Source organism: Sandaracinaceae bacterium, assembly GCA_016706685.1.
In the GTDB taxonomy this organism is placed as follows: domain Bacteria; phylum Myxococcota_A; class Polyangia; order Polyangiales; family Houyiibacteriaceae; genus JADJJE01.
The window spans coordinates 1-56242 of record JADJJE010000051.1; the positions used below are offsets into that span (position 1 = coordinate 1).

57 protein-coding genes (1 of these 57 cut by a window edge) are annotated in these 56242 nt (G+C 70.4%); 31 read left to right on the forward strand and 26 right to left on the reverse strand.

Features of this window, described 5'->3' with window-relative positions:
- Positions 1 to 525 precede the first annotated feature (525 nt).
- The 3 genes from IPI43_30625 to IPI43_30635 form a co-directional block, all read right to left on the reverse strand.
- Positions 526 to 1575 carry a transposase gene (locus tag IPI43_30625; GenBank protein ID MBK7778416.1) on the reverse strand — a complete coding sequence of 350 codons (1050 nt, stop codon included), beginning with the start codon at positions 1573 to 1575 and terminating at the stop codon, positions 526 to 528.
- Between the two features lie 18 nt (positions 1576 to 1593).
- Complete coding sequence (locus tag IPI43_30630) at positions 1594 to 2451, reverse strand: tyrosine-type recombinase/integrase (protein ID MBK7778417.1); 858 nt, start codon at positions 2449 to 2451, stop codon at positions 1594 to 1596.
- Between the two features lie 312 nt (positions 2452 to 2763).
- On the reverse strand, positions 2764 to 4284 hold the full coding sequence (locus tag IPI43_30635; protein MBK7778418.1) for a transposase: 1521 nt from the start codon (positions 4282 to 4284) through the stop codon (positions 2764 to 2766).
- Positions 4285 to 4436: 152 nt separating this feature from the next.
- Between IPI43_30635 and IPI43_30640 the strand changes: the two genes are divergently transcribed.
- The 3 genes from IPI43_30640 (at position 4437) to IPI43_30650 (ending at position 6995) form a co-directional block, all read left to right on the forward strand.
- Positions 4437 to 5618, forward strand: a complete 1182-nt coding sequence (locus tag IPI43_30640; protein ID MBK7778419.1) for a DUF2236 domain-containing protein — start codon at positions 4437 to 4439, stop codon at positions 5616 to 5618.
- A gap of 203 nt (positions 5619 to 5821) precedes the next feature.
- Positions 5822 to 6130, forward strand: coding sequence for a hypothetical protein (locus tag IPI43_30645; protein MBK7778420.1), 309 nt, complete (start codon positions 5822 to 5824; stop codon positions 6128 to 6130).
- 157 nt (positions 6131 to 6287) lie between these two features.
- The gene (locus IPI43_30650; protein ID MBK7778421.1) at positions 6288 to 6995 is read left to right on the forward strand and encodes an alpha/beta hydrolase; all 708 of its coding nucleotides are present in this window, start codon (positions 6288 to 6290) and stop codon (positions 6993 to 6995) included.
- Positions 6996 to 7875: 880 nt separating this feature from the next.
- On the opposite strand, the gene IPI43_30655 is transcribed toward IPI43_30650, so the two are convergent.
- Together IPI43_30655 and IPI43_30660 are read right to left on the reverse strand one after the other, a co-directional pair.
- Positions 7876 to 8799, reverse strand: coding sequence for a 5,10-methylenetetrahydrofolate reductase (locus IPI43_30655; protein ID MBK7778422.1), 924 nt, complete (start codon positions 8797 to 8799; stop codon positions 7876 to 7878).
- A gap of 7 nt (positions 8800 to 8806) precedes the next feature.
- On the reverse strand, positions 8807 to 9424 hold the full coding sequence (locus IPI43_30660) for a TetR/AcrR family transcriptional regulator (protein MBK7778423.1): 618 nt from the start codon (positions 9422 to 9424) through the stop codon (positions 8807 to 8809).
- An 86-nt stretch (positions 9425 to 9510) separates the two neighbouring features.
- On the opposite strand from IPI43_30660, the gene IPI43_30665 reads away from it, so the two are divergent.
- Genes IPI43_30665 through IPI43_30680 form a run of 4 tightly spaced genes read left to right on the forward strand, consistent with a single transcriptional unit; the run spans position 9511 to position 13325 of the window.
- A complete protein-coding gene (locus IPI43_30665) occupies positions 9511 to 10365 on the forward strand; it encodes an SDR family NAD(P)-dependent oxidoreductase (GenBank protein MBK7778424.1) in 855 nt (284 codons plus the stop codon).
- Positions 10352 to 11278 (forward strand): ferritin-like domain-containing protein, encoded by a 927-nt coding sequence (locus tag IPI43_30670; protein ID MBK7778425.1) that lies wholly within the window; start codon positions 10352 to 10354, stop codon positions 11276 to 11278. Before IPI43_30665 ends, IPI43_30670 begins: the two co-directional genes overlap by 14 nt.
- The gene (locus tag IPI43_30675) at positions 11242 to 12768 is read left to right on the forward strand and encodes an NAD(P)/FAD-dependent oxidoreductase (GenBank protein MBK7778426.1); all 1527 of its coding nucleotides are present in this window, start codon (positions 11242 to 11244) and stop codon (positions 12766 to 12768) included. Before IPI43_30670 ends, IPI43_30675 begins: the two co-directional genes overlap by 37 nt.
- A complete protein-coding gene (locus tag IPI43_30680) occupies positions 12765 to 13325 on the forward strand; it encodes a DUF1697 domain-containing protein (protein MBK7778427.1) in 561 nt (186 codons plus the stop codon). Before IPI43_30675 ends, IPI43_30680 begins: the two co-directional genes overlap by 4 nt.
- Here IPI43_30680 and IPI43_30685 read toward each other — a convergent pair.
- Positions 13322 to 14749, reverse strand: a complete 1428-nt coding sequence (locus IPI43_30685; GenBank protein MBK7778428.1) for a hypothetical protein — start codon at positions 14747 to 14749, stop codon at positions 13322 to 13324. The genes IPI43_30680 and IPI43_30685 overlap by 4 nt on opposite strands.
- 258 nt (positions 14750 to 15007) lie before the next feature.
- Here IPI43_30685 and IPI43_30690 point away from each other — a divergent pair, with 258 nt between their 5' ends.
- The 17 genes from IPI43_30690 (at position 15008) to IPI43_30770 (ending at position 30261) form a co-directional block, all read left to right on the forward strand.
- The gene (locus IPI43_30690) at positions 15008 to 15229 is read left to right on the forward strand and encodes a hypothetical protein (protein ID MBK7778429.1); all 222 of its coding nucleotides are present in this window, start codon (positions 15008 to 15010) and stop codon (positions 15227 to 15229) included.
- Between the two features lie 102 nt (positions 15230 to 15331).
- Complete coding sequence (locus IPI43_30695; protein MBK7778430.1) at positions 15332 to 16204, forward strand: DUF692 domain-containing protein; 873 nt, start codon at positions 15332 to 15334, stop codon at positions 16202 to 16204.
- The gene (locus IPI43_30700; GenBank protein ID MBK7778431.1) at positions 16201 to 16971 is read left to right on the forward strand and encodes a putative DNA-binding domain-containing protein; all 771 of its coding nucleotides are present in this window, start codon (positions 16201 to 16203) and stop codon (positions 16969 to 16971) included. The genes IPI43_30695 and IPI43_30700 overlap by 4 nt, the downstream gene beginning before the upstream one ends.
- 2 nt (positions 16972 to 16973) lie before the next feature.
- Positions 16974 to 18425 (forward strand): cardiolipin synthase, encoded by a 1452-nt coding sequence (gene cls / locus IPI43_30705; protein ID MBK7778432.1) that lies wholly within the window; start codon positions 16974 to 16976, stop codon positions 18423 to 18425.
- 257 nt (positions 18426 to 18682) lie between these two features.
- Positions 18683 to 18931: a type II toxin-antitoxin system prevent-host-death family antitoxin gene (locus IPI43_30710; GenBank protein ID MBK7778433.1), complete on the forward strand. Its 249-nt coding sequence runs from the start codon at positions 18683 to 18685 to the stop codon at positions 18929 to 18931.
- Entirely contained in the window at positions 18922 to 19371 is a 450-nt protein-coding gene (locus IPI43_30715; GenBank protein ID MBK7778434.1) for a PIN domain-containing protein, read from the forward strand. Before IPI43_30710 ends, IPI43_30715 begins: the two co-directional genes overlap by 10 nt.
- 67 nt (positions 19372 to 19438) lie before the next feature.
- On the forward strand, positions 19439 to 20158 hold the full coding sequence (locus IPI43_30720) for a hypothetical protein (protein ID MBK7778435.1): 720 nt from the start codon (positions 19439 to 19441) through the stop codon (positions 20156 to 20158).
- Positions 20155 to 21405 (forward strand): DUF2403 domain-containing lipoprotein, encoded by a 1251-nt coding sequence (locus tag IPI43_30725; GenBank protein ID MBK7778436.1) that lies wholly within the window; start codon positions 20155 to 20157, stop codon positions 21403 to 21405. The genes IPI43_30720 and IPI43_30725 overlap by 4 nt, the downstream gene beginning before the upstream one ends.
- Before the next feature lie 67 nt (positions 21406 to 21472).
- Positions 21473 to 22063, forward strand: a complete 591-nt coding sequence (locus tag IPI43_30730) for a dioxygenase (protein MBK7778437.1) — start codon at positions 21473 to 21475, stop codon at positions 22061 to 22063.
- Positions 22064 to 22179: 116 nt separating this feature from the next.
- On the forward strand, positions 22180 to 23214 hold the full coding sequence (locus IPI43_30735; protein ID MBK7778438.1) for a hypothetical protein: 1035 nt from the start codon (positions 22180 to 22182) through the stop codon (positions 23212 to 23214).
- 29 nt (positions 23215 to 23243) lie between these two features.
- Positions 23244 to 23756, forward strand: a complete 513-nt coding sequence (greB, locus tag IPI43_30740; GenBank protein MBK7778439.1) for a transcription elongation factor GreB — start codon at positions 23244 to 23246, stop codon at positions 23754 to 23756.
- Between the two features lie 544 nt (positions 23757 to 24300).
- A complete protein-coding gene (gene fsa, locus IPI43_30745; GenBank protein MBK7778440.1) occupies positions 24301 to 24948 on the forward strand; it encodes a fructose-6-phosphate aldolase in 648 nt (215 codons plus the stop codon).
- 37 nt (positions 24949 to 24985) lie between these two features.
- Positions 24986 to 25597, forward strand: a complete 612-nt coding sequence (locus IPI43_30750) for a hypothetical protein (protein MBK7778441.1) — start codon at positions 24986 to 24988, stop codon at positions 25595 to 25597.
- A complete protein-coding gene (locus tag IPI43_30755) occupies positions 25594 to 26298 on the forward strand; it encodes an NUDIX hydrolase (protein MBK7778442.1) in 705 nt (234 codons plus the stop codon). Before IPI43_30750 ends, IPI43_30755 begins: the two co-directional genes overlap by 4 nt.
- Positions 26295 to 27215 carry an NAD(+)/NADH kinase gene (locus tag IPI43_30760; GenBank protein MBK7778443.1) on the forward strand — a complete coding sequence of 307 codons (921 nt, stop codon included), beginning with the start codon at positions 26295 to 26297 and terminating at the stop codon, positions 27213 to 27215. The genes IPI43_30755 and IPI43_30760 overlap by 4 nt, the downstream gene beginning before the upstream one ends.
- Positions 27216 to 27249: 34 nt before the next feature.
- Positions 27250 to 29322, forward strand: a complete 2073-nt coding sequence (locus tag IPI43_30765; GenBank protein MBK7778444.1) for a protein kinase — start codon at positions 27250 to 27252, stop codon at positions 29320 to 29322.
- Positions 29323 to 29397: 75 nt separating this feature from the next.
- Positions 29398 to 30261 carry an alpha/beta hydrolase gene (locus IPI43_30770; GenBank protein MBK7778445.1) on the forward strand — a complete coding sequence of 288 codons (864 nt, stop codon included), beginning with the start codon at positions 29398 to 29400 and terminating at the stop codon, positions 30259 to 30261.
- Between the two features lie 23 nt (positions 30262 to 30284).
- Here the strand turns inward: IPI43_30770 and IPI43_30775 are convergent, their stop codons facing one another.
- Genes IPI43_30775 through IPI43_30785 form a run of 3 tightly spaced genes read right to left on the reverse strand, consistent with a single transcriptional unit; the run spans position 30285 to position 32174 of the window.
- The gene (locus IPI43_30775; GenBank protein MBK7778446.1) at positions 30285 to 30752 is read right to left on the reverse strand and encodes a hypothetical protein; all 468 of its coding nucleotides are present in this window, start codon (positions 30750 to 30752) and stop codon (positions 30285 to 30287) included.
- Positions 30753 to 30769: 17 nt separating this feature from the next.
- The gene (locus tag IPI43_30780) at positions 30770 to 31543 is read right to left on the reverse strand and encodes a hypothetical protein (protein MBK7778447.1); all 774 of its coding nucleotides are present in this window, start codon (positions 31541 to 31543) and stop codon (positions 30770 to 30772) included.
- Between the two features lie 4 nt (positions 31544 to 31547).
- On the reverse strand, positions 31548 to 32174 hold the full coding sequence (locus IPI43_30785; protein MBK7778448.1) for a sigma-70 family RNA polymerase sigma factor: 627 nt from the start codon (positions 32172 to 32174) through the stop codon (positions 31548 to 31550).
- 163 nt (positions 32175 to 32337) lie between these two features.
- Between IPI43_30785 and IPI43_30790 the strand changes: the two genes are divergently transcribed.
- The gene (locus IPI43_30790; protein ID MBK7778449.1) at positions 32338 to 33288 is read left to right on the forward strand and encodes a hypothetical protein; all 951 of its coding nucleotides are present in this window, start codon (positions 32338 to 32340) and stop codon (positions 33286 to 33288) included.
- On the opposite strand, the gene sixA is transcribed toward IPI43_30790, so the two are convergent.
- Positions 33283 to 33759: a phosphohistidine phosphatase SixA gene (sixA, locus tag IPI43_30795; GenBank protein ID MBK7778450.1), complete on the reverse strand. Its 477-nt coding sequence runs from the start codon at positions 33757 to 33759 to the stop codon at positions 33283 to 33285. The genes IPI43_30790 and sixA overlap by 6 nt on opposite strands.
- 111 nt (positions 33760 to 33870) lie before the next feature.
- Here sixA and IPI43_30800 point away from each other — a divergent pair, with 111 nt between their 5' ends.
- Entirely contained in the window at positions 33871 to 34314 is a 444-nt protein-coding gene (locus IPI43_30800; protein MBK7778451.1) for a hypothetical protein, read from the forward strand.
- Here the strand turns inward: IPI43_30800 and mutY are convergent.
- On the reverse strand, positions 34269 to 35462 hold the full coding sequence (gene mutY, locus IPI43_30805; GenBank protein MBK7778452.1) for an A/G-specific adenine glycosylase: 1194 nt from the start codon (positions 35460 to 35462) through the stop codon (positions 34269 to 34271). The two genes, IPI43_30800 and mutY, sit on opposite strands and share 46 nt — an antisense overlap.
- Between mutY and IPI43_30810 the strand changes: the two genes are divergently transcribed.
- Complete coding sequence (locus IPI43_30810; GenBank protein ID MBK7778453.1) at positions 35454 to 35948, forward strand: hypothetical protein; 495 nt, start codon at positions 35454 to 35456, stop codon at positions 35946 to 35948. The genes mutY and IPI43_30810 overlap by 9 nt on opposite strands.
- Positions 35949 to 35997: 49 nt before the next feature.
- On the opposite strand, the gene IPI43_30815 is transcribed toward IPI43_30810, so the two are convergent.
- A complete protein-coding gene (locus IPI43_30815; GenBank protein ID MBK7778454.1) occupies positions 35998 to 36225 on the reverse strand; it encodes a hypothetical protein in 228 nt (75 codons plus the stop codon).
- Between the two features lie 211 nt (positions 36226 to 36436).
- On the opposite strand from IPI43_30815, the gene IPI43_30820 reads away from it, so the two are divergent.
- Together IPI43_30820 and IPI43_30825 are read left to right on the forward strand one after the other, a co-directional pair.
- Positions 36437 to 37105: a hypothetical protein gene (locus IPI43_30820; protein MBK7778455.1), complete on the forward strand. Its 669-nt coding sequence runs from the start codon at positions 36437 to 36439 to the stop codon at positions 37103 to 37105.
- 68 nt (positions 37106 to 37173) lie between these two features.
- Positions 37174 to 39048, forward strand: coding sequence for a gamma-glutamyltransferase (locus IPI43_30825; GenBank protein MBK7778456.1), 1875 nt, complete (start codon positions 37174 to 37176; stop codon positions 39046 to 39048).
- 13 nt (positions 39049 to 39061) lie between these two features.
- Here the strand turns inward: IPI43_30825 and IPI43_30830 are convergent, their stop codons facing one another.
- The 4 genes from IPI43_30830 to IPI43_30845 form a co-directional block, all read right to left on the reverse strand.
- Positions 39062 to 39214, reverse strand: coding sequence for a hypothetical protein (locus IPI43_30830; GenBank protein MBK7778457.1), 153 nt, complete (start codon positions 39212 to 39214; stop codon positions 39062 to 39064).
- Between the two features lie 388 nt (positions 39215 to 39602).
- A complete protein-coding gene (locus IPI43_30835; GenBank protein ID MBK7778458.1) occupies positions 39603 to 40466 on the reverse strand; it encodes a hypothetical protein in 864 nt (287 codons plus the stop codon).
- Positions 40467 to 40470: 4 nt separating this feature from the next.
- Positions 40471 to 40983, reverse strand: a complete 513-nt coding sequence (locus IPI43_30840; protein MBK7778459.1) for a cyclic nucleotide-binding domain-containing protein — start codon at positions 40981 to 40983, stop codon at positions 40471 to 40473.
- Positions 40984 to 41034: 51 nt separating this feature from the next.
- Entirely contained in the window at positions 41035 to 41901 is an 867-nt protein-coding gene (locus IPI43_30845; protein ID MBK7778460.1) for a hypothetical protein, read from the reverse strand.
- Positions 41902 to 42004: 103 nt separating this feature from the next.
- Here IPI43_30845 and IPI43_30850 point away from each other — a divergent pair, with 103 nt between their 5' ends.
- Both IPI43_30850 and IPI43_30855 read left to right on the forward strand, forming a co-directional pair.
- Entirely contained in the window at positions 42005 to 42646 is a 642-nt protein-coding gene (locus tag IPI43_30850; GenBank protein ID MBK7778461.1) for an SCP2 sterol-binding domain-containing protein, read from the forward strand.
- A 45-nt stretch (positions 42647 to 42691) separates the two neighbouring features.
- Positions 42692 to 44350 (forward strand): serine/threonine protein kinase, encoded by a 1659-nt coding sequence (locus IPI43_30855; protein MBK7778462.1) that lies wholly within the window; start codon positions 42692 to 42694, stop codon positions 44348 to 44350.
- 30 nt (positions 44351 to 44380) lie between these two features.
- On the opposite strand, the gene IPI43_30860 is transcribed toward IPI43_30855, so the two are convergent.
- From IPI43_30860 to IPI43_30905, 10 genes are all read right to left on the reverse strand, one after another.
- Positions 44381 to 45415: a hypothetical protein gene (locus IPI43_30860; GenBank protein ID MBK7778463.1), complete on the reverse strand. Its 1035-nt coding sequence runs from the start codon at positions 45413 to 45415 to the stop codon at positions 44381 to 44383.
- Positions 45416 to 45624: 209 nt separating this feature from the next.
- Positions 45625 to 46638, reverse strand: coding sequence for an esterase (locus tag IPI43_30865; protein ID MBK7778464.1), 1014 nt, complete (start codon positions 46636 to 46638; stop codon positions 45625 to 45627).
- Between the two features lie 42 nt (positions 46639 to 46680).
- Positions 46681 to 47805, reverse strand: a complete 1125-nt coding sequence (locus tag IPI43_30870) for an SUMF1/EgtB/PvdO family nonheme iron enzyme (GenBank protein ID MBK7778465.1) — start codon at positions 47803 to 47805, stop codon at positions 46681 to 46683.
- 19 nt (positions 47806 to 47824) lie between these two features.
- Positions 47825 to 49111 (reverse strand): hypothetical protein, encoded by a 1287-nt coding sequence (locus IPI43_30875; GenBank protein ID MBK7778466.1) that lies wholly within the window; start codon positions 49109 to 49111, stop codon positions 47825 to 47827.
- Positions 49108 to 49557, reverse strand: a complete 450-nt coding sequence (locus tag IPI43_30880) for a response regulator (GenBank protein ID MBK7778467.1) — start codon at positions 49555 to 49557, stop codon at positions 49108 to 49110. Before IPI43_30880 ends, IPI43_30875 begins: the two co-directional genes overlap by 4 nt.
- Complete coding sequence (locus IPI43_30885) at positions 49550 to 50893, reverse strand: hypothetical protein (protein ID MBK7778468.1); 1344 nt, start codon at positions 50891 to 50893, stop codon at positions 49550 to 49552. The genes IPI43_30880 and IPI43_30885 overlap by 8 nt, the downstream gene beginning before the upstream one ends.
- 31 nt (positions 50894 to 50924) lie before the next feature.
- Entirely contained in the window at positions 50925 to 52676 is a 1752-nt protein-coding gene (gene argS, locus IPI43_30890) for an arginine--tRNA ligase (GenBank protein ID MBK7778469.1), read from the reverse strand.
- A gap of 1020 nt (positions 52677 to 53696) precedes the next feature.
- Complete coding sequence (locus tag IPI43_30895; GenBank protein MBK7778470.1) at positions 53697 to 54530, reverse strand: transposase; 834 nt, start codon at positions 54528 to 54530, stop codon at positions 53697 to 53699.
- Between the two features lie 25 nt (positions 54531 to 54555).
- Complete coding sequence (locus IPI43_30900) at positions 54556 to 55359, reverse strand: ABC transporter permease (protein ID MBK7778471.1); 804 nt, start codon at positions 55357 to 55359, stop codon at positions 54556 to 54558.
- Between the two features lie 13 nt (positions 55360 to 55372).
- Positions 55373 to 56242, reverse strand: the 3' portion of a protein-coding gene (locus tag IPI43_30905; protein ID MBK7778472.1) for an ABC transporter permease. 60 nt of this gene lie beyond the right edge of the window; the window shows 870 of its 930 coding nt (coding positions 61-930); the start codon falls outside the window, past its right edge; it ends in the stop codon at positions 55373 to 55375.

A 56242-nucleotide genomic window follows, 5' to 3' on the forward strand; every position in this document is an offset into this window, starting at 1 on the left:
TGAATCATCGACATGAGGTGTTCGAATAGTTTACATATTCAATAGCGATTCGGTGAAGCGCGCCCCGCACACACGGCTGGACGGCCAGCGCGATTGAGGCGCGGTTCGCCGAGGCGCCGATGAACGGAGCCGCGGAGCATCACCCAGGCGTGAGCGCGCGGCTATGGGCAAATCGCGGCGGGCATCGCGAGGCGCCGGCGCTCTGGCCAGGGCTTGGGAGGAGACGCTTCTGCGTGCGGGGACGTCGGCACGTCAGATCCTCGCGCGCAGCGTGGCCTGTCGTGTGGGCACAGCGAGATGCCACTGCGGGACGCACGAGCGCCACCACCGCAGCAGACGAGCAGTCGCTGCGCGACGCATGCCCATGCATGTCGTGGGCGATGGTCATGACGAGTCGAGCCTCTCGGTCCCGCCCCGGTCGGCAAGGGGAGCACGAGCAGCGGCGTGCCGCAGCGCGGACACTGCAAGGGGTCGCGCCCGTTGAGCGCCAGCATGAGCTCCACCCAGGTGCGTGGAGGGTCCCGCTCACCGGTCTCGACCACGGGTGCCGAGGCGGAGGCGTTGCCGAGAGTGGTCTGTGCGCGAGCGAGGGTTCCCGAGCGAACGTGGCTGGTGGAGACGAGGCCGGCGTGACGGATCTTGTGGAAGCCCCTGGGCAAGGTGTGGCGGAGGAGGCGAGCGAGGAAGTCCACCGCGTGGAGGGCAGGTGAGGCCGTCCTTGGTGGCGAAGGTCACGGCCTCGCCGTCGTAGCTCATGAGGCGCGCGTTCGAGATGCCGACGCGGTGCGTGTACCGCCCGAGGTACGCGAACACCTGCTGCGCTCCAGCGAACGGGGCCTTCGCGTAGACGTGCCACCTCGTCTCGAAGAGCGCGCGTCGCACGGGCTCCACCTCGTGAGGCGGCAACACGAGCGTGCCCGCGTCGAGTGCCGGCAGGATGGCCTCGCGCACCGCGCCTCGAACGAGCTTTGCGAGAGCCCTCACGGGGAAGAGGTACCGGCCGTTGCGGCGCACGGGGATCCACCGCTGCGCCGCGAGGTCGTAGCCGCCGGCGCTGACCACCGCGTGCACGTGAGGATGGTAGAGCAACTCGCGGGTCCACGTGTGAAGCACCAGCGTGATGGCGGGCAGCGCACCGAGCCGCTTCGGGTCGGCCGCCATCGTGAGCAGGCTGCGGCGCGCCGCCTCCATCAGGAGCCCGTACATGACCCGGCGCTCGCGCGCGAACAGCGCGCGCAGAGGCTCGGGGATGGTGAAGACGACGTGGAAGTAGCCCACGTCGAGGATGCGCTCACGCCGCGCCTCGAGCCACCGCAGCTGCGACAAGCTCTGGCACCCGGGGCAGTGCCGATTGCGGCAGGAGTTGTAGCGAGGCTGCTCGTAGTCGCAGCCAGGACACTTGTGCAGATGCCCGCCGAGCGCCGCCGTCCGACAGCGCTCGATGGCCCGCAGCACCTGGTGCTGCTCGGGACTCAGCACGTGCTCCGCGCGCACTCGCTCTCCGTGTGCGCGCGCGAGCGCACCCACACTCAGCCCAGGCTCGCGCCGGGACATCGACCCGTGCTCGTGCGCCATGACCACCACCTCGGTGACCTACGCGAGTCGTGCCCCGTCTGGTGTCCCGAGCACGGCCAACGGATTCACGAGTGACTGCCGGCGCGCTTCGGACAAGTGCGTGTAGCGGGTGGTGCTCAAGATGGAGCGGTGGCCCAGCAGGATCTGCACGGAGCGGAGGTCCGCGCCGAGCTCGAGCAAGTGCGTCGCAAAGCTGTGACGCAGCAGGTGCGGATAGACCCGCTTGGTCAGACCTGCTCGCGCGGCCGCGAGCCGCAGCAGCTTGTGCACCGCCTCGCGCGTCAGCGACGCTCGACCCTTGCGCCCTGGAAACAGGCCCTCGCTCCGGTGTCGACGCTGACGCATCCACTCTCGCAGCGCCTCGAGCGTGACGGCCGGCAGCGGCACGATGCGATCGCGACGCCCCTTGGTGTGTCGGATGGTCAGCACACCGCGTCGCGAGTCGACGTCGGCTATCGTCAGCGACAGCGCCTCGGAGATGCGCAGCCCCGAGCCGTAGAGGAGCATGACGAGGGCACGGTCGCGAGGGCGCTCGATGGCGTCGAGCAGCCGCTGGACCTCGCTCCCGGAGAGGATGGCGGGCTGCTTGTCGTGCTCCACCACGCGACGGAGCGGGTGCATGACTTCGGGGCGACGCAACGTCACCCCGAAGAGAAAGCGCAGCGCGCTCAGCGCCACGTTGATGCTCCGCGGAGCCCGGCCCGCTCGTCGAAGGTGCATCACCCATGCGCGCACCTCCTCCGTGTCCAGTTGGCGGGGGTCGCGCCTGTGGAAGGCCACGAACTGCTTCGCGTACCGCAGGTAGGTCTCCCGTGTGTTCGCGGCCACACCGCGCAGGAACAGGTCCTGCTCCATTCGGTCTCGTACTTCGCCCATCGCTCGCCTCCATGGCTTGGCCACGTCCCCGATGGACGGGCTCAATCCACAGCCTCGATCCGATGAAGCCCACACGCCCCTGCTACGCGCGATGCCCCTCAGTCACGCGACATCAGGCCTGCCGCGGAGCGGCTTCGTTCAACATTCTAACTGCGCAACACGCTGTCGGTCAGCGCGCATGAAGCCCCTGCCGACCCCTTCAGGGTGGCACGACGGGCGCTTTGAGCGCCAGTGCTATCGGCGAATCCGCCTCGGGGAGCCGCGCGGACGGACCGGTGCACCGCCGGTGTTGAGGTCCGTCGCTCGTCGGGGTCACCAGGGGTCGTTGGGGTCGAGCTGGGAGAAGTCGTCTTGCGGAGCGTCGGCGAGGGCGTGCTCGTCGGGCTCGTAGACGAGGTCGCTCTCGAGCGGGGAGGAGCGGGCGCGGGGCTCGGGGGTGTCGAGGCCTTGGTGGCGCAGGATGCGCTGGATGCTGTAGTGGTCGAGGACGGTGGCCACGTGGCGCATGCGGCCGCCGCAGTGGGGGCAGGCCAGGACGTCCAGGCCGAAGCTGTGGCGCATGAGCTCGGCCCACGCGGTGTTGCGGGGCTTGGTGGGGTTGGCCGGGCGGGTGCGCTTGCGCGGGATCACACCCGGGCGCAGGTAGGCCACCGCCAGGGGGCGGAGGCGGGCGTTGGCGGCGAACAGGCCTCCGTACAGCAAGGTGTTGACGCGCGGCGGGGGGACGAGGGCGACGAGGCGGTCGATGAAGCGGTCTGGCGTCAGCCGTATCTGGGTGGTTCCGTCGCTCCATGGGGTCTTCAGTGTCAGTTCCACGCCGGTGGCATGGAGGGTGAGTCGTGTTTCTTTGAGGGGCGGGCGCAGGATGTAGCTGACCAGTTGCTCGAGGCTCGCGCGGGCTCCGGCGGCTACGGTGACGTGGGCGTCGAGGTCAAAGCCGTCTTCGTGCGCCTTGAGTCGGGCGAACGTGCTGAGTGCGCGGGGCCTTCCGTTGCGCAGGCGCTGGGCGCCCTTGTGGAAGACGCCCTCGGCGTAGAGCTCGCCTAAGCTGAGCATGAGCTGCTGGGCGTCCCAGTCTTCCTCGTCGGGCCCGAGGCCCAGCTTCTCCAACAACTCGACCACGCGCCGCTTGATGTCGGCCACCAGGGCGGCGACCTCCGCCACGGTGGGTGGGGCGGCGTGCAGGAACACTAGCTTTCCGTCGCTGCGCTCGTAGAAGCTGCCGTCCGTGTAGAGCGCGTGGAAGTGGACGTTGAGGTTCAGCGCACCGCCGAAGCGTTGGATGGCCATGATGCTGCCGGGGCGCGCGCTGCCGTGCTGGCCAGGTGGCCCGAGGTTGGCGGCGCGGGAACGGTAGAGCGCGTCGATGGCCGCTCGAGCGATGCCCCAGACGCCGAGGGTGAGCTGGTGGTTGTGGGCCATGCGCCACCGCAGCGCGTGCGGGAAGGACAGCACCCACTGGCGAAAGGGGACCGGCGGCAGGACGTTCTCGACGAGGTGCTTGGCCTGGTCCGCCATCTTCCGGCCGACGCAGCGGGGGCAGAAGGCTCGCTGCTTGCAGCTGAGGGCCACGAGGCGGCTCTGGGCGCAGTCGTCGCAGCGGAAGCGGGCGAAGCCGTGACGGAGAACGCCGCAGCGCAGGTAGCCGCGCAGGGTGTCGACCACGAAGCCGGGCAGTGGGCGCTCGGCGCGGGCTTCCAGGTACTTCTCCAGCTCGTCGCTGAGGAGCTGGTGCAGCGGGCCTGCGCGCGGATCCCGACGCTCGTAGGTGAGCGCGAGGGCAGGCGGTGGAGCGACGGCAGCGGCGGGCACCCGCGCGGGTGATGCACCCAACAGTCCGTTGGTCGACGCGCGAGTTCAAGCGCGTGTTGCACCTCTCTTGGAGGCGCCCGCCGGTGCTCGCTGGCGCCCGCCGGTGCCGGCCCACCGAAAGTCCCCCGTTCACCAACTAACCATCTGGTGACTTTCATGTCAGGCTGCCCGGCATGTCCTGGCAATCCATCCCCGCCCCGGGCTCGCTGCAGTACACCGAACGCTTCAGCGAGGCCTTCCTCGACAGCCTGCGCTCCAAGGGCGACCCCCTCGCCGACGCCGTCATTGCCGAGCTCGCCGAGACCATGCCGCTCACCGACGTGGGCGACCTCTTGGCCGAGGTGCGCCGCCGCGTGGGCCGCTCCCCCGCCTGTGCTGCGTTCATCCAAGCGGGCGTGCGGCTCCCCGCCTGGGTGGACTTCGACGCCATGCGCGCGGGCCAGCGGCTGATCGCGCAGTTCCCCGTGCACATGGGCCTCGGCCTGTTCTCGGGCAGCCTGGTGGGCGGCGCGGTGTTCCCCAAGATGGCGCTGGTCACGGCCATGACCGGCATGCTCAGCGGCGACACCAACAAGCGCCTCGACGAGACCGCCGCCATGGTGCTGCGCATGTCCATGCCCGGCACGCTCGAGCCCGGCGGCGAGGCCCACGAGCTGTTCGTGCGCGTGCGCCTGCTGCACGGCGCGCTGCGGCGCTTCCTGCCCGAGACGGGCCGCTTCCGGCACCCCACCGAGGTGCCCATCAACCAGCAGGACCTGGCCATCACGCTGGGCCTGTTCGGCTACGTGAACGTGCGCAGCCTGGCGCGCATGAACATCCACCTCACCCCCGAGGAGCGCGCCTCCTTCACGCTGCTGTGGCGCTACGCCGGCTTCGTGCTGGGCATCGACGACGCGCTCCTGCCGCACACCGCCGAAGAGCAGCGCGAGTTCTTCCTGGCCAGCCTCAAGCACCAGGCGCGCCCCGACAAGCTCAGCGACAAGAACCGCGTGGTGATGGACAACTTCGCGCGCCAGGTGCACCAGTCGCTGCCGCTGGTGAAGGAGAGCGTGGCCCGCGACCTGCTCTATCAGATCTGCCGCTACCTCTCGGGCGACGAATACGTGACCGGCATGCAGCTGCCCAACCTGGGCGACGACTACTGGGGCCTGCGCCTGCTGCGAGGCCTCGGCACCGGGGCGAGCTTCGTGCACCGCCACGTGCCCGGCGGCGAGGACGCCCTGTACCGCTTCGGCGTCACGCACTACCGGCGCTCGCTGCGCCTGATGGAGAAGAAGAAGGACAAGCAGGGGACGTACCGCGTGCGCACCACGCAGGACGCCTTCCCCGCGCCGGCCGCTGCGGCTGGCCAGTAGCTCCAGGCAGTGACTCCGAGCGGTCGGCACCGGTGCGCGGACGTCCCATCGACGTGAACGTAGTCGTCTGACGACTCTTCACAACTCCCAGTGGGTGGCCTCGGCGGGCGACGGGTAGAGGTCCGCCTGATCCCGGCCAGGCGCTGCTGTGCTACCAGGGCGATGTGGATCTGAATGCCACCCATCTCACGTTAGCCAAGGACGTGTGCGCCCAAGTTGGAGCACACCCACAGGCTCCTGCGCCCCACGAGAAGCTCGGCCTGTCCCGCTCTGCGCGGTCCACCCAGCCGCTGCAAGGGCTTCGCGTGAATCCCACCGCAGGGACCTGTGGCTGGTACATCTGGGCGGGAGAACTGTCCGCAGCGGAAGACTTCTTCGAACCCGTTCACGTGAGCCACCTCGAGACCGTGTGCCCACTCTCCGTCGGGTTCCTGAGCTTGCCGCCGGGCTGGCGCTTCCTCACCGATGGCGACTACGTCGACGTCTGGTTCGACCCGGATCTCCGGTTCTGAGTCGCCGTCGTAGGACCCCGAGGGTGGGTCAGCATGCCCAACAGCGCCAGCCACGGCCCTTGGTCGGAGGCACGTGCTCCCCCCAACGCCGGCAACTCCGGCGTTCGTGCACACGCGCCTCGTGCCCTCCGGAGGACAGCGTCTGGTATGAAGAGTCGTGGTCGCACGAACCGAGTTGGTACTGTTGCCGGGGATGGACGGCACTGGCGTGCTGTTCCAGCCGCTGCTGGACATACTGCCCCTCTCCTTGGTGGCCCACGCGCAGCGCTACCCCACCCACGAGGCGCTATCCTACGATGACCTGGTCGCGCGCGTGCTCGCGGCGCTTCCCCGCGAGGGTGACTACGTGCTCGTCGCCGAGTCCTTCTCCGGTCCCATCGCGCTGCGCGCCGCCGCGACTCAGCCGAGAGGCCTCCGCGCCCTGGTCCTGTGTGCCTCGTTCGCCGAGGCTCCTGTGCGCGTGCCCGCGTGGCTCACGCCCTTCGTGCGGCCGGGCCTGATGCGGATGTCGCCCTTCGCGCTGCAAGCCCCCGTGATGCTTGGCATGAGCGCACCCGCGTCGCTGCGCGCGCTGCTGGCGGAGGCGCTCGCGGCCGTGTCCCCGGAGGTGCTCGCCCACCGCGCCCGTGAGCTGTTGCGCGTGGACGCCAGCGAGGCGCTCTCCGCGCTGCACGTGCCGCTGCTCTACCTGCGCGCGACGCGAGACCGCCTGGTCAGCGCACGCAGCCGCGACCACCTGCTGCACCACTGCCCTGACGCGACCGTGGCGGACATCCAGGGGCCGCACCTGCTGATGCAAGCGCAGCCCGAGGCGTGCTGGCAAGCCATCGAGGCCTTCCTGCGCGAGCGCGTCTTCACGGGCTGATGTCGAACCAGATCGACTGACCGTGCTCGGGGATCCCCGGTGGTGGTGGTGGGGGCGCGCCGCACTCCGCGCCCGGGCCAAACGCTCCTTCGGAACGCGATCGTTGCCACCAGGACCCGTCCGAGCAGGGTGGTGGCGCGTCGCTCGACGGCGCGTCCCGCGTCATCGCGGATCAGCGCCTCGGTGGCGCGGACCTCACCCGTCTCCGACAGCGCGTCGACGTGCTCTTGGAAACCACTCAGGTCGTAGTGGACCCGAAAGATGGCGAACGCCGAACGCACCTCGCTCAACCGCCCCGCGGCGTCGTAGTGGTAGGTGCTGCGGTCGGGCTCCTCGTCGAGCCCCGGGACCTCGCACGTGTAGCTGGCCAGCCGCTCGTGCTCATCGTACTCGACCACGCACACCTGCGTGGTGTCGCCGGAAGGTGTCGCGTTCGTCATGCGCAGCGCGCGGCCGGCCGCGTCGTAGTCGAAGCTGCGACGCTCGCTCTCCTCGAGGGTGGTGGGATCCAACTGTGGTGTGAGCGTGATCAGCGCGTCGAGGCGGCCGCTCGCGCCGTACTGCAGCTCCTTTCGGAATGCGAGGGTGCCGCGAATCACACGCTCGATGCCGGCGAGCCGCGAGCCCTCGTAGGTGTAGGTGGTGTGGAAGTCGAGCTCGGTGGCCGTGGACTCAGTGAGACGACCCCGCACGTAGGTGAACGTCTGCACCGATTCGCCCTCGGTGACCGAGCACGTGCCATCCATCGTCGGTCGCTCCGCATGGGATGCCGCGTTGGCAGTCACGCTGGCGCCGACAGGCCCCGTCTCGCCGCCCGACGCGTGGCTACAACCCGCGACCAGGACACCGAGCCACACACCGACCGAGACGAGAGAGCGCTTCATCGCCCGGCAGCCTGCAGGATGGCCGCCACGCGCTGCACCATCTCCACGGAGGCCTCGATCTCCGCCTTGCGCGTGGACACGCTCTCCACGTTGCAGCCGAGCGAGATGCCCTTCTCGCGCGCGAACTGGTGCAGCTCCTCGAAGGCCGCCACCGTGAGGTCCACCGACTTCTCGAGGATGTCGTGGGAGTGCAGCAGCTCGTTCTCGAGCCAGCGCGGCACGGCGATGCCCAGCCAGCGCATGAACTCGAGGGTCTTCTGTGACCCACACGGGCTGATCGTCACCAGCACGTGAGGCATCGGCCGCTGCTCGGCCTCGCAGCGGTAGTAGAGATCGCTCAGCACGTTCTTGCTCGCCGTGACCGAGTACACGGCCTGCGTGACGAAGAACTCGCAGCCCAGCGCGCGCTTCTCCGTGATGCGCGCCACCTCGTCTCCACCCGCCTCGTGCCGCTCGGCGATCAGCACCCCGCCCAGGGGCAGCGTGGGCGACTGCTCCCGATGGATGCGGTACGCGTCGCGCAGCTTGAGGTGCACCGCCTGGTGCTTCGACGGAGCACCCACCAGCACCGTCGCCGCGTGTTGTCTCGCCAGCTGCTGCAACCACGCCGTCAGCCCGTCCGCCGTCAGTCCCGCCACGGAGCGGTACACCACCTTCGGCAGGTCCACGTCCGCCAGGTAGTCGTAGGCATAGGTCAGCGGATCGATGGACTCGAGGAAGGGGAACGGCCGCTCGGCGTCGGTGCGACTCGACTCGTCCTGCAGGTCGTAGACCACCAGCGCGTCCACGGGCAACCGCTGGATCCGCGCGCACTGCAGCGCCGCCACCTCGCGCTTGCGCTCCTCGGTGAAGCTCGCCTTCAGCGGCGTGATCCCGTAGGTGAGGCGCGGCGGCGTCCAGCGTGTGGCGGTCTGGTCCATCGCCGGTCTATAGCACCCGCGTCAGCTGCATCTCGCGCGCCACATAGTGCGTCACCATCTCCGCCAGACCCTCGGTCAGCTCCTCGTAGGTGATGGGCGGGTTCGGATCCGACAGGTGCTGCAGCACGGTGAAGATGCCCCCGTGCATGAAGATGTAGGTCATGGCGGGGATGCGCCGCAGCCGCATGTACTCGGGGTGGTGCATCACCACCTGGATCACGATCTCCGACAGCAGCTTCGTGACGGGGTGCAGGTAGCTCTTGATGTCCACGCCCACCGCGTCGCGCGCGCACTTGAGGTAGCGCTGGTCGTTCTTGTTCAGGAACTCGCCGAAGTGCTGGAGCATCAGCCGGATGGCGTCGCCGATGTTGGAGCGCACGAGCTGCGGCGTGAGCGGCGTGAGCATGGCCACCACCTCCGCCACGAAGCGCTGGTTCATGGCGTCGAAGACCTCCTCCTTGTTGGCGAAGTACTCGTAGAGCGAGCCCACCCCGATGCCGGCCACCTCGGCGATGTGGCGCGTGGTGGTGTGGGCGGTGCCGCGCTCGGCGACGCAGATGAACGCTGCCTCGACGATGGCGTCGTAGGTGGCCTTGGAGCGCTCTTGCTTGGGCTTGCGTGGCATGGACCGACCCGACTGGAATCCGAACAATTGCTCGGGATATGCTGTCAGCCGGCCAACGGATGGTCAACCCCCCAACGAAAGCACCCATGTTCGGCACCAAGCTCAGCAAGTCATCCTCCGCAGTCGTCACCGGCGCGGGCAGCGGCATCGGGCGGGCGTTCGCCCTCGAGCTAGTGGCGAGGGGCGGACGCGTCATCTGCTCCGACATCCAGCTCGCGGCGGCCGAGGAGACCGTCGGCCTCATCGAGGCGCGCGGCGGCCAGGCCCTGGCGCTCGCCTGCGACGTCTCGAAGCTCGAGGAGGTGGAGGCGCTCGCCACCAAATCCGAACAATGGCTCGGCAATCCCGTGGACCTGGTGGTGAACAACGCCGGGGTCGGGATCGGCGGCCGCCCCATCGGGGTCATCCCCATCGAGGACTGGCACTGGACGGTGGGTGTGAACCTGTGGGGCGTGGTGCACGGCTGCCACGTGTTCGCCCCGCGCCTCCGCGCGCTCGGGCGCGGCGGCATCATCAACGTGTGCTCCGCAGCCAGCTTCGCGTCGGCGCCCATGATGGGGCCCTACAACGTCACCAAGGCGGCCGTGCTGGCGCTGTCCGAGACGCTCGAGGCGGAGCTCTCAGGGAGCGGCGTGCGCGTCACGGCGCTCTGCCCCACCTTCGTGAAGACCAACATCGTCACCAACGGCCGTATCCCCGAGGCCACCTCGAAGCTGGGCAGCCAGATGATGGCGCGCACCGGGGTGTCGCCCGAGGGCGTGGTGAAGACCACATTGGACGCCCTCGACGCCCACCGCCTCTACGTGCTGCCGCAGCTCGAGGCGCGGCTCATCTGGCGCATGAAGCGCTTGGCTCCGGTGGCCTACAACAAGAGCTCGGGGCTCCTCGGACGGATGTTCGCCCCGCGCGACGCGAAGGGAGCCGACCATGGCGCAAGTTGATCTCGAGAAGATGCTCACCAAGATCAAGGCCACCCAGTGGGGCCTCGGTGACGTGGACTGGGAGGCCCCCGGCGCCGAGCGCATCACCCCCGAGCAGTGGCCCAAGCTGAAGGTCTTCATGGCGGACCTCATGTGGATCGAGCACGTGGGCGCGCGTGGCTTCGCGGCCATGGCCAAGACGGCGCCGACCGCCACGCTGCGCGAGATCTACACCTACTTCCACGCCGAGGAGCAGCGCCACGCCAACGCGGAGATGGCGCTCATGAAGCGCTGGGGCATGCTGGACGGCGACACGCTGCCCGAGCCCAACATCAACCTGCGGCTGGTGATCGAGTGGCTCGACAAGTACGCCGACGAGATGCCCTTCTACGTGCTGGGCGCGGTCATCCCCATGCTGGAGATCGCGCTCGACGGGGCGCTCTGCCGCTTCTTGCTCGACACCGTGGACGACCCGGTCTGCCACGCGGCCTTCGACCGCATCAACGGCGACGAGGCGCGCCACCTGGCGGTGGGCTTCACGGTCATGGAGCAGCAGGGCGTGGACAAGAACGCCATGCAGCTGATGCGCATGTGCGCGCCCATGGTGGACCCGCGCCTCTTGCTGGGCATCGCGGTCTACCTGCCGCTGCTCAACAAGATGCGCGACAACATCGTGGAGCTGGGCCTGCCGGAGAAGAGGCTCTACGACGTGATGGCCAAGTTCGGGAAGATCGGCGGGCGCACCCGCGAGGGCCGCCGGAACCCCTGGTTCCAGGTCATCCAGCATCACGCGCGCGTGGTCATCGACCGCCGGAACCGCTTCTACCACGTGCCCGTGGACGCCATGGTGCGGGCCAGCGGTCAGATCCCGAAGGAGGCGCTGCCGCCCGTGCCTACCTGGGTCAACGAGCTCACCTGGAGGCCGGCCGCGTGAGGGTCGAGACGCTCATCCTGGGCGCAGGCTTCGGCGGCGTGGGGGCGGCCATCCGACTCACGCGCGCGGGCCTCGGCGACTTCCTGATCCTCGAGCGCGCGGCCGACGTGGGCGGCACCTGGCGCGACAACACCTACCCCGGCGCGGCCTGCGACATCCCGTCCAACCTGTACTCGTTCTCGTTCGCGCAGAACCCCGAGTGGTCGCGGGCCTACTCGGGCAGCGCGGAGATCCTGCAGTACGTGCAGCGCCTGGTGGACGAGCACCAGCTGCGCCCGCGCATCCGCTTCCACCAGAACGTGAGCCACATGCGCTTCGACGAGCGCGCCGGCGAGTGGGAGGTGCGCACCGACACGGGCAGCGTCTTCCGCGCGCGCAGCGTGATCTCGGCCACCGGCGGCCTCGCCAACCCGGGCTACCCGGCCATCGAGGGACGAGAGCGCTTCGCGGGCAAGACCATCCACAGCGCGCGCTGGGACCACGGCTACGACTTCGCGGGCAAGCGCGTGGCGGTGATCGGAACCGGAGCGAGCGCCGTGCAGATCATCCCCGAGCTGGTGAAGGTGGCGGGCAGCGTGAAGGTCTTTCAGCGCACGCCGGGCTGGGTGGTGCCGCGCCCGGACTACCGCGTGCCGGAGCGCCAGAAGGCGCGCTTTCGGCGCAACCCCGCGGCGCAGACGGCCGCGCGTCAGGCCCTGTTCTGGGGCCACGAGAGCTCGGCGCTGGCGGTCATCTGGCCCTCGCCGCTCACCCGCGTGGCCGAGGGCATCGCCAGCGCGCACCTGCGGCGTCAGGTGCAGGACCCGTGGCTGCGGCGGCAGCTCACGCCCAACTTCCGCATCGGGTGCAAGCGCGTGCTGCTCTCGAGCGACTACTACCCGGCGCTGCAGCAGCCCAACTGCAAGCTGATCACGTGGCCCATCGTGCGCATCGGTGAACACGGCGTGCACACGGCCGAGGGCGTGGAACACCAGGTGGACTGCGTGGTGTTCGCCACGGGCTTCGAGGTGCACAAGCAGAGCACGCCGTTCCCCGTGGTGGGCCTCGGCGGGCGTGTGCTGGCGGACGAGTGGCGCGGTGGCGCGCAGGCCTACAAGAGCATGAACGTCACCGGGTTCCCCAACCTGCACTTCATCCTGGGGCCCAACTCGGGGCCGGGGCACAACTCCGCGCTGGTCTACATGGAGTCGCAGATCGACTACGCCGTGCAGGGCGTGCGCACGCTGGCCGAGACGGGGGCGCGCTTCCTGGACGTGCGGCCCGAGGTGCAGCAGCGCTACAACGAGGGGCTGCAGAAGCGGCTCGCCAAGACCAACTGGGCGTCGGGCTGCAAGAGCTGGTACCTCACGGCGGATGGCTTCAACGCCACCATGTACCCGGGCTTCGCCACGCAGTACGCCCAGGAGCTGCGGCACTTCCAGCGAGGCGATTACCACGCCGCACCGGCTGCTGGCGCCGCTGACCGTGCGGGCCTAGCCCTGCAGACATGACGCGGGTCGTGGTGTTGTTGCGGGGTGTGAACGTCAGCGGGCACAAGGTGGTCCCCATGGCCCAGCTGCGCGCGCTGGCGGTCGAGGCCGGGCTGACAGACGCGTCGACCTACATCAACAGCGGCAACCTGATCGCGACGGCGTCGTGGAAGACCGAGAAGGCAGCCATGAGCGGGCGCGCCGCCCTCGAGACGCAGCTCGAGGACCTCGTGGAAGCGCGCTTCGGGTTCCGGGTGCCCGTCATCGTTCGCACGCATCGGGAGTGGAGCGCCCACGCCGTGAGCCCGCCCTTTGCGGATGCGATCACCGAGCACCCCAACCTGGTGATGCTGGGCGTGTCCCAGCGGCCGCTCTCACCAGACGTGCTCGCGACGCTGCGCGGGCGGGCTAGCGAAGGCGAGCGGGTGGAGCTGCATGGCGGGTCGCTGGTCATCGACTACGCGCACGGGTCGGCCCGCTCGAAGCTGACGCCCGCCGTCCTGGACCGCGCCGCAGGGTCGCCGGTCACCACGCGCAACTGGCGCACGGTGCTGAAGCTGGGTCAGCTGCTGGGTTAGCGGTCCGTCGGGGGCCGCATGATGGCGTCGCGCAGCGCGCTGTCGGGGGCGTCCACCAAGCGCACCTCGCCGTCTTCGTAGACCACGCCCAGGTCGGCCAGCAGCGCGCCGGTCGCAGGCCAGCTGCTGCGCGCGGCGTACTCGTCGGCCAGCAACACCAGCTCCGCGTCGAAGGCCGCCACCAGCGCGCGCGCGGTCACGGGGCTGCTGCTGTGCTCCACCTCGCGCAGGCAGCGCGCGACGGCCTCATCGAGGGAGCTGCCGCGCCTGCGCAGCGCCATGTCCGCCGCCAGCACGAACGCCGTGCCGCCCCAGTAGACGCGCGTGTAGGCCGCCGTCTCGTGCATGGCGCTGGCCTCGTCGGTCAGGCTGCGCCCGGTCCCGCTGCGCTGCCCCACCGCGAAGCCCTCGGCGATGCGCGCCCAGGCCTGCTCGGGCGTCTTCCAGCCAGCACGCGCGCGCAGCACCTCTTGGTAGTACGTGGCGATGCCCTCGCTCAGCCAGCGGTCCGCCGCCGGCACGCGCGGGTGCAGCAGGTGCGCCAGCTCGTGCACCGTGACCCAGTCGTTGGTCAGGGACCCGGCCGGCGCGCGGTCGCCGAAGAACAGCAGGATGGAGGCGCCACCGCCGCGCTTGGTGAGCCCGAACTGCACGGGCTGGTCGCTCGGCGCAGGCCACACGATGCCCAGCACACGCTCGGCCGGGAAGGCGCCGCCCACCGAGGCCACCATCGCCACGGCGCTCGCCAGGTGGTCGCTCAGCTCGGCTTCTCCGTGGGCCAGCGGCCCGGCCACGCGCGCCACGCGCAGCTCCGTGCTGCCCACTTGGCGTGTGCTCAGCCCAAAGCGCCCCAGCAGCACGTCGCTCGGGAGCGCCAGCGCCAGCGGTGGCAGCAGGAAGCGGGCGGCGTGCGTGCCGGGCGGGTCCTGACCCACGCGGGTCACGGGAGCCTCTGCGCCCTCCGGGAGCGCCGGCCACGCGGTGGCCACCTGCTGCTCTGGACTCAGCGCGAAGTGCAGCTCCGCCTGGGTCACCTGCGCCACGGGGCGCATCAGCCACTCGGACTGCGCGCTGAGCAGGGCCTCGGGGCCGGCCAGCACCTGCCGGTTGGCCACGAGCGTGGCGCGATAGCGAACGCAGCCCTGGGCATCACCCCGCAGCGTGTCGCCTACGCGCGCGCCGGCCAGCACCTCGATGCGCTCCCAAGGGGTGCTCCAGGGCCGCAACACCACCGGACCGGTGGCGCAGGCCTCCACGTCCATGACCTCGCCCCCCTCGTGGGCGGCCACGAAGTACGCAATTTGGTTGGCGCGCGAGACCGCCGACGGGGGCACGGTGGCGCAGCCCAACAGCGTGACCAGCACGCCCAGCAGGCCACCGCGGGGGCCCCGGTGGTTCGTGAATTTCGTCGTGATATCCGCCATCTTGCTTGCTGTCTGGCTGGCGCCCCGGCGTGCCGGCGGGAGCCTCTCTGCAATTCACCGAAACACCTGGCCAGGTCACCGCGTACCCGTGCTCGTGTCTCGTTCTTCGACGAGGACTTTACACGAAGCGCGCGGACGGTTAGCGTTCGCCCCACTCAGATTGCGGCAGCGACGGTCATCGCTGCCCCAAAGGCACAACAGGTGCCCAACAACCCGGTCCACAGTGACGAGACAGCGACGCAAGTCGGAGGAAACCCTATGAACACCGCTCTTAAGCACACGATCATCGCCATGGCCACCGCCGCGCTCGGCTTCACCGCGGGCTGCAGCTCGGAGAGCCCGGAGGGCGAAGAGTCCACCACCGGTGGTGAGACGGCCACGGAGGCTTCCTGCTCCGGCGCCGCCGAAGAGCCCGCGGCTGAGCCCGCGGCCGAAGAGGGCGCCGCCGAGGCGAGCTGCGGCGAAGGCTCCTGCGGCTGATCCTGCCGTAGGCAACTCGAGGCGCCGCGGTGGCTTTGGCTGTCGCGGCGTTTCTGTTTCTGGTCCCGGTTTCTTCATCTCCACACGAGCTCTGGGCGCTGCATGACGCGAGCACAAGAAGGCGTGAGCGGGGTCGGCATCGGCCTCCGCATGGGCAACTCCGAGGCGCTGCTGGCCGCGCTCCCGCGCGAGGTGCGCTGGGTGGAGGTGCACCCCGAGAATTACATCGAGCGCGGTGGCCGCTTCGCCCGCATCCTCGAGCGCGCCCGCGAGGCCTGGCCGGTGGTGACCCACGGCCTGACCATGTGCTTCGGTGCCCTCGAGCCCTGCGACCCGCGCTACCAGCGTGAGCTGCGCAGCTTCCTGCGAGACCTCGAGGTGTCCTGGCACTCGGACCACGCCTGCTTCGGCTCCGTGGACGGCGTGTTCGCCCACGACCTCCTGCCGCTGCCCTTCACGGACGAGGCCGTGGCCGTGGTCAGCCAGCGCATCTCGGAGGCGCAAGACGCGCTGGGCTTGCCCGTGGCGCTCGAGAACGTGAGCTATTACGCGCCCATGGGGGCCGACCCGCTGGCCGAGGTGGACTTCCTCAACGAGATCCTCAGCCGCACGGGCGCCAAGCTGCTGTTGGACGTGAACAACGTGTACGTGAACAGCCAGAACTTCGGCTTCGACGCGCGCGCCTGGATCGACCGCGTGCCGGCCGACCGCGTAGTGCAGATGCACGTGGCCGGCCACCTGGTGCGCGAGGACGGCCTGCGCATCGACACGCACGGCGAGCCCGTGCCCGAGGGCGTCTACTCTCTGCTGGAGCACACGCTGCGCCGCACGGGCGACAAGCCCATCCTGCTCGAGCGCGACAACAACATCCCGCCCCTCGAGGAGCAGCTGGACGAGCTGCGGCGGCTGGCGGCCATCGTCGAGCGCGTGCGCGCGTCTGCCCTGGTGGGCACTTCCGCAGGGGTCACGCCATGACGGGCCCAGCCGAGCTGAGCCTGCGGGCCTATCAAGAGACCGCGCTGCGCGTGTTCTTCAGCCGCGAGCCGAGCGCGGACGACCTCGTGGCGCTGGGCTCGCCCGAGCGCTTCGGCGTGTACCGCAAGATGGTGCGGCACCGCCTCGACAAGGTGGTGCGCGCCGCGCTGCCGCGCACGCTGCAGGAGCTCGGTGAAGACGAGACGAGTGCGCTGATCACGGCCTTCTTCGACGAGGCCCCGCCGCGCACGCGCTGGTTCCGCGAGGTGCCCGAGCACTTCGGGGCGTTCGCGCTCGCGCGCTTCGGCGGCAGCAGCCCCGCCCACCTGCGTGAGCTGTGTGAGTTCGAGTTGGCGCGCTGGACGGTGCAGCACCTCGAGTCCGAGCCGGCCACGTCCGTGGTGGCGCTCGACTTCGCGCTGCCGCCGGTGACCACGCCTGCGCTGCGCCGCCTGCGCGTGCAGCACCGCGTGGATCTGCGCGGCACCCCCCCGCGCATGGAGCCCGCCAACCTGGCGGTCTATCGGCGCCTCGACGACAAGCCCGCCACCTGGGTGCTCAACGACATCGCCGCCGCGCTACTGGACGCCTTCGTGGACGGCCAGGGCTCGCTGGCCGAGCGTGTGCAGGCGGTCACCCGCGCGCGCGACGTGGCCATCGACGCCACCTTCCTCGAGCGGCTCTCGGCGCTGCTGGCCGACTTCCTCGAGCGTGGTGTGCTGCTGGGCTCGGCTCAGCCCGTGCCCACGGGCGAGACGGGGGACTGAGCGTGTTCAGCCTGGACCTGCCGCCCGGCATCGTGGCGGTGCTGACGGCGCTCCAGGTCATGTGGATCATCGCGTCCAGCGTGTACATCCTGCTGGAGCGCCGGTCTCCGCAGGCCACCATCGCGTGGATCGCCACGTTCGCGGTGCTGCCGCTGCTGGGGTTCCTGATCTACCTGTTTCTCGGCCCGCGGCGCTTCGACCGGCGCAAGCGGCGGAGGCGGCGCGCCCGCAAGGTGGTACGCGGCCAGCACGCGGGGCCGGAGCGCTGCGAGCTGCCCGGGCCCGCCGCCGAGCACGCCTCCACCGTGGCGCTGCTCGAGAACGCCGTGGGCGACGCCGCAGTGCTGCGCTGGGCCGACGTGGACCTCCTGCTCAGCGGCAAGGAGAAGTACGCCGCGCTCGAGGACGCGCTGCGCCATGCCAGCTCGAAGATCCTGCTGGAGTACTACATCTGGGAGCCGGACCGCACCGGGACACGGGTCCGCGACATCCTAGCGGAGCGGGCCCGCGCCGGCGTGCAGGTGAAGGTGATCGTGGACGGCCTCGGGTCCAGCGGGGCGGGCAGCAAGTTCTGGGCGCCCGTGCGCGCGGCCGGCGGCGAGGTGCGTCACTTCAACGGTGTGAACTGGTCCAACTGGCGGCCCACCATGACCAACTTCCGCACGCACCGGAAGATCGCGGTCATCGACGGTCACATCGGCTTCACGGGCGGCATGAACCTCACCGAGCACCACACCGAGGAGTTCGCCGGGCCCAGCGCCTGGCGCGACACGCACCTGCGCCTCTCGGGCACCGCGGTGGAGGGCCTGGCGGCAGTGTTCTACGAAGACTGGCAGTACGCCGGCGGAGACGCGCCTGCGCTCATGCAGACGCCCACCGTGAAGTCGCCCATCAAGGCCGACTTCCAAGACGTGCCCGTGCAGATCGTGTCCTCGGGGCCCGACGAGAACGTCAGCGCCATCCACAAGCTTTTCTTCTCGGTCATGACGGGCGCGCGCCGCCGCATCCAGCTGACCACGCCCTACTTCGTGCCCGACGAGCCCATCATGCAAGCGCTCATCGTGGCGGCCATGCGCGGCGTGCCGGTGGACCTGTTGCTGCCTGCCAGCGGTGACCAGCCCTTCGTGGCGGCGGCGGCGCGCAGCTACTACCCGGAGCTGCTGGCGGCCGGCGTGCACATCTTCGAGCTCAGCGAGCCCGTGTTGCACTCGAAGACCCTGCTGGTGGACGACATCGCCATCATCGGCACCGCCAACATGGACAACCGCAGCTTCCGGCTCAACTTCGAGGTGGTGGCGGTCATGTACGACCAGCGCGTGGCCGCCCAGCTGGCCGACGCGTTCGCGGCCGACGTGGCCAAGAGCGTGCGCCTCGACGAGGCCACGTTGAACGCCGATCCGCTGCGCAGGCGCTTGCTGGCGGCGGTGGCGCGGCTGTTCTCGCCGATGTTGTGACGTGCCGTCGAGGGGGGCTTCCGACCTCCACACATCTTGCGAGCGGACGGATTCGCCTTGCTGCAAGGCTCTATGGGCACCCCCGGCTGGAAGCCGGGGGCAGCAGACCAGGCCTGGGCGACCTGAAAGTCCCCCCTTCGGGCGGACTAAATTGTGGGGAAGTTGGGGGCCGGACCACCAAGGGTACCCGGACACAGGGGTCGTCGTAGCCTGTAGCCCTTGCGCGCTGACCGTACGGACCGTACGGTTGCGGGGTCATGCCGAAGCCGAAGACCTACGGAGCCGAGGAAGCGCGCACGCACCTGCCGGAGCTGCTCGAGCGCGCGCATCGCGGCGAGCGCAGCGTCATCACGAAGCGCGGCAAGCCCTACGCGGAGGTCGTGCCCGTGGGCAGCCACGCGGGGAAGCCCCGGCTCGCGTTCCTGTCGCTGGCCGGATCCGGGAGTGGTCTGTGGGGGAGTTCCTCGCGCGAGACCATCAAGCGCTTGCGGGACGAGTGGGAGTGACGCTGGCCACACAGGTGCCGGACGGCGCCACGGTGTTGATCGACACCAACCCGATCATCTACCTGCTGGAGGGCAACCCCCTCGGGGAGCCGTTTCGGTCGATCTTCGAGGCGGTCGATCGCGGGCGGATCGCCGCGATGGTGACGCCCATCACCATCGCGGAGGTGGTCACAGGGCCTCTGAAAGCAGGCAAAGAGGCGCTGGCAGAGCGATACCGGCGAACGCTCACGCAGAACCCGGGCTGGAGCTTGCGCGCTATCGATGCCGACATTGCGGTGCTGGCGGCCCGACTTCGACTCCGTCATGCGTTGAAGCTCCCCGACGCCATGCAGCTCGCGGCGGCACTGGAAGCGGGCTGCCACGCGCTGGTCACGCACGACCGCGACTTCGCGAGCGTGACGGACATGCCGATCATCGGCCTGGGGCGGCGACGAGGCTGAAGCAGCGGGCGGCGGGCTGCGCCACTCAGGGATATGCGTGCCTAGCGTGGTCCGCTATGGTGCTCTCATGCGAGATCGCCGCTGCACCCCTCGCTCGCTGATCGCCTTCGCCATCGTCTGTGCTCTCGCCTCCGGCTGCGGCAGCAGCGGTGGTGGCTCGCTCGACTCGGGCAGCAGCGCGGATGCACCTCCCATCGTCATCGATGGCGACTTCCCCTGCCGCGCCGAGGCCGACGGCACGACCACGGCGGTGTTCGTGAACCGCTGCGCGTCGCCGCTCGAGATCCGCGGCAGCGACATCGAAGGCGCCACCGTGGCTCCCGGCGGGCACGTGTGCCGCAACCTCGGCACCGCCACGGAGGTGCTGTCGGCCAAGCGCTACTGGGGCTTCATCGGTGAGGACCCCGGCGGTGAGCACCACACGCTGGCGGAGTTCACGTTCAACACCGACTTCAATGACTTCGACTGGTACAACATCAGTCACGTCGACGCGCACAACCTCCCCATGCAGATCGTCCCGCTGGACCGCGAGAGCTGCGTGACGCTCACCTGCTCGGACCCGGCGCTGCTCACGGACTGCCCGGCGGTGGGGCGCTACACCGGGGCCGGCGACACGCTGATCTCCTGCGTGAGCCCCGACCGCGACAACGCCAACAGCCCGGTGGCGCTGTATTTCGAGTCTTGCGACGACGCCTATGCGTGGTCCGGCGACGACCAACACGGCGATGACCCGAGTCCCGTGCGCGCCTGCGCCGGCGAGGACTGGGCCATCGTGTTCTGCCCATGACCGGCCGCGCTCGCCTCACGCCTCTGCTCCTGTGCGTGCTCCTGCAGGCACCCGGCTGCGGAGGGCCCGACAGCATGACGCCGCGTGACAGCGGCTCGGCCGTGGACGCCAACTTGCCTCCCGTGGGCGGTGGCCTCGGCGCCGCCACCTTCACGAACGGCGAGCTCGACGCGCCCTCGCACGGGGGCACCATCACGTTCCAAGACATCGGTGCGGCGGGCTGGTACCCGAGCCGGCGCGACCCGGAGGAGGGCGGCTGCAACGCCTTCGAGAGCGACACCTGCTGCCTCGAGCGCCGCGAGGTCACGAGCAACGCGCTCACGCCGTGGGACGAGGACCTGATCCTCACGCTGCGCGGTCCACTGCAGATCAAGCAGCTGGCCGTCTATCAGCCCAGCGGCGGAGAAGGCGCATGGTCGCTCGTGTCCGCGTGGGACGCGCGCAGCCCCGGGAGCGCGGACGGCATCGCGTTCCGTGGCAACGACACCGAGACGGACGGCTTCAGCGGAGCCGTGGGGACCGAGTGCTTGGTGGACGTCTCCACCGACCGCGTGTTCCCGTGTGGCGCGGGCAGCAGCCCCTTCTGCCCCGCCTCGGCCGACGTGCGCTACCACGGCTGGTCGGGCTCGAAGCTCTTCGTGCTGCTCGCGCGCATGCCGCACGCCGGCGAAGTCACCGCGGGGACACCGTGCTCCGACACCACCGACGGCAACTGGTACGACGCGCCGTGGCTCGGCCTGAGCCTCGGCGAGCTGGTGCGCGCCGGCGCGTTCTCGGGCTGCCAGTGCTACGCGAAGAACCCGGACGAGTGGTGGCTGGGCGACGGCTGCGGGCAGTTCAACGTGTTCGAGGTGGTCAACGACAACAACGAGTTCCGCAACCTCGACCTCTTCAGCACCAACTTCTTCGGCTACGCCGGCTACGTGGGCGAGGGCCCGTGCGGCTCGGCGTGCGACGTCTCGGGGCTCGCCGGAGCGGTGGACCTGATCGACAAGGACACGCACGAGGAGGCCACCGCCGGCGCGCTCGCGTCTCCCAGCGGCGGCCCGGGCGCGGCCTTCCGGCGCCCCACCGAGGGCTTCCGCTACTTCGTCATCCACCTCGACGTCGCCTCACGCTCGGTGCAGCTCGCCATCGTGCACCCCGAAGCGGTTCCGGCTGGCATCGCCCCGCTGCTGCCCAGCCTGCCGGCCAGCGTGCCCGCCAGCACCATCAGCGCGCTGCTCGGGCTGCGCCTTCCAGAGTGACCGCCGACGCGCTTCAACGCGCGCGGGCGCCATGGCTTCGCAGGGCCGGACTCGCTAGCATCGAGCGATGGCCACCGAGTTCCAGTTCACGCGACGCGGGTTCCTGTGGGTCGCGCTCGGCACGCTCGCCGGGGCGTGCGGCACGCGACGCGAGGGCGCTCCAGCGTCGGACGCCACGGCAGCCACGCAAGACGGAACCGTGCTGTGTGGGGCCCCGACGGGCGCCGACATCGAGGGGCCCTACTACGTGGCGGGCTCGCTCGAGACCGCCACCCTCGGCCCGGGCGCACTCACCCTGCGGGGCGCCGTCATGGACGCGCGCTGCCAGCCACTGCCGGGCGCCATGGTGGACGTGTGGCAAGCCGACGAGACAGGCGCGTACGCCAACGACCGCTACCGCGCCAAGCAGCGGGCGGGCGCGGACGGGAGCTACCAGTTCCAGACCACCAAGCCGGGGAACTACCTCAATGGGCCGCAGTACCGTCCTGCGCACATCCACCTGAAGGCTTCAGCGCCGGGCTTCCGGTCGCTCACCACGCAGCTGTACTTCCCCGACGACCCGTACAACGGCATCGACCCGTGGTTCGAGGCAGCGCGCCTGGTGTCCATGGAGTCCGGCGCGGCGGCTCGCTTCGACGTGGTGCTCGCGCCCGTCTAGCGCTCGCTGCGCCGCGCGTAGAGACTCCTCTACGACGCTGGGCGGAAGCGCGCTCGTGCGCTGGCGTACATCCGGAGACCTCGGCAGCGACCGGGGCAACCACGGAGTGAACTTCCATGCCTAGAGTTTCAGTGAGCCCCTCCGCGCGGGCAGCCGCCGCGCGTCTCCCCCAAATCCTGTGCGCCATCGCCATGGTCGCCGCGGCACCTGCCGCCTTCGCTGCAGGCGGCTGCGGCAGCGGTGGTGGCCGCGCAGAAGAGCCCGAGGCCGGCGCCGGCGTGCGGGGCGCTGTCACCATCGAGAACCGCAGCCAGTTCGACATCTGCTGGATGATGCTGATGCAGGACGAGGGCAACATCGCGCAGGACGTGGCGCTCAGCCCCGGCGCAAGCGTGGAGGTCAACGTCGTCGACGACACCAACCGGCTGTTCCTGACGGAGTGCGGCGGCCAGCGCAGCCTGCTGGGCCACCCCATGAACTGGTACGGCACGGCCCAGGGTGAGGCGGAGTACCTGCAGAATCTGCAGCATGACCGCATTGTGCTGTACGACCCAGGTCAGGCTCCCGGGAGCGCCACCGATCACCGCGCCGTGGCGCTCAACCCGCGGCCCATCTCGGACTGGATCTTCTGGAGCCCCACCCCGGACTCCGGCCTCGCGTCGGAACTGCACGCTGCGCTGCTCCAGAAGGCGCGCAGTGAGAGCTGGAGCGAGACCCTCGACTTCTCGCTCCTGCTGGGCGGCTGGAGCGAGCTCCGCAACCGATACACCGGCATCCTCACGGGCCGCAGCGTGCAGGCCGCTGGCTTTGCGCGCTGGCCCGACGGGCACTGCACCATGCAGGCCTTCGGCTACGAGCAGGGCCACGACGGCTCCGACTACGCGGGCCCGCTGCGCGTGGGCGTGAGCACCCAGCTCGACATCCCGTGTGCGGCGCTCACCTACGCGGCCGGCCTCCCCGGTGCCAGCCCCAACTCGCTCGCGGCCGAGGGCAGCAGCACGGGCGGTGGTGGCGGTGGCGGGACCCCTGGCGGCGGCTGCAGCAACTCGTGCGCGTCCGCCAACGACGGCGAGTGCGACGACGGCGGGCCCAACTCGCTCTACAGCGTGTGCCAGCTGGGCACGGACTGCGCGGACTGCGGCGGCCGCTGAGCCCGAGTCGGTGCATACTCCTCGCGACCATGGGACAACGACGACCCAAGCCCGAGGAGCCACGCTCGGGCTACATCACCAGCGAGGGCTACGCCCGCATGAGCGAGGAGTTCGAGCAGCTCTACCGCGTGGAGCGCCCGAAGGTGGTCAAGGGCGTGGCCGTGGCCGCCGCCGAGGGTGACCGCTCCGAGAACGCCGAGTACATCTACGGCAAGAAGAAGCTGCGCGAGATCGACCGTCGCCTACGCCACCTGGGCCAGCGCCTCAACGCGGTCACGGTGGTGGAGCCCAACGAAGACCGCGACGACGGCAAGGTCTACTTCGGCGCCTGGGTGCGCCTCGAGAGCGAGACCGGCGAACAGCTCGTCCTCCGCATCGTGGGCCCCGACGAGTTCGACGGGAAGCGCGGCTTCATCAGCATGGACTCGCCTGTCGCCAAGGCGATCCTGCGAAGGGAAGAGGGCGATTTGGTGAAGGTGGAACGCCCCCGCGGCACGACCACTTTCGAGATCGTGGAGGTCAGCTACCGCCCCCTCACGTGAACGTGCTCGTCGGCTACCGACGTCCTCCGTTCATGTTGGGATCGATACGGGCGAGGAATGGATTGAAAATCCGCGTGTCCTTGGTTCGACCCCGAGCTTGGGCACCCTACCTCGAGGCGTTCGTCGCCCGATTACTGAGCAGCGCCATGGCACAAGAGACCTCGCAGGCCGCAGGCATCTCTCCCAGCGCGCCCTCCCGCAGACCAACGGAGCGGCCAAGAGTCGGAGTCGGGACCTGCGAGACCTCACGCGTCCGGGGCGGGCAACACGGGACAGGAGGAATCCGGCGCGGTCGGCTGAGCTGGGAAGGGGTCCGCCGCGCCTGTCGTCGAGCCCAGCCGAGCCCACAGACGCCACCGTGGAGGGCGAGGGGCGTCCTGGGCAGCGGGACTTGGGGGGCCCCAGGAAACAAACGAAGTGCCGTTTCCAGGGGGGTACCAGAGCGAGCGCCAGCGCGAGCGATCCCGCAGACCAGGATGCCCCTCGCCCTCGTCACGATCACGCCGCCCTAGGCGCGTACGGGGTTTCGAGCTAGAAGGCGCACATGGAGATTTTCATCGATTCGGCCGACCTCGACGAGATTCGCGATGTGGCTGCCATGGGCGTCGTCGACGGCGTCACCACCAACCCCTCGCTCATCGCCAAGACCGGGCGCCCGCTGAAGGATGTCATCGTCGACATCTGCAAGATCGTGGACGGGCCGATCAGCGCCGAGGTCCTCGCCACGGACTACGAGGGCATCGTGCGCGAGGGGCGCGAGCTCGCGAAGCTGCACAAGAACGTGGTCGTGAAGGTCCCGCTCATCGCGGATGGCCTCAAGGCCGTGAAGACCTTCACCGCAGAGGGCATCAAGACCAACGTCACGCTCTGCTTCAGCGTCACGCAGGGCCTGCTCGCGGCCAAGGCCGGCGCCACCTACATCAGCCCGTTCGTGGGCCGCGTGGACGACATCAGCGGCGACGGCATGGACCTCATCGAGCAGCTGGTCACCGTCTACGCCAACTACGGGCTCAAGACCAAGGTGCTGGCCGCCAGCATCCGTCACCCGCGCCACGTGGTCGAATGCTTGATGCTGGGCGCGCATGTGGGCACGCTCCCGCGCAGTGTCATCTTGCAGCTCGTGCAGCACCCCCTCACCGACCTCGGTCTCGCCAAGTTCCTCGAGGACGCCAAGAAGATCCCCAAGTCGTGACGTCGCGCCGGGTCAGCGCGCGGCCCGGGGTCTCGCGGTGACCCGTGCCGCGTGCACGGGGCTCGGTGCCCTGCTGGCTGGGCTCGTGCTGCTGATCAGCGCGGGCGCCACGGCCCAGGCCGAGCGCGAGCCCTCTGGTATCCTCAGCGCACCGCTCTTGCTGCAGCACAGCTGCCTCGCCGATGGCTGCGAGTCCGCCGGGGTGGGTGGGGCGCTGCTGCTGGACCTCCAGCACCCCCTGCGCGCCGCACCGTGGCTGGGCCTCGGAGGCATCGTGGGCATCGGAGTCGTGGGCGGCGAAGCGGACACCACGCGCGTGTTCGTCCCGGTGGGGGCCAGCGTGGTGGCGGGCCTCTTCCCCGGGCCCACCCGGCGCTTCGGCGTCGAGCTGCGCGTGCGCGGCGGCGGCTGGTTCGGCGCGGGTGCGTGGGGCCAGGCAGCGCGCGCCGACCTCGGCGGCGGGGGCTTCTTCAGCGGGGGGGTGCACGTTGCGCTGGGGCTCGGCGCCCCTGCCGTACGCGACCGGCTGCGGGTGACCCTCGGCCTCGACATCATCCGTCTCTTCGGTTCTCGGCCCGTCACGTTGTACGCTCCGGGCTTCGCGCTCGCCTGGCACAGCGCCACCCGAACGACCGGAGCCACCCCATGACCCCCGACTCGCCCGACCAGGGCTGGCGCGCCCCGCACATCCACATCGAGGTCGTCGACGACCGCAGCGCCACGGCGCGCTGCGACCAGGGCTTCCTCAAGCTGCGCCGCCTGCAGCTCCGCAACCGCTACGAAGACGGCACGGCCAGCGCGCCCTATCCGTACGACATCGTGGACCGCGCGGCCCTCGACGCGGTGGTGATGGTGCTGCACCGCAGCGGGCCACGCGGCACCGAGGTGTGCGTGCGCTCGTCGCTGCGGCCCCCCCTCGGCGTGCGCGCCACCAGCGAGGACCAGTACGTGTCCGTGCTGTGGGAGGTGCCCGCGGGCCTCATCGAGCCCGAAGAGGCCGCCGGCGTCAGCGTGGATGGCGTGCTCCCCGGCGTGCTGTCGTGCGCGTCCCGCGAGACGCTCGAAGAGACGGGCTACGTGGTCCCCGAAGAGCGCTTCACGGCCCTCGGGCGCATGACCTACCTCAGCCCCGGTGTGTTGGCCGAGCGCCTGCACTACGTGGCCGCGTCACTCGACGGCTGCCAAGTGGGCGACCCCACGCTGGACGGCTCGCCCGTCGAGGAAGGCAGCGCCCTGCGCTTCGTCACGCTCACCGAGGCCATCGCCGCCGTGGACGCCGGCCACATCCAAGACGCCAAGACCGAGGTGGCGCTGCGCCGCTTCGTGGCTCAGCAGAGCCAGCGCGCATGAGCGCGCCGCGCGTCCTGGTCATCTACAAGCGCACCACCTTCCAGCGCTTTCGTGGGGGCAAGAGCACGCGCATTCAGGCCCTCCTCGACCAGGGCCACCGCAGCGTGGCCTCGCTGCTCGAGGCGCACGAGGCGCACCTGGCCACGCTCGAGCGCACCAAAGAAGTGCTCAAGCATCTGGGCGTCGACGCGCGCTTTCGGCACAGCTACACGCCCGAGCCGGACGACGCGTGGGACCTCGTGGTCACCCTGGGTGGCGACGGAACGCTGCTGTGGGCCTCGCACCTGGTGGGCCCCGAGACCCCCATGCTGGCCATCAACTCGGCGCCGCGCACCAGCGTGGGCTACTTCTGCGCGGGTGACTCCGGCCAGGTGGGCGAGCTCATCGAGGCGGCCCTCGCGGGAGACATGCGCGCCACCAAGCTGAGCCGCATGCAGGTCAGCGTGGACGGCGAGCTGGTGCACACGCGCGTGCTCAACGACGTGCTCTTCTGTCACGAGTGCCCGGCCGCCACCACGCGCTATCTGCTGAAGCGCGGAGACCTCGAGGAGTCACAGATGTCGAGCGGCCTGTGGGCGGGCCCGGCCGCGGGCTCCACGGCGGCGGTGCGCAGCGCGGGCGGGCGGGTGCTGCCCATCGGCTCGCAGAAGCTCCAGTTCGTGGTGCGCGAGCCCTACCACCGCGGCGACGCCCGCCTCCAGCTGCAGAAGGGCGTGCTGGCCGCCGACGAGGAGCTGACGCTGGTCAGCCTCATCCGCGAAGGCCAGCTCTACTTCGATGGCGCCAACCGCGTGCAGGCCGTGGACATCGGCTCCGAGGTCACGTTCTCGCGCTCGCCCGAGACGCTGCACTTGCTCGGCCTGCGTGGCACCCGCCGCCCGCCGTCGACGGAAGACGACCCCGGCACATCTGGCTGACACTTGCGGCGCCGCCGCGGGCTATCCTCGCGCGGTGCGCTCCCGGCTCGTGACCACGCTGCTCTCGCTGACGCTCCTGACGGGGGGCGCGGCCATGGCCCTCGCGCTCTACGCGGCGCGCACGGACGCCGAAGAGCTGTCCGCGGCGCTCTTGGCGCAGGCGGGCGCGCGCACCGAGGCGGAGCTCCAGCGCTTCTTCGAGCCCACCCAGGCGCTGCTCGCCACCACGCACGAGTGGGCCGCCGAGGGGCTGCTGGACGTCCACGACACGGCCGCCCTCAACGCGCGCTTCGTCCCCATCCTGCGCCACTCGCCGTCCATCTCGTCCATGCTCATCGCCACGGAGGCGGGCGACGAGTACATGCTGCTGCTGCACCCCGACGGCCGCTTCGAGAACCGCGTGGTGCGCGTCACGGACCCGGCGTTCGGCGTCACCCGCAACCAGCGCATCGAGTTCGACGGAAGCGGCAACCGCGTTCGCGAGCGCGTCGAAGAGCTGCCCTATGACCCCCGCGAGCGGCCCTGGTTTCGCGGGGCCCTGTCGCGCCCCGACGCCGCGCACTGGACCGAGCCGTACACCTTCCGCACCACCCGCGAGCCCGGCATCACCACCAGCCGCGTGGCGGACGCGCCCGGCCAGCGCCTGATCGTGGCCTTCGACATCAAGCTGCTGGACCTCAGCCGCTTCACCACCAGCCTGCGTATCCGCGAGCGGGGCTGGGTCGCCGTGCTGCTCGGCCACAAGGTCATCGGACTCCCCGGGCCGCGCTCGCTCGAGGCGCTGCAGGAGCAGTTCGCCGACGGGCTGCCCGCGCCCGAGGTGCTGGACGTGCCCGCGCTGGCGGAGCTGGCGGGCAACGAAGACGGCGAGCCGGCGCGCGTGGAGCTGGGGGACGAGACCTACGTGGGTGTGGCCCGGAGCTTCGAGCTGACGCCCGGCACCAGCCTGCGCGTGCTCTCGGCGCTGGCCGAGTCGGACGTCCTGGTGAGCGTCCATCAACAGCGCAACCGCCTGCTCGTGATGCTGCTGGTGGCGCTCCTGGTGGCGCTCGGCGCCTCGCTGCTGCTCTCGCGCTCCATGCAGCAGCTGCGCCCACCGCCGGGTCTCGAGGGCCAGCAAGTGGGCCAGTACAAGCTCGAGTCACGCCTCGGCGAGGGCGGCATGGGCACCGTCTATCGGGCCAGCCACGCCATGCTGCGCCGCCCCACCGCCATCAAGCTGCTGCGCGAGGACCGCCGGCGCGCCAAGGACCTTGCCCGCTTCGAGCGCGAGGTGCAGCTCACGGCGCAGCTCACCCACCCCAACACCATCGCCATCTACGACTACGGCCTCACGCCGGACGGCGCGTTCTACTACGCCATGGAGTATGTGGAGGGCGTCACGCTGCAGGCGCTCATCAACGCGGTGGGCCCGCTGCCCTCGGCGCGCGTCATCCACATCCTCCAGCAGGTGCTGGGCTCGCTCGCGGAAGCCCACGACGTGGGCCTCATCCACCGCGACATCAAGCCCGCCAACATCATGCTGTGCGAGCGCGGCGGCGTGGCCGACGTGGTCAAGGTGCTGGACTTCGGGCTGGTGAAGCGCCTGGCCCCGCGCGACTCGGAGAAGGACCTCTCCGGCACCGACAACTTCGCCGGCACTCCGCTCTACCTGGCCCCCGAGTCGGTCACCAACCCGAAGCTGCTGGACGCGCGCAGCGACCTCTACTCGGTGGCCGCCGTGGGCTACTTCCTGCTCACGGGCACGCCCGTCTTCCAGGGCAAGACCGCGGTCGAGACCATCACCCAGCACCTCAAGTCGGCGCCCGAGACGCCCTCCGCGCGGCTCGGGCGTGCCATCGCGGCCGACCTCGAGCGCGTCTTGCTCATGGCGCTGGCCAAGGCTCCCGAGGGCCGCCCCGAGAGCGCGCGCGAGTTCGCGCAGATGCTCGAGACGTGCACCGATGCCCACGCGTGGCGCCAGCAGGACTCGCGCACGTGGTGGCGCACGCACGGGGCCGTGGTGCAGGAGACCGCTGCGGGTGAGGCGCAAACGCAGACCAGCCAGCCGCCCGAGGCGCTGACCGTGGACATGACGCGGCGCACGCTCAACACCGATCCGGACTGAAGGGGCCGGCAACACCCTGGTGACGACAGGCCGTCGGTGGGTGCATTTCTGGGCCAGCCTGCTACATGGCGCCCCGTGGCGACGCTGGCACACACGATCGTACGCGCGGAGGGCAAGACGCCCACGCGCAGCCTGCTGTTCCTGCACGGCATCCTCGGGACGCGCGCCAACTGGCGTGGCATCGCGCGCAGGCTGGTGGATGAGCGCCCCGAGCTCTCGGTCGTCCTGGTGGACCTGCGCGGTCACGGGGACTCCCTCGGGATGCCTGGCCCCTCCACCATCGAGCAGGCCGCCCGTGACCTCCGGACCCTCGAGGCGGTGCTCGAGACCCCGGTGCGAGGTGTGCTCGGGCACAGCTTCGGCGGCAAGGTCGCCATGCAGTACGCGCTCGACCGCGCCGACCCGCTCGACACGCTGTTCGTCATCGACTCGTCGCCGGGGCGCGAGCTCAGCCCGGACAGCCATGGGGGCGAGCCCGAGACGCCGCGCATCCAGGAGACGGCCCACATCCTCCGCACCCTGCGCCAGCTGCACTTCCCGATGGCCACCCGCGAGGACTTCGTCGCGGCCATCGAGGCTGCCGGGCTCAGCCGGCCGATCGCGCTCTGGCTGGCCATGAACCTGCGGCGCATGGCCGATGGGCGCCGTGACTTTCCGCTGGACCTCGACGAGGTCGAGAACCTGCTCGCCAGCTACTACGCCACGGACACGTGGGCGGCCGTCGAGCGTCCGCGCGGGCGTGGGCACGTGCACATGATCGTCGGGGGGCTCTCCCCCGTGTTGACCCCGGCCGACCTGGCGCGCGTGAAGCTGGCCAGCCGCGAGCACGACGCCGTGCACCTGCACGTCATCCCCGAGGCCAATCACTGGGTGCACGTGGATGCGCCCGATGCGCTGCACGAGCTGCTGCTGCTCGGCACGCGCAATCTCGGGCGCTGAAGCGGCGTTGCGCTCCGCGCGGCTCAGCTGCCGAGCGTGATGCCGATGACCAGGGTGCCGCCGTCGTGCGCCTGGCCGGCCACGAAGAAGGGGTCACCAGGCGAGGCCAGCACCTGCAGCAGGGGCAGGTAGTCCGACTGGTTGGGCCGGTTGATGCTGACCCGCACCCGGATGCGGCCATCGGGCATGACCTGCTGCACGCGGATGCGCAGGCGGCGCCCGTTGGGCAGCGCGATGTCCGCGTCCTGGTCGGCCTGCAGGGTGACGCGCGGGCGCGAGAGCACCTGCATGGTGCGGAACGTGTTGAACGGCGGCCGCTGCAGCGCGCCCACCCCGGCCAGGCTCGGGTCGATGGTGCCGGGCTCTTCCTTGGCCAGGATCACCACGACGTTGGCCTGCACGGCCGGCGTCTGCGCCGCGACCAGCGCGGGCGCGACCAGCCCGGCCACCAGCCCGAGGGCGAGCCAGGCGGTCTTCGTTGCAGTGGTCATCGTGGTCATGGGGCGGTTCACCGTACGTACTCCTCGTCGCTGATCCAGACGACCGCTACCGGTACGTCTTGTTCCCCTGGGACTTGGAAGACGGTTCCGATATTCGTTCCGAAGTCCACTTCTTCCACTTCGGTGCCGAGATGGGTGGCGACGATCACCTCGGGGTCGTCTTCCACCACCACCTCGGTGTCCGGGCGGGGCGTCACCACCTCAGCGACGGGCGTCCCACGGCCTGCGCCGGGGTTCTCGTCCGGCCGGAGCGCGATGGCCAGCAGCGCCGCCGCAGCGAGCGCCACCACGGCAACCAAACCCGGCCAGCGGGCGCCCTGATCGGCGGCCTTCTTCGGGGCAGGCAGCGCGGCCGGCTTCTGGCCAGCGGCGTCCGGCAGCCCGAGCTTGGGCTCGAAGGCCACCTTCTCCGAGCGCGGCGGCAGGGTGCCCAGCCCCTCGCCCTCGATCAGGCGGAGCTTCGGACGCTTGCGCGGCGCCGAGCCCGTGCCGTCGTCGGCCAGTGCGCCTTCGTCGCTGGTGGTCTGGCTGGCACCCGCAGGGGCCTCGATGCCCGCCCAGATGGCGTCGAACAGGCTGGCCGACTCGGCCTGGCTGAGCTGGGCCGCGTCTTCGGTGGCGACGTCGCCGATGAAGCCGCCCAGCCGCTCGAGGGCTTGCTGCCGGCCGCGATCGACCGCCGACTCGTCCAGCAGAGCCAGCACGTCATCGTGCTCACTCCCGGCGAGATCGCCGTCGAGCAGGCGCTGGAGCAACGTGTCTTCGATGCGTGGTGTGCTCATGGTGTCACTCCCTGACCTCGAGATCGCCCTGCAGATACTCCGACAGCTGCTCCTGCATCTTGCGACGCGCGTGAAAGAGGCGGCTCATGATGGTGCCCTTCGGGACGTCCAGCACCTCGGCCATCTCCTCGTAGCTGAGGCCCTCCACCTCGCGCAGCAGGATCACCTCGCGGTGGTATTCCGGCAGCGTGTCGAGCGCGCTCCGGATGGCGTCGCTCAGCTCGCGGCGCAGCACCGTCTTGGCCGGGTTGCTGTCCGAGATGCTGGGCAGCAGTGCGCCGTCGCCGGCCACGTGACCCTCGCGCGAGATGGTGTCGTCGTAGTCGACGCCCTTCTTGCGGCTCACGCGCCGGATGTGATCGATGGAGAGGTTCATGACGATTCGGTAGAGCCAGGTGTAGAAGCTCGACGAACCCTGGAAGTTCTGGATGTGGTGGTGGACCTTGATGAACGCGTCTTGGACGACGTCCATGGCGTCCTGTTTGTTCTTCACGACGCCCAACGACACGGCGAACGCCCGGCGGTGGTACTTCTCGAAGAGCTCGCGAAACGCGTCGCGGTCGCCCGCTTGCACGCGGGCAACGAGCTCGGCGTCGAGCTCCCGTTCTTTTAGGGCAGCTTCCCGTTTGATATTGGTTGTGGACGCTGCCTGTTGCGTTTCATTCACCGTGGCCCCCTAGGAACCGGCGGTGCGCATCGCGCACGGAACGGAGCCGTTGTACCACGAACTCCTGGTAACCGCAGAGGACTTCGACGCGCGGCGGGCGGGGCCCGGCTCTGGTAGAGTCGCGGGCGTGCCAGAGCTGCCACCCGACGACGAGCCGAGCCCCCCCAACCCCGGGGAGACTTGCTCGCAGCACGAGGAACGCCAAGCCGTGCTGCGCTGCCCGCGCTGTAGCCGCCCGGCCTGCTTCAGCTGCTGGCAGCCCGTTCAGCGGCGCTGCCACAGCTGCGTGATGGCCTTCCCGGCCGAGGTCGCGCCCGCCATCCCCTGGGAGACCGACGGCGTCCCCTTCTGGACGGGCCTTGGGGCTACCCTGCGTCAGTCCTTCTCGCCCACCGCGACCGCGCCGGCCATGGGCCACGGCGATGTGCGCTCGGCGCTGTCGTTTGCGCTGCTCACGTGGCTGCCGTTCGCGGCGCTCCAGGGTGTCATCCCCTACACCCACACGTTGCTCTTCCAGGAGCTCGAGGTGCGCGTGGCGGGCAGCGGCGGGGTCCTGGTGGCCCTCGACGTGGCCCGCGCCGTCTCGCTCGGGGTGCTCTTGGGAGGGGTGCAGCTCGCCGCGATGGGCCTCGCGTTCGCGAGCTTGTCCCACGCCTATGGGCTCTCGGGGGTGGCCAGCGCGGCGGCAGCCTGGCGCACCGTCTTGTATCGCGGCTTCATCGTGCTGCTGTTGCCGTCGCTCATGGCGGGCGGGCGGGCGCCGTCCGACCTGGTGGCCAACCTCATGTTCTTCACGGGGTTGTTCGAGCCCAACGTCTACACCCTGGTGGTGGTGGTGGCCGGGGTCTGGCTGCTGACCACGCTGCGCACCAGCGCCCGCCTCGCGCAGGGGGTGGGGCCCGGCATGTCGTTCGTCATTCCGTTCATGGTCATGGCCGTGGGCGTCCTGGTTCGCCTGTTGGCCGAGACGGCCTGCCAGCCGCTCATGCCCGAGCTCGCGACCGAGGCCCCCGTGAGCACACCGGCGCCCGCCGAGCCTGCGGCGCCCGTCGTGCCGCCGCTCCGTACCCCCCTATAGCCGGTCCGGCGTGACCACGAACTCCACCTCGCAGAGACCGCTGGGCCCCCGCACCAACATGTAGGCCGCGCCCGTGGCGAACGGCTCGAAGCGCGGGGCCCCCGTGAGGTAGGCCGCCAGACCCGCCACCTTGGGCATGTGGGTGACCAGCGCGATGGTGTCGCTCGCGCCCGTCGTGCTGAGCGGAGCCAGCGCCTGCGTCGTGCTGCCTTCTTCGGCCGAGAGCGCCAGGTGCACACTGACCGGGACGTCGCACGCCGGGTGGACGCGCTGCACCAGGATCTCGGCGGTCTGCACGGCGCGCACCAGAGGGCTGGTGTACACGTGCGAGAGGCGCACCCCACGCTTGGCAAGGGCCTGTGCGACGTCACGCACACCCGCGCGTCCAGCCGGGGTGAGCCAGCGGCGCTCGTCCACCGGGGTGGTGTCGTAGGGCACGGCCTCGCCGTGACGAACCAAGAGGATGCGCATGGCCTCACGATAGCGCAGAGCCCTGGCCCGCGCCTGATTCGTGCCACCGTCGAGTTGCTGCAAGCGGCTCGTTGAAGAACTCTCCCGCTAGGCGCGAGCCGTTCCCCACTCATGACCCTCCGCAGCGACCAACACTTCGTCATCCGACTCGGGCTCGTGCTCTTGGCGCTCGCCGCCCTCGCGGGGCTGTTCGAGCTCTTCGCGCGGCAGGCGCCCTACACCCCGCTCGCGCTCGGGCTGTTGCCGGGTCCCATTCAGCAGCTTCGCGATGCGGCGCTGGTGCATGGGCTGGTGGCGCTGCTGGCGGGCCTCCTGCTGCCGGCGGCGTGGGCTGATGCCGCGCCCGCGCGGTTCGTGAAGGTGCTCGCTGCGGGCCACGGGCTGCTCTTCGCGACGCTGCTCTATGCTGCGGTCAGCGGTCGCATGGCCGTGCAGATCTGGGATCCGCGGCCGCTCGCGGTGGTGCTCACGGCGCTCCGCATCGTGGGCCACCTGATCGTGGTGGGGGCCTACTTGGTGTGGGCACGCCGGCTCTGGCGTGGCGCCGCGGCCTGAGGCTCGGGCGGTCCCGCTGCCACCGCCAGCACCTTGTGCGTCAGCTTGGCGATGCCCACCTCGGCGCCGTCGAGCTGTCTGTCCGCGCCCAGCGGCAAGAGGCGCGCGGGGCCGTCACTCCCGGTGATGCGTGCGTGGGTGGCGGTGAACACGATCACGCGCAGCCGTCGGTGGCTGAGGATGTGTTGCACCTCCCCCACGGGCTCGCTGCTCACGCGGGCGCTGATCCCCGCGACCATGAGCGCGCCGTTGGCCGCAGCATGCAGTGGCGCATGCGCCTCGCTGCTCTCGAGCGGCGCCATGGGTAAGCCGTAGAGCCCTCCGAAGAGCGAGTCGTCGCCGCGCACCAATGCCACCTCGGCGCCGCGCGTGGCCACCACTGCCACGAGGCTGGTGGGCCGCGGCGGCGCCTTGCGGGGGATGCGAGGCAGCTCGTGCGCGATGCCCTGCTGGCGCGCCACACACAGGTCGCGCGCCGGGCACGCGTCGCAACCGGGGCTCTTGACGGTGCACACCAGCGCGCCCAGCTCCATCATGGCTTGGTTGAAGTCGCCGGGCCGCTCGCCCACCACCAGCTGCTCGGCCAGGTCCCACAGGCGCACCTGCGTCACGCGGTCGGGCAGTGCGCTGGTGATGCCGAACAGCCGAGTGAGGATGCGCGCGACGTTGCCGTCCACGATGGGCTCCTCGAGACCGAAGCAGACGCTGCCGAGCGCCCCTGCCGTGTAGCGGCCCACCCCGGGCAGCGAGAGGCGCGCCTCGGGGTCACGTGGGACAGCCCCTCCGTAGCGCGCGACCACCTCGCGCACCCCCTGGTGGAGCATGCGTGCCCGACGGTAGTAGCCGAGGCCGCTCCACGCGGCGAGCACCTCGTCTTCGCTGGCCAGCGCCAGCGCCTCGAGCGATGGGAACCGCGAGAGGAAGCGCTGGTAGTAGGGCAGGACCGTGTCCACACGCGTCTGCTGGAGCATCACCTCCGATACCCAAACGGCATAGGGGTCGTGAGCATGCTCGCGCCACGGGAGCTGGCGCTTGGCTCGGTCGTACCAGCTCAGCAACGCCGCGCGCAGGAGCCTGATGTCGGGGCCGCTCACGCGCGAGAACGTGCAGGCTCTGGCAGAGTCGGTCAAGCTCCGCTCATGGTGCATCGCTCCGCAGCGCTGGCGTTCATGGGGCTCGTGCTCGGGTGCGGGGGCAGCGACGCTGCCGACACGCCTGCGCCTGGGCCGAGCACGCCCAGCTCATCGCAGCCCGCCGAGACGCCACCGTCGGCTGCCTTGCCGCCACCCGAGGTGCAGCTCACATGGCTGCCCGGCGGAGGGCTGGCGCTCGAGAACGCCGATGATGGCCCGGTGTCGCTGGCGCGCGAGCTGACGCTCCAGGCAGGCGAGGGGAGCGAGCCCACGCGCCTCCAGCTGGGTCTCGACTGCGCGTCGGTGGGTGCACCCACTCCGGCTGGTGCTGCCGCCTGCATCACGTTGGTTCCGGGAGCCGCGCTCGCTCTCGGCCGGTGGCCCGACGACCACGGCGCATGTCGTTGCCCGCCGTGCGTAGACACGGCAGAAGCCGGCTCATTCGTGATTCACACCTGCGACCAAGGGCAGGCTCTCACGCGCAGCCTGCCGCCACGCTGAAGCGGCGCCACGGGAGCGCTGGTCCCAGGACGATTCGGGCAGCGCTCTCTCACACCTTTGCGCCGAAGGGCCGCAGGTTCTCGCCCGTCTGCTCCGAGGCCGGCACGGTGGAGTACGAGCGTGTGCGCTGGCGCTTGCGGTGGGGAGCCGCATGGCCCGCCGTGAAGAGGCGGCGCAGCAAGAGACGCGCTCCCACCGACACCAGCCCCAGCAACGAGAGCAGCGTGAGCGCCCAGGTCAGGCCGCTCAACCACGTATCAATCTCTGTACCAGTCATGGGTCATACCTCTACTGTACTGGCTAGTCCTCATAACGCATCGCGTCAAGGTCTGCGGCCGCGTCAGCTCCGGAACGCCTCCAATGACACCCACTTGTGTCGTTTCAGGCATGAAAATTCGGATTTGCAGTCTTGACGCACATGCTAAGTGGGACTAGTTGGGTTGATAACGCACTGCGTCATATCCGCAACCGCGCACCAGGAGCAACCCGTGCAGACCATCACGACCCAGATCAAGACCAGCGGCACGCGACTTCGCGACAGCGGCACCGCCTTCGCGACCACCACCTACGAGGCCACCGGCGCGTTCGTGGACGCCACCGTCGAGGCGACCAAGCTTGCCTACGAGCAGATCCTCGCCACCCTGACCGAAGCGGGCACCGAGCTCGCCACCGAGGCCAAGACCGCCGGGGCCGAGGCCGCCGCCGTCCTCAAGGTGGAGGCCGACTCCTGGAAGGAGTTCCTCAACCTCCCGATGCCCACGCTCACGCTCAGCAAGCCGGACGTGCAGCTCCCGGACGCCGCCCAGCTCGCCACGCAGCTGCGCGCCGCGCCCCGTCAGGTGGAGGGCCAGGTCCTGCGTGTCGTCCACAAGGCCATCGAGGACCTCGGTGAGCGCGTCGAGGCGCGCATCGAGGTGCTCGAGCTGGCCAACGTGGTGGCCCTCCCCGCCGCCAAGAAGGCCAAGGTCCAGAAGGGCGCCAAGGCCGCCAAGGCCATCAGCGCCCCGGTGCGTGGCTACGACGGGCTGACCGCGCGTGAGGCCGCCACCATGATCCAGGGCGCCACCCTGGCCAAGGTCGAGTCCATCCTCGAGTACGAGCGCGCCAACAAGGGCCGCGCCACGGTGGTGCGCGCCGCCGAAGCCCGCCTCGCCTGAGGCACACCTCGGGCCTCCGGTGCGCAGCGATCCCTACCGACCCGGGTGAAGTAGAGCTAGGGTCAGGCATGTCCGCGCGACGTGCTGGCTCTCGGTTCACGTTCCCGGCGCTGCTCTGCGTGGCGCTGGCGTGTGCCTCACTCTCGCCACCACGCGCCGCTGAGGGGCAGCCCCCGCAGGGGCAGCCTGCGCCCAGCCCACCGGCCGCCGCCATCAGCGCTGCCGAGGTGGGCCACTACGCGCACGCCGCCGTGGCGGCGGACCGGGAGCTGGCCTCACTCGCGGCCCTTCAGGTGCTGCAGGCAGGCGGAAACGCGGCCGACGCCGCTGCGGCCGCCATGCTGGCGCTCGGTGTGGTCAACCCCTCGAGCAGCGGCTTCGGAGGGGGGGGCTTTGCGCTCTACTACGACAACTCGCCCACGCCGCGCGCGCCCAGCGAACCCAACACCGTGGTGGACCTGCGTGGCGCCGCGCCCGAGGGGCCACTCGCGCGCCTCACGTTCATCGACTTTCGTGAGCGCGCCCCCTTGGCCTCCACGGCGGCGATGTTCGTGGACGCCCCCGCGGCCGGCACGGGCCCTATCGCCGGTGCATCGCAGCTGGGTGGCCTCGCCAGCGGTGTGCCGGGAGAGCCCGCGGGCATCGCCACGCTGGTGGGGCGCTTCGGGCGCCTGAGCCTGGCCGACGTGGCCGCGCCTGCCATTGCGCTCGCGAGCGAAGGCTTTCTGGTGGACGCGCGGCTGGTGGAGACGCTGGCCAGCTTTCGCGAGCAGATGCTGCGCGACCCGGGCCTGCGCCGTTGGTTCGGGCCCGCTGGGGAGGTGCAGCTCGGAGACCGCCTGACCCAGCCAGAGCTCGCCGCCACCCTGCGGACATTTGCCCAGCGCGGGCCGGCCAGCGTGTACGGGGGCCCCATCGGGCGCGCCATCGTGCGCGCCAACCGGGCGAGCGGCGGCATCATGACCTTGGATGACCTGCGCGCGTATCAGGTGGTGCTGCGCCAGCCGGTGTCGGCCGATGCCCTCGGGCACACCTGGGTCACGGCGCCCCCGCCCAGCGCGGGTGGCGTGACCATGCTGCAGAGCCTGCGCATGCTGGGGGCGCTGCGGCCAGCCTTCGCGACCGGGCCGGATGGCCTCCGGCACGCGCTGCTCGAGAGCTGGAAGGGCCCGTTCATCGACCGCCAGCGCTACTTCGGCGACCCGGACCACGTGCCCGTCCCGCTCTCGGGCCTGTTGGACCCTGCCCGCGCGGGCGCCCGTGCGTTGCGCTTCCACCCGCTCTTGGCGCTCTCGCCCGACACCTACGACCTGCCGCTGGAGCCGCTCGAAGGTGACGTCCAACAGCCCGAGAACGCCGGAACAAGCCACTTCTGCGTGGTGGACGCCGAGGGCAGCGTCGCCGCGGTGACCACCACGGTCAACCTGCCGTTCGGCGCGCGCTACAGCGCGGCGGGGTTCGCGCTCAACGACCAAATGGACGACTTCGCGCGGGCGGTGGGTGAGCGCAACGCCTACGGCTTGATCGGCGGCGAGCGAAACCTGCCTGGCCCCGGCCGCCGCCCGGTGTCCACCATGTCACCCACCATCGTGCTCGACGCGCAGGGACGCCCCGTGCTCTGCATCGGCGGGTCGGGCGGGAGCCGCATCGTCACGGCCGTGGAGCAGGTGGCGCTGAACATCCTGCGGCTGCACATGGACGTGGGCGCTGCGGTCTCGGCACCACGCGTGCACCACCAGGCGGACCCCAACGTGTTCAACAGCGAGACCATCGCGCCCCTGCCGGCCAACGCGCTCGCCGCCCTGCTGGCTCGTGGTCACCGGCACGCGCCCATTCGGAACATCGCCATCGTGCAGGCCATCCACATCGAACACACGCAGCGTGGTCGGCTCCTGCACGCTGCCGCCGACGCTCGCAAGGGCGGCGTCCCAGCAGGCTACTGACCACCCGGATGGGTCAGCGGAAGCGGTGGTCGGTGCGCGGCGGGCGCCGGCGACCACCACCACGCGAGATGGGGACAGGCGTGGGCTCGGGCTCGAGCAGGCTACCGAGCGCCTCGACGATGGCCTCTACCCCCTGCTCGAACGCCTCCTTCGCCCTGGATCCCAAGCTCTGCTGCGGTTTCTTGGCGGCGGGTCGCTCGGGCTGACTGGGAGAGATGCGTTCTGGCAAAGCTCCCTCATCATGCGAGTGCGGCTCCGCATGTCAATGGGATGTGCAGATCTTTCACCGCGCCGCTGTTCGGATCTGAAAGAACGCGTTGCAGAGTCGGGAGCCCCGGCGCGCCGGCGGCAGGTCCGTCGCACGAGATCGTCGACGATCACGCACGTCACGGGCTTGGCACGAACTTCGCTAAGGTGGCGTCCCGAAGTGGCGGCACGGTAAGCGTCGTTCTCGACGGACCACGCGGCACCTCGCCACTTCCACAACTCTGAAGGCCGCCCCTGACCGGGGCGGTCTTTTTCTTTGGTCTCTGGTCGAGGCTCCGGGCCGAGCGTTACTGGGCCGCGCCCGCGGCAGCCCCGGCGGCGGCGCCCACGAACAGGGCGATGACCATGACGTAGAGCGCGATGGAGCCCGAGACCAACAGCAGACGCCAGACGGTGACCGCCGCGAAGCCCGCCAGCGTGGTGGTCTGATGGGCCGCGCTGGTGGCGCGCGCCTCGAGCCAGATCACCGCAAAGGGCGCGATCAAGAAGCCCACGCAGGGCACGGCGAGCCACAGGTGGCCCGCGTTCGCGTAGCCGACGCCACGCAGGGTGTCCTCCCAGCTGCCACGCGCCTGCTTCATGAGCATGAGCGAGAGGTGCGCGCCGGCCATGGCGAAGGCCAGGCCGAACATGGCCAGCACCGGCGCCTGGACCGCCGTGAGCGGCACCATCAGGCAGCCAAACACGCCGAGGCCGATGCCCAGGCTCGCTCCGAGCGCCTGATCACCCGTGCCCACACCCACGGCTGCGCCCGCCACCGCGTAGAGCAGCGCGAACTGCAGCATGAAGAGCATGTTGCCCACCGTGTAGGCCACCACGCCGTAGAACGGCCCGCCGGTGAGCGTCTCGACCGACGGCCGAGCGAAGAACGCTTTCGGCGAGAAGCACACCTCGCGGGAGGTGTCCCAGAAGCCCCGCCACAGGCCGATGGTCTCGCGTCGCTCCCAAGGCACTGCGTTAACGCCGCGTGCCGCGCAGGCCACGCACATGGGCATGGGCAGCAGCGAGTCCAGGCAGCGCTCACAGCCGAACGTGCCGCAGCGGCTGCAGGTGAACGTGGCGGGCACCTCCTGGTGCACTCCGCAGGCGTTCCACACGACGGGCGGCGCAGCGCTCGGCTCGGCCGCGGGGCCGGCGTCCATGGGGTCCATGGCGCTAGAACTTCCCGGTCACCGAGAGGAACGTCATCTTGTCGTTGGTCTCGCGCAGGCGCGCCGACAGCGTCTTCACGAAGTTCCAGAGGATCTCGTAGGCCAGCTCCTTGTGCAGGAACAGCAGGTCCTCGAGGGCGTCCTTCGAGATCACCAGCAGCCGGCAGGCCTCGTGCACGCGCGCGTCGGCGCTGCGCGGCACGGCATCGATCAAGGCCATCTCGCCGAACGCGTCGCCTTCTCTGAGCACCGCCAGGGCCTCTTCGCCCATGCCGCTGACCTCACGGGAGATGCGCACCTTGCCCTCGAGGATCAAGTACAGCGACCCACCGGTCTCGCCCTCCTTGAAGATGACCTGTCCCATCTTGTAGGACTCTTCCTGCGCGATGGCGGCGATGCGCGCGAGCCCGCGCTCGGCGATGCCGTGGAAGAGGTGGATCTTCGCCAGCGCCTGGAGAACGGAGTCGGCCTCCGGGGGAGCCGCCGCAGCGGCGGTCGTGTCGGCCTCGGGTGTCATGGAACCGGACGCTACCAAACTTTCGCTCGCCGGATCGAGTTTGGCGCGCGTTCAGAAGCCGTTGAGGGTATCGGTCACGGCCAGGACGTCGCCGATCTCGTAGAAGTCCACCGTGATGAAGTTGGCGAAGTCGCCGCTCTCGGTCTGGCACTCCTCCACGCGCTCGAGGAACGCCGGGTTGTGGTTGATCGTCTCGGCGAGGGTCGCGCTGGCGAACGGTGCCGTGAGGAAGTGGTTGAAGATGAAGAGGGAGTTCCCCGTGTCGCCGCGGTTGGGGTTGCAGCTGAAGTCCTCGGCGGTCTCGGCCGAGTAGTGCGTCTCCCAGGCGTGCTCCCAGACGTCCATGTACCAGTCGTAGGTGTCGCCGTTGTTGTCCGTGAAGACCACCACGCGCGTGTCGGCGTCCACCAGCTCGCCCAGGGTGGGCCAGGGCTCCCCCCGCGTGTGCGCGTAGGTGCGGGCCAGCAGGCCGCTCTCCTCGAAGCTGCCGAGGGTGTCCTCGGCGTTGATGTAGGACTCGAAGATGATGGTGATGACCTCGCCGGGGTGGGCGTCCAGGAAGTCGTTCAGCTCGCGCAGGCCGTCCACCAGCGGGCGCCGGCCGAACACGCAGGCGCCGTGGCAGAGCGTGGGGGCCCCGCCGAAGCGGTCGTCGTAGTAGGTGTCCAGCATGAAGCCACGGATGCCGTCCTCGAGCTGCTGCGTGAGTCCCTCCGTGTGGTTGGGCGGCGAGAAGCCGTCTGCCGTGGAGGCGTGGGCGTTGTGCGTGGTGGCGTAAGCGACCTGGTCATAGGGGCGCTCGCACAGCTCGAGGTGCCCGTTGCAGCCCGTGTCGGCGGCCCCGCCGCACGAGAGGGACGCGCAGACGCCGAGTGACGAGAGCAACAGGGTCATGGCGAAGTGAACGCGGGGTGACATGCGGCCACTCTACCAGGCCGGCGCCCCGAACCGCTCCAGCCTCATGTCTCCAGTGCATTTTCGGTGACCGAGGCGAGGGCTTTTGGTTTACGCTTCCGCCCCTATGAGCACCGAGCCGCTTCAGTTTCTACGGACCACCGCCCCCACCCTCTTCAAGAAGGGCATCGACGCCCTCGCCGCGAAGGCCGCCGGTGGCGACGCGCGCGCGACCAAGACCCTCGAGGGCATCCGCTCGGTGACGGGCGCCGCGTACTTCGTGGTGGACGGCGCCGGCGAGGTCTACCTGTCGTCGAAGGCGGGCGAGATCACGGTGGGTGACAGCGCGCCCGAGGGCGTGCCCGTGAAGTTCGCGGTGGGCTTCCCGGCCGAAGCGGCCGAGATGGTCCTGGGCGAAGTGGCCGCAGAGGGCGCCATCGACGACCCGCGCGTGGCCATGGGCGTGGCCCAGATCCCCAACCCGGACCTCGACGTCATGCTCGCGGGCAAGACGCTCACCTGCCACCTCATCCTCGAGGACGTGCCCGACCTCGGCAACGTCACGGTGCGCATCGGCCTCAACGTGAACGAGCCCCCGGCCAAGCCCGGCTTCACCGCCACGCTCAAGTACAGCGACCTCGAGGACCTGCGCGAGGGCGAGATCAACGCCCAGCAGCTCTTCATGGGCGGCAAGCTGCGCATGGCCGGCGACTACTCGGTGGCGCTGCAGGTGGGCATGGGCATGATGGCCAAGGCGCAGCAGCGCTGATCCACGGGCGGGCTCCCGCGGGCGCCCGTCGTGTATCGTTCCGCGGTGTCTGAGCCCAACCCCACGCTGCGGAGCGTGCCTCCGAAGCCGCGACCGTCCGAGCCTGCTCCATCGAGTGAGGTGGAGCAGACCGTGTCGTCCGGAAGTGATGGAGCCTCCGCGGGTTCGGGTGTGCTCGATGCGTTGCTCAACGTGGCGGCGCAGAACGAGTTCCAGCGTGTGCGCCGCCAGACGGCCATCGCCTATGCCATCGCGGCGACGGGGGTGCCGCTGTACAGCGGCCTCGATGTGCTCTTCGGTTCCCTCGACCCGCACTGGCACCTGCCGACCACGCTGGCCATGCGCTTTTCCGTGGCGTTCGTGCTGGCCGTGGGGGCGCTGCGGCTGCGACGCGCCGCGACGACGCTGCGCGAGGTGGACTTCTGGATCCTCAGCGCGCCCGTGACGCTCACGGGGGGCAACGCCTGCCTGATGATGGTGACGGGCATGATCGAGAGCCCGTATGCCAGCGGGCTCTTGCTGGTGGCGACCGGCTATGCCTTCGTGCCGCAGCACTATCGGCGGGCCATCGGCACCGGGGTGTTCGCGACGCTCATCTTCCCTGCGCTCTACCTGGGCTGGGCGCTCATCGGGGGTCCGCCCGCCATGCTGGAGCCACTGGCGCTGGCCCGGCTCGGGACGCTGGTCTCCATTCATGGCACCACGGTGGCCGTGCTCATCGCCGCGGCGCACGTGCTCTGGGCGCTGCGTCAGGAGATCGTCGAGGCACGCTCGATTGGCCGCTACAAGGTCCGCCGGCGCATCGGGCGAGGTGGCATGGGCGAGGTGTGGGCCGCGTGGGACGAGACGCTGAAGCGCGAGGTGGCGCTCAAGCTGCTGCGCACGGACCGGCAAGACGCCGTGGCCGTGGCGCGCTTCGAGCTGGAGGTGCGCGCGACCACACAGCTGACGCACCCCAACACGGTGCGCGTGTTCGACTTCGGCGCCACCGAGGACGGCGTCTCGTACTACGCCATGGAGCTGCTGGAGGGCGAGCCGCTCTCGGCGCTGCTGCAGCGCGAGGGGGACCTCCGCCCAGCGCGCGCCGTGTGGATTGGCACGCAGGTGGCCAGGGCGCTGGCCGAGGCCCACGCGCGCGGCATCGTGCACCGCGACATCAAGCCCGAGAACATCTTCATCACGCGCGCGGGCGACGAGCCCGACCACGCCAAGGTGCTGGACTTCGGCATCGCGCGCTTGAGCAGCGCCGCGGGTGGGCTCACCCAGGACGGCATCGTAGGCACGCCCCAGTACCTGGCGCCCGAGCTGCTGCTGGGCGAGACGGCTGGGCCGGCCGTGGACGTGTACGGGCTGGGCGTGGTGCTGTTCCAGATGCTGACCGGGGCGCTCCCGTTCGCGGCGGAGGACGGGCGTGCGCTGCTGCTGGCGCGCCTGGCCATCGAGCCACGCGGCGTGCGGGACTTGGCGCCCGAGGTGCCCGAGGCGCTGGCTGCGGTGGTGCACCACGCGCTGGCGCGGCAGCCGGCAGACCGCCTGCCCGACGGGCGCGCGCTGGCCGATGCGCTGACGGCCACTGGGCTCATCGATGGCTACCGGCCGAACGGCATGCCGCCCGCGCGCTTTGGTGGAGGGCTGGACAGCGACCCGAACGCCGAGACGCGCGAGGCCATCCCGAACCCCGCGCTGGTGGACACCCACCGCTAGCGGGGGGACCTGGCCACCGGGTGGCGGTGGTCAGTAACGGACGCGCAGCTTGATCTTGAGGAAGTCCGCGATCTGCTGCGCGATGGCGCGCGGGATGCGGTAGAGGCGGGCCTCGACCACGCCGCGTGCGCGCGCGTGCGGCTCACCCTTGAGGGCGGGCAGCACGATGCGGCTCCAGCGCAGCAGGGTCTTGCCGTCGGCCTTCTCGAGCGCGGTGGTGAGCGAGGGCTCGAGGCGCTTTTGATAGGCCACCGATGCGGTGCACAGCGCGGCGAAGGTGCGCACGAGGCCGTCGCGGCCGTCCAGGATGGCGGGCTCGTAAGACGACTTGAGCAGCTCGAGGTGGCGCGCCACCTTGGCGGGCGCGATGCGCGCGATGGCCGGCAACGCATCGGCCGAGGTCTGCACCACGCGCTTGTGCTTGGAGGTGAGCCCGCGCGCGAACTTCTCGGCGAGGGACACCACCAGCTCGGGCTTGTGGTCCACCAGCTCGTGCAGCAGGCGGGCGGCTTGGACGGCGGACGTGATGCTGTTGCCCAGCATGAGCGCCCCCTGCTCCTGAACCAACGGGAGCGGTGCGTCTGCGGCGATGAGCGCGGCGGCCTGGGGGGACAACGGGCGCAGCGGCGCCTTCGGGGGCTCGTACGCCTTGAGGGGGCCATCCGGCTTGTCGCGACCGAGGTCGTCCGGCTCGTCCGCGACCAGATCATCGAGGTCGAGGTCGTCGTCCAGGTCGTCGAGGGCTGGCGCGACGGGCGGCGCGTCGACCACGGGCTTGGCCTTCACGGCGGCGGGCTTGGCGGGCGCGGGCTTGGCGGGCGCGGGCTTGGCGGGCGCGGACTTGGCGGGCGCGGGCTTGGCGGGGGCGACAGGGGTGGGCTTCGCGGCCGGCACCGACTTCGCGGCCGGGGCTGGCGTGGGCTTGGTGGCCTTCACGGGCGTGGGCTTGGCCTTGCCTTTGCCCGCGGGCGCGGGCTTCTGCTTGGTCGCGGGCACGGGCTTTGGCTTCGGCGCAGGCTTGGCCTTGCTGGCCGCGGGCTTGGCCTTGCTGGCCACAGGCTTCACAGCCGGCTTCGCCGCAGGCGCCTTACGCGCGGACGAGGTTGAGGTCTGACCGCTTGGTGCTTTTTTTGAGGAGGCCTTGTTCGCGGTCGCCTTCTGCTTGGTCGCCATTAATTTCCTCCGGCGCCCTCCACGGGTTGCCGCGCGTATCATAGGCCAATCGGATCCGTGAGCGCACTACAATTACGGGGCTCTTGTCACGTCGGCGGGGGTTATTCCCTGCGCTCGGCCGTGAGGGCGCGAGCCAGCGCGGGCAGGCTCAGCTCGTAGCGATGCGAGGTGCCCCGGTGGCCCCCCGGGAACTCCTCCAGCTGCACCGCCGCGCCCGCGTGGCCGGCCGCGCTGGCGAGCGCACGCGCCGCGAACTGGAGCCCGTGCTCGTCGCTCTGCCCGGCGTCGAGATAGAGAAGGGAGAGGCCACGCAGCGCGGCGGCGGCCTCTGGCGCGCGCATGCGGGTGAGCGGGTCCTCGGTGTGCCAGAGATCGAACACGCTCTTGCGGGGCTCCGCCGTGACCGGGTCGAAGGGCAGCGCCACGTGCGGGAAGGACCCGTCCGGGTCGGGCGAGTAGGCCGCCGAGGCTGCCAGCACGAACGCGGCGTCGAACTCCGGCGTGTTGCGCGGGCCCCCATCGCCGAGCCGCTGCGCGAAGGCCGCGAGCCCGCCGGCGCGCTCGAGCCCGATGGCCGCCGAGGTGAACATGGGGCGCATGCTGACCTCGAAGGCCGCGTCACCGGCGTGGCTGGCCACCGCCGAGATGAGCTCGGGCCGGTCCAGCGCCAGCCGCAGCGCCCCGAAGCCGCCGCTGCTGCGCCCTGCCGCCGCGCGCGCCTCACGTGCGGGGACCGTGGGGAAGTGCTGGTCCACGAACGGGATGACCTCGTCGGCCAGGTACGTCTGGTAGCGACCCGTGCCGCGCGAGTCCACGAACTGGCTCCCGCCCCAGCGGGTCATGCAGTCGGGCAGCACCAAGATGGCCGGGGGGCTCTCGCCGCGGGCCACCTGCTCGTCGAAGCGCTCCACCGTGTTCTTGGACCACGGGCTGTAGGACAGGATGCTGAGGTGGTTGCTGCCGTAGCCCGGCAGCAGGAGGATCATCGGGAAGCGCTGACCCGCGTGCGTTGCGGGGGGCACGTAGACGTACACGTCGCGCTCGTGGGGGTCGCCCAGCGGGTTGGCCACGAGGCAGCGGCTGGTGAGTCGCTTCCGTTCGATGCGTCCGTGCATGGCCCGAGCATAGCGCACGCGGCCTGCGAGGCTTCCTTGGGTCTAGAGGTCCGCGCAGCAGCGGAAGCCGGTGGAGTAGTCCGAGTGCGCCGTGTTGTGCGCGGTGGTGGCGTAGAGGCAGCCGTTGCCGTTGATGCTGGTGTCCGCGAAGAAGCCGCCGCGGAACGTGCCCGCCGCGTCGGACGTCCACTCGTGCAGGTTGCCCATCATGTCGAAGGCGCCGTGGTCCGTGACGCAGCCCGCGTTGGCTCCGGTGGCGTCGAGCGAGTTGGGGATCTGTGCGATGCACGGATGATCCAGCATGGACCAGATCCAGCTGGCCCCGGTGCCGAAGTACTCTACTGCGGGGTGGGTGGCGCGCGCGTCGTTGCACACGCCCGGCTGGCGTGTGTCGCCATAGGGATAGACGTTGGTGTCCGGCCCGCGGCAGGCGCTCAGCCACTCGGTGTTGCTGCACAGCCGCTTGCCCGCTCCCGCGCAGGCGTTGGCGGCCTGGATGCCGGAGATCTGTCCTTGTGGGATGGCGCCTGCCACGGAGTACGCGATCAGGGTCTGCCCTCCTGTGAGGGTGGGCGGGTGGTGGAAGGGCGACCAGTCTTCGGGCAGGGCGCTACCGCCACGGTCGATGCGCACGAACGCCTCGTAGGCGTCCACGCAGAACGTGGTGCCCACCGGCAGCATGCCCGCGGGGCAGCCGCCCACGCCCGGGGCCTCGCTGAGGCCAGCGTTCGGGGTGGGCATGTCGTCGGGGTCGCAGGTGCCGCCCGTACCCTGGTCGCTGCCCGTGCCCTGGTCCGTGCCCACGCCCGCGTCGATGGCGGGGTGGCAGCAGCGCACGTCGGCCGGGCCCGGGCAGAAGCCGGCGGTGCTCATGAGCGCGCACGTGGAGACCAGCTGGCACGTGCCGGCCACGCCCTGCACCGAGCAGGGGACCCCGACGGGGTTGCCCATGTCGAGCGTGCTGCTGCCGTCCGTGCCGCCGCCGTCGGTGCTGCCGCCATCTGGGCCGCCACCGTCACCGCCGCCGTCCACGGGGGGGCCGTGGTCGGGGTGGCTGGTCGCTCCGTCGGTGCCCTGCTCGGCCCCGAGCGCGCCGTCGGGCTGACCTGCGCCCGACTCGCAGGCCGGGAGCATCAGGAGCGTGAGAGCGAGCAGCCAGCGCGACACCCGCACAGCGTAGCAGGCGCTACCCATGCAGGTTGGCGACCACGAAGTTCCCCACGATGTAGAGGAGTCCGAGCCCCACGAAGGCGTACCAGTCGAGCTTGCGCGAGGCGTCCTCGCGGCCGGCGTAGACCAGCCGGATGGAGGCGATGCTGATGAACACGGCGCAGAAGATGGTCCCCACCCCGAGGAAGTTCATCTGCTCCGCCATGGTGATGGCCTCGGTCTCCGGCAGGATCTCGCCCAGCACGTAGGTGTTGGCCATGGCCGCGAAGATGGAGCCCACGCTCAGGCCGAAACGCGCGTCGAGGTCCGTGACGTGCACGCGCAGCGCCAGCAGCCCGAGCATCACCGACAAGAACGTCACCCAGAAGAGCTTCAGCAGCGGCGTCCCATCCCCGCGGCGCAGCTCGATGTGTTGATGGAAGCGTGAGAACGGCGCGTGGGTGTCGGCGCCGATGGAGAGGAACCCGTAGTTGGTGTTGTAGACGTGCGTCTCGACGGAGGTCGCCCCCAGGGTCACGTCCCAGCCGGCCACCTGCACGCTCGGGTCGAGCTGCGAGTACGAGACGTCGGGGCGATAGACCTGTAGGTGCGCTTCGTTCTCCACGTCCTCGATGTCGATGTTGAGCGTGTGGTTGTCGTAGGGGAAGTGGTCCACGTCGAACACGTGGTACATGCGCGCCACGAGGCGCACCGACGTGTACTTGTGGTCGAGGTCGTCGGTCACCTCGCTGTCGATGCGGCTGAGGATCTCGCCGTTGACCAGCTCGAACGTCTGCGCCGGGTTGAGCTCCTCGTTCTGCCAGCGGAACCACATCCAGAAGTCCACCACGTAGGTGCCCTCGCGCAGGTTCACGTCGCGGATGCGGTTGATGTACATGCCCACGGTCACCACCGAGGGCTCGGCCGGGGGCGCGTCGGCGTCGGCGGGCGCCTCTTCGGCTACGGCCTCGCTGCCCGCGTCAGGGGTGCCCGCGTCGGCGGCGGGAGGGGCGGCGGCCTCACCTCCGGCGCCTGCGGCGTCGCGCTCTGCTGTGCGGGCCCACGGGTCCTCCACGTCGCTCCCCTGGCGTGGCGTTGGCTGCACCGGAGGCGTCGGCGTGGGTGTGGGCGAGTCGTTTCCTGCGGCCCACGGGTCGTTCACGCGCTGGCCGTCCTGGGCGAGGACGCCTGCAGGGTGGAGCGCCAAGAGCAGCAAGGTGAGCGGCAGGAGCTGCGGGGCGCGGAGACCACCGCTCGCGGCGCGGCCATGAGGGCGTGCGAGCGAGCCAGCAGACGTGGGCGTGGGGAGCGGGAGGCGCATCATGCGGTGGGTCTTTCGGGAGAGGCCTCGGTGGCACCGAGTTCGGCTTCGGCGCGCGCGAGGGCGGCGGCCAGGTGGGCCAGCTGCAGGGGCTTGGCCACGAAGTCGTTCATGCCTGCCGCGAGGCAGCGCGCGCGGTCGTGCTCCGTGGCGTTGGCCGTGGCCGCGATGATCCACGGGCGCTCGGTCCCGATGGTCTCGCGAATGGCGAGCGTGGCGTCGAGGCCGTTCAAGCCCGGCAGGCGCATGTCCATGAAGATGACGTCATACCGCGCGGCCGCCTCCACGGCGGCGAGGCCCGTGTCCACCAGCGTGGGCGTCACGCCCAGCTGGCTGAGCATCATGGTGATGACCTTCTGGTTCACCGGCTCGTCCTCGGCCACCAGCACGCGCAGCCCGGGCGCCGCCAGCAGGTCGGGCCCGCTCACGCTGTGGGTGCCGTCATCCACGCGCGGCGCAGGCCAGGAGAACTCGAAGCGCGTGCCGCGGCCCACCTCGCTCGTCACGTCGATGCGGCCCTCCGGCGAGCTGCACCAGGTGCGCGCAGATGGCGAGGCCGAGGCCCGTGCCGCCGAACTCGCGCGTGCTCGAGGAGTCGCCCTGTTGGAATGCGTCGAAGATGTGCGGGAGCGCCGCTGGGTCGATGCCGATGCCCGTGTCCTCCACGGTGACCTGCAGCGCGCCGTGCGCGTCGGCATAGCCCACGCGGACGTCCACGCGGCCATCGCGCGTGAACTTCACCGCGTTGCCCACCAGGTTCATGAGCGTCTGCTGGAAGCGCGTGGTGTCCAGCAGCAGGGCCTCCGGCACGCTGTCGTCGAAGCTCACGCGCAGCGCCACGCCGCGCGCGCTGGCCATGGCCTCGAACACCCGCAGCGTCTCGTGCACGGCGCGGCGCACCCGCGTGCGGGACGGGCGCAGCTCCATGCGGCCCGCCTCGATCTTGGAGAAGTCGAGGATGCTGTCCACCAGCCCGCGCAGCACGCGCGCGCTCGACTCCACGATGCCCAGCGTCTCGCGTTGCGTGGTGCTCAGCTCGCTGCGCGCCAGCACCTCCACCGGCCCGATCAGCCCGTTCAGCGGGGTGCGCAGCTCGTGCGTCATCGTGGCCAGGAACTCGCTCTTGGCGCGCGAGGCGGCCTCGGCCACGTCGCGCGCGCTGCTGAGCTCCACGCTCTGCGCGCGGATGATGGCCTCGCGCTCACGCACCTTGGCGAGCGCGGCGTCGGTGCCGCGGCGCGTGGCGATGGCGGCCCCGAGCGCCATCAGGACGAGCGTCAGTTGCGAGAACAAACGCTCGAACGCGTCGACCTCGAACTCTGGGGTCAGCGGCAGCACGGTCTCGAGCGCATGCGTCCCCAGGATCCCCGTGACGCCGATGGCGGTCCAGCCCAGCGCTACGCGGTGGTCGCCCAGCAGCCCTCCCACGAAGGGCACGAGCGGCAGGTACCAGAGCGGCATGCTCGCGCCCTGCCCGGCAACCTGAGCCGCGGCGATCAGCGCGATGGTCGCCGACCCGAGGCCGATGTGCACCGAGAGCCGCGTGCGCTCGCGCGAGTGGGCTCCGCGCAGCACCTGCACTGCAGCAAGACACGAGAGCGCGGCGAACGTGTTGATCAGCGCGACCCGCGGACGCCCGAGGATGAAGGAAGAGACCGCAAAGAAGGCCCACGCGGCGGCGCACAGCCAGGCAATGCGCAGCATGCGCTCACGAGCCGCCACCGCCTCGACGCTGGTCGCGGCCGTGCTCTGCGTCGCGGCATCCTGTTCGGGGGCGTGACTCACCCCGCGAGGGTACACGAGCCGCGACCCGAGGTTACATGCGCTCGACCACGTCGATGCCCAGCAGCGTGAGGCCGCGGCCCAGCTGGCGCGAGACCAGCGCGGTGAGGCGCAGGCGGCTCGCGCGCGCGTCGGCGTCGTCGGCGTTCAGCACCGGGCACACCTCGTAGAAGCGGCTGAAGGCCTTCGACAGCTCGAAGAGGTGCTCGCACAGGTAGTTGGGCTGGCTGGTCTCGGCCGCCTGGTGCACCACGTCGCCGAAGCGCGCGATGAGCCGCGCGAGGGCCTGCTCCTCTTCGGTGACCAGCGTGACGGCGCCGGCGAGCTGGTCTGGATCGACCTCGCCCTTCCGGAAGATGCTGCGGCAGCGCACGTAGGCGTTCTGCATGTAGGGCCCGGCGTTCCCCTGGAACGAGATCATCTTGTCCCAGTCGAACACGTAGTCGCTCACCCGGTTCTGGCGCAGGTCGGCGTACTTCACGGCGCCGATGCCCAGCTTGGTGGCGGTGTCGTCGAGGTCGGCCGGGTCGATCTTGAGTCGCCCCTCGTCCATGCCCTCTTGGATGCGGGCGCGGGCGCGCTCCACGGCCTCGCTCAGCAAGCCCTGCAGCGTGACCTCCACGCCGTCGCGCGACCGGATGGGCTTCTGGTCCTCGCCCAGCACCGAGCCGAAGGCGATGTGCTCCATGCGCGTGGTCACGCCCAGCAGCTGGCTCAGCCCGAAGACCTGCTTGAAGTGCAGCGCCTGCGGCGTGCCCACCACGTCGAGCACGCGGTCGGCCTTCATGACGTCGCGCCGGTAGAGCACGGCCGCCATGTCCGTGGTGCTGTACAGGAAGGCCCCGTCGCGCTTGCGCACGATGAACGGCTCCTTCTGTTTCTCGAGCCCCTTGGACGGCGTGGGCAGCTCGTTCCAGAACACGCACAGCGCGCCCTCGTCCTCGCGGGCGAGGCCCTTCTCTTGCAGCAGGTCCACCACCCCCTGCAGACGGTCGTGATAGAAGCTCTCGCCCAGCCACTCGTCGAAGGTCACGCCCAGCTGGCCGTACACCACGTCCAGCGTCTTGCGCGTGGCCGCCACGAAGCGCTTCCAGAGCGCGGTGTTCTCGGGGTCCCCGTTCTGCAGCTTGGCGAGCTCTGCGCGCGCGCTCTCGGCGAAGGCCTCGTCGGTCTTGCTGCGGGCGCTGGCCAGCGCATACACGCGCCCCAGCTCCACGATGGCGTCCTGGTCGAGCGCGTCCTGGCTGCCCCACTCGCGCATGCCCACTATCAGGAGCCCGAACTGCGTGCCCCAGTCACCCAGGTGGTTCACGCTGGTCACGCGGTGGCCCACGAAGCGCAGCAGCTTCACCAGCGCGTGGCCGATGATGGTGGAGCGCAGGTGCCCCACGTGCATCTGCTTCGCGATGTTGGGGCTCGAGTAGTCCACCACCACGTGCTCGGCGGTGTCCACGGTGTCCACGCCGTCGCGCTCGCGGTCGGCGTACATGGCGTCGAGGGCCCGCCCGAGCCACGCCGCCGAGATGCGCAGGTTGATGAAGCCGGGGCCCGCCACCTCGGCGGCCTCCACGGCCTCGTGTTCCAGCAGCTTCGCCGCGATGGGCTCCGCCAAGTCGCGCGGCTTCTTGCCCAGCTGCTTGGCCAGCGCCATGGCGCCGTTCACCTGGTAGTCGCCGAACTTCGCGTCCTGCGTGGGGCGCAGCAGCGCGGCCGGGGCTTCGGGCAGGTCGAGGGCGGACTGCATCGCCTCGCTGGCGATGAGGTTCAGGGTGCGTTCGAGCAGCATGGGCCGGGAGGGATACACCGGATGGGGCCGCGGCGCATCTGGGGGGTGGCCCGGAAGAAGTCCACCCCCCGGCGCTTCGCGGTGACTTGCTCAGCGTGGGCGCACTGGCGTCTGGGTTCCCGTCGATGATGACCGTAAAATCGAATGGGATACCAAGGTCGCTCGGTACGCCGGAGTCGTCCAGCGACGGCGCACAAGGCCGCCGAGCGCGTCGCTCACCGGGCCCATAGTCCCCACGAACCTTCTCCGACGCGTCTACCAAGAGTTTACAGATAGCGAATCTGCGCAATACGCTGTCGGTCAGCGATTGGCCGAGGCCGACGCCGTCGCGCGATTCGTGCCGCCCGACGCGACGACACGAACAGACGACACGATGGAGACATGACGATGAATCGATGGACAGTCACGGGTGCGATTCTGGCGGCGATGTTCGCGATCGGCTGCGGGGACAGCATCGAGCCGTTCGTCGGAAGCGCAAATCGAGTGGCTGTTGGCGCCGGGCCGGTCGTGGTCGTCTCGGGGCACACGTCGCCAAACATACCGGTGGAGATCGGAGCCCTGGGTCCGGGGGACACTCCCGCGGGCGCATGGACGAGAAGGTCGGATGCCCAAGGCGAGGTCTACCTCAGTGTGCCCGACACGGGTGCGTACGTGGCCTTTGTGGTGACCCCCGGTGGAGACACCACGGGGACCCAGCGATTGGAGATTGAGGGCACTCGCGTCTCGCCCGGCCTCGAGGTGGGGATCAATGGCGAGTCTCGGTGCACCGGCGGTCCCAGCTGCATGCTCAGGTTTCGTGGTGATATCGCCGCCATCTCCGTCGTGACCGCAGACCCCGGGACACTGGTCTCCTCGGGCTCTCTGCCGCCACAGACGTTTGCTGCGGGCGGCGTCAACGTGCCCGCGGAGGTGCCGAGTATGGGCGCACTCCCCTTGCGCCGCCTCTTCGACAGCCGCGATCGCACGCCGGTGGTGCAGGTCCCGGTCCGCTTGCAGTTTCCAGACGGTGCCGTCGTCGACTCACGGGTCGACCTCCAAGCGGACGACGCACGCACCTTGCTCGCCAAGCAGCTCGAGGGTGTCACGCGTGGCGCTGTACCGCTGACGCCCGAGGGCACCGGGGCGGGCGTCGTCGCGATGTACGCTCGCGGAGCGTTCTTTGCGCTCGAGAGCGTTCGTGACGCACCGACGGTCGGCGACATCGCACTCGTTGCGATGGTCTCCGAGCGCTGGGTGAGGGCTGGCTCGTGCGGCACCTATGGTAATGGCAGCCAGACGGTGCACGTCGAGCGGGGTCGCACCGACGCGACGGTCACGTTCTACGATCGCCGCACGGGCGTGGTTCGAAGCACCTCGACGATGCAAGGGCCGAGCATCGCGTGCCCGGCGGTCCTCAGCCGCGCCGCCACGACGGTCTCGGAGCAGCTCTCGCAGCAGGCCATCCGAACGTGGATCGCCGAGCACATCCCTGAGTGAGCCAAGGATCGATGGGCGCTCGCTGAAGCCTACAGTCCGCATGAACCTTCTCTGATGTGTGCCGCGAAGAGAGCGCGTCTTCAGGGTCAGCTCCACACCATCGTGGCGGAGTCTCAGTCGTGTTTCTTTCAGGGGTGGCCGCAAGATGTAGCGAACAAGGTGCTCCATCTCTTCGCGGGGACCAGCCGCCACGCTCACGTGGGCGTCGAGGTCAAAGCCGACTTCGTGCGCCATTCTGCGGACGAAGGTGCTTGGGCCGCGAGCGGTGCCGTGGCGCAGGCGCTGGGCGCCCTTGTTGAAGACGCCCTCCGCGCACAGCTCGCCCATGTCCAGGGTGAGCTGGTCGAGCCTGGCGCTGGCGGACCGCCGGACTTCCACCGGCGGCCGCCTGTGGTCCACGCTCCTAGCGCGCCCGCGGGTCCAGCCGGTCGCGCAGGGCGTCGCCGCTCAGGTGGAACGCCAGCACCGTGGTGGCGATGCACGCGCCGCTGATGAGGGCCACGTGCGGAAAGCGCAGCAGCACGCTGCTGCCTTGGTCGAGCAGGGCGCCCCATGAGACGGACACGCCGGGGCCGAGGCCCAGGAAGGACAGCGTGGACTCGGCCAGGATGACGCCGCCGAGGCCTGCTGTGGCCTGGATGACGATGGGGCCCGCGAGGTTGGGGAGGATGTGGCGCAGCAGCACGCGCAGGTCCGAGGCGCCGAGCGCGCGCGCGGCTTCCACGTAGGCCAGCTGGCGGATGGAGAGCGTGGCGGCGCGCGCGACGCGGGCGTAGATGACCCAGCCCGACACGCTCAGCGCGAAGATCAGGTGCAGCAGGCCCGGCTGCACCACCACGGCCAGGATGGCGATGTTGAGGATGATGCCCGGGAACGCCTGGAACACGTCGGTGAGGGCCGAGAGCGCGTGGTCGGCGGCGCCACCGAAGTAGCCCGCGGCGGCGCCCAGCAGGGTGCCCACCACCACGGACACCAGCACCACGCTGAGCGACACCAGCGCGGCCAAGCGGGCGCCGTGCAGCAGCGCGCTCAGGAGGTCCACGCCGTTGTCGGCGGTGCCCAGCACGTGCGCGGCGGAGGGCGCTTCAAACTGGTGGTCGAGGTCGATGGCGGCCGGGTCGTGCGGCGCGAGCCAGGGGCCCACCACGCCCAGCGTGAAGAACAGCAAGGCCAGCACCAGGCCTACACGCGCGAAGAGCTTCTTCATGCGATCACCCCGCTCACGCGAGCCTCACGCGCGGGTCGACCACCACGTAGAGCAGGTCGACCGCGATGTTGAGCGCCACGTAGGTGACGGCCACCACCAACACGCAGCCCTGCACCACCGGCATGTCGCGCGCGAAGAACGCGTCCAGGAAGAGCTGCCCGAGCCCCGCGCGCTCGAAGACCTTCTCGGTGACCACGGCGCCCGACAGCAGCGCGCCCAGCTGCGCCGCGCCGATGGTGAGCACCGGCAGGAGCGCGTTGCGCAGCACGTGCTTGATGGCCACCACCGGCTCGCTCAGGCCGCGGGCGCGCGCCGCCAGCACGTATTGCTCGTCATAGACCTCCAGCATGGAGGCGCGCGTCTGGCGCGTGAGGATGGCCGCGAGCGCGGTGCCCAGCGTGACGGCGGGCAGCAAGAGGCCCACCACGCCGCTCGCGTCGTCACCTGGCAGCGGCAGCCAGCGTAGCTCGACCGCGAACGCCAGGATGAGCAGCGGGCCCAGCCAGATGTTGGGGATGGCCAGCCCCAGCACGGCCACCGTGGAAGCGAGCGCGTCCACGCCGGTCCCGCGCCGCGCCGCCGCCAGCACGCCGAGCGGCAGCGCGATGCCGAACGCCAACGCCAGCGCCGCGAGCGACAGGGCCACCGTGGCCGGAAGCACCTCGGCGATGAGCGACCCCACCGTGCGCGCGGGGCTGCGGAACGAGTGCCCGAGCGAGCCGTCCAGCACGTCGCCCACGAAGTGCCCGTACTGAACCGGCAGCGACGCGTCGAGGTGCAGCGTCTGCCGCAGCGCCGCGCGCTCCTCGGGGCTGGCCTGGTCCCCCAGGATGGCGTCCACCGGGTCGCCGGGCACCAGCCGCACCAGCAGGAAGACGAGCGT

Coding starts and splice junctions, on each gene's coding strand:
- IPI43_30625 (MBK7778416.1), bottom strand. CDS start 1,575: ATGGCGCACGAGCACGGGTCGATGTCCCGGCGCGAGCCTGGGCTGAGT.
- IPI43_30630 (MBK7778417.1), bottom strand. CDS start 2,451: ATGGGCGAAGTACGAGACCGAATGGAGCAGGACCTGTTCCTGCGCGGT.
- IPI43_30640 (MBK7778419.1), top strand. CDS start 4,437: ATGTCCTGGCAATCCATCCCCGCCCCGGGCTCGCTGCAGTACACCGAA.
- IPI43_30655 (MBK7778422.1), bottom strand. CDS start 8,799: ATGGACCAGACCGCCACACGCTGGACGCCGCCGCGCCTCACCTACGGG.
- IPI43_30660 (MBK7778423.1), bottom strand. CDS start 9,424: ATGCCACGCAAGCCCAAGCAAGAGCGCTCCAAGGCCACCTACGACGCC.
- IPI43_30665 (MBK7778424.1), top strand. CDS start 9,511: ATGTTCGGCACCAAGCTCAGCAAGTCATCCTCCGCAGTCGTCACCGGC.
- IPI43_30670 (MBK7778425.1), top strand. CDS start 10,352: ATGGCGCAAGTTGATCTCGAGAAGATGCTCACCAAGATCAAGGCCACC.
- IPI43_30680 (MBK7778427.1), top strand. CDS start 12,765: ATGACGCGGGTCGTGGTGTTGTTGCGGGGTGTGAACGTCAGCGGGCAC.
- IPI43_30685 (MBK7778428.1), bottom strand. CDS start 14,749: ATGGCGGATATCACGACGAAATTCACGAACCACCGGGGCCCCCGCGGT.
- IPI43_30690 (MBK7778429.1), top strand. CDS start 15,008: ATGAACACCGCTCTTAAGCACACGATCATCGCCATGGCCACCGCCGCG.
- IPI43_30695 (MBK7778430.1), top strand. CDS start 15,332: ATGACGCGAGCACAAGAAGGCGTGAGCGGGGTCGGCATCGGCCTCCGC.
- IPI43_30700 (MBK7778431.1), top strand. CDS start 16,201: ATGACGGGCCCAGCCGAGCTGAGCCTGCGGGCCTATCAAGAGACCGCG.
- IPI43_30710 (MBK7778433.1), top strand. CDS start 18,683: ATGCCGAAGCCGAAGACCTACGGAGCCGAGGAAGCGCGCACGCACCTG.
- IPI43_30720 (MBK7778435.1), top strand. CDS start 19,439: ATGCGAGATCGCCGCTGCACCCCTCGCTCGCTGATCGCCTTCGCCATC.
- IPI43_30725 (MBK7778436.1), top strand. CDS start 20,155: ATGACCGGCCGCGCTCGCCTCACGCCTCTGCTCCTGTGCGTGCTCCTG.
- IPI43_30730 (MBK7778437.1), top strand. CDS start 21,473: ATGGCCACCGAGTTCCAGTTCACGCGACGCGGGTTCCTGTGGGTCGCG.
- IPI43_30735 (MBK7778438.1), top strand. CDS start 22,180: ATGCCTAGAGTTTCAGTGAGCCCCTCCGCGCGGGCAGCCGCCGCGCGT.
- greB (MBK7778439.1), top strand. CDS start 23,244: ATGGGACAACGACGACCCAAGCCCGAGGAGCCACGCTCGGGCTACATC.
- fsa (MBK7778440.1), top strand. CDS start 24,301: ATGGAGATTTTCATCGATTCGGCCGACCTCGACGAGATTCGCGATGTG.
- IPI43_30755 (MBK7778442.1), top strand. CDS start 25,594: ATGACCCCCGACTCGCCCGACCAGGGCTGGCGCGCCCCGCACATCCAC.
- IPI43_30760 (MBK7778443.1), top strand. CDS start 26,295: ATGAGCGCGCCGCGCGTCCTGGTCATCTACAAGCGCACCACCTTCCAG.
- IPI43_30775 (MBK7778446.1), bottom strand. CDS start 30,752: ATGACCACTGCAACGAAGACCGCCTGGCTCGCCCTCGGGCTGGTGGCC.
- IPI43_30780 (MBK7778447.1), bottom strand. CDS start 31,543: ATGAGCACACCACGCATCGAAGACACGTTGCTCCAGCGCCTGCTCGAC.
- sixA (MBK7778450.1), bottom strand. CDS start 33,759: ATGCGCATCCTCTTGGTTCGTCACGGCGAGGCCGTGCCCTACGACACC.
- IPI43_30800 (MBK7778451.1), top strand. CDS start 33,871: ATGACCCTCCGCAGCGACCAACACTTCGTCATCCGACTCGGGCTCGTG.
- IPI43_30810 (MBK7778453.1), top strand. CDS start 35,454: ATGGTGCATCGCTCCGCAGCGCTGGCGTTCATGGGGCTCGTGCTCGGG.
- mutY (MBK7778452.1), bottom strand. CDS start 35,462: ATGCACCATGAGCGGAGCTTGACCGACTCTGCCAGAGCCTGCACGTTC.
- IPI43_30815 (MBK7778454.1), bottom strand. CDS start 36,225: ATGACTGGTACAGAGATTGATACGTGGTTGAGCGGCCTGACCTGGGCG.
- IPI43_30825 (MBK7778456.1), top strand. CDS start 37,174: ATGTCCGCGCGACGTGCTGGCTCTCGGTTCACGTTCCCGGCGCTGCTC.
- IPI43_30835 (MBK7778458.1), bottom strand. CDS start 40,466: ATGGACCCCATGGACGCCGGCCCCGCGGCCGAGCCGAGCGCTGCGCCG.
- IPI43_30840 (MBK7778459.1), bottom strand. CDS start 40,983: ATGACACCCGAGGCCGACACGACCGCCGCTGCGGCGGCTCCCCCGGAG.
- IPI43_30845 (MBK7778460.1), bottom strand. CDS start 41,901: ATGTCACCCCGCGTTCACTTCGCCATGACCCTGTTGCTCTCGTCACTC.
- IPI43_30850 (MBK7778461.1), top strand. CDS start 42,005: ATGAGCACCGAGCCGCTTCAGTTTCTACGGACCACCGCCCCCACCCTC.
- IPI43_30865 (MBK7778464.1), bottom strand. CDS start 46,638: ATGCACGGACGCATCGAACGGAAGCGACTCACCAGCCGCTGCCTCGTG.
- IPI43_30875 (MBK7778466.1), bottom strand. CDS start 49,111: ATGATGCGCCTCCCGCTCCCCACGCCCACGTCTGCTGGCTCGCTCGCA.
- argS (MBK7778469.1), bottom strand. CDS start 52,676: ATGCTGCTCGAACGCACCCTGAACCTCATCGCCAGCGAGGCGATGCAG.
- IPI43_30900 (MBK7778471.1), bottom strand. CDS start 55,359: ATGAAGAAGCTCTTCGCGCGTGTAGGCCTGGTGCTGGCCTTGCTGTTC.